Annotated in this window: 46 protein-coding genes; 31 read left to right on the top strand and 15 right to left on the bottom strand. The window is 67.7% G+C overall.

What is annotated here, in order from left to right; genetic code table 11:
- The 3 genes from KDH83_RS09055 to KDH83_RS09045 form a co-directional block, all read right to left on the bottom strand.
- The coding region (locus KDH83_RS09055) for an ATP-dependent Clp protease proteolytic subunit (RefSeq protein WP_283093809.1) at nt 1–561 on the bottom strand (561 nt) is incomplete at its 3' end.
- Nucleotides 562–640: 79 nt separating this feature from the next.
- A complete protein-coding gene (locus KDH83_RS09050; protein WP_212314597.1) occupies nt 641–1,012 on the bottom strand; it encodes an SRPBCC domain-containing protein in 372 nt (123 codons plus the stop codon).
- Nucleotides 1,009–1,323: a metalloregulator ArsR/SmtB family transcription factor gene (locus KDH83_RS09045; RefSeq protein WP_103271812.1), complete on the bottom strand. Its 315-nt coding sequence runs from the start codon at nt 1,321–1,323 to the stop codon at nt 1,009–1,011. Before KDH83_RS09045 ends, KDH83_RS09050 begins: the two co-directional genes overlap by 4 nt.
- 76 nt (nt 1,324–1,399) lie before the next feature.
- Between KDH83_RS09045 and KDH83_RS09040 the strand changes: the two genes are divergently transcribed.
- The gene (locus KDH83_RS09040) at nt 1,400–1,774 is read left to right on the top strand and encodes a hypothetical protein (RefSeq protein ID WP_212314595.1); all 375 of its coding nucleotides are present in this window, start codon (nt 1,400–1,402) and stop codon (nt 1,772–1,774) included.
- Between the two features lie 132 nt (nt 1,775–1,906).
- On the opposite strand, the gene yidC is transcribed toward KDH83_RS09040, so the two are convergent.
- From yidC to rpmH, 4 genes are all read right to left on the bottom strand, one after another.
- Entirely contained in the window at nt 1,907–3,601 is a 1,695-nt protein-coding gene (gene yidC, locus KDH83_RS09035; protein ID WP_212314593.1) for a membrane protein insertase YidC, read from the bottom strand.
- 49 nt (nt 3,602–3,650) lie between these two features.
- Nucleotides 3,651–3,938, bottom strand: a complete 288-nt coding sequence (gene yidD, locus KDH83_RS09030) for a membrane protein insertion efficiency factor YidD (RefSeq protein WP_212314606.1) — start codon at nt 3,936–3,938, stop codon at nt 3,651–3,653.
- 74 nt (nt 3,939–4,012) lie between these two features.
- A complete protein-coding gene (locus KDH83_RS09025; RefSeq protein ID WP_103276256.1) occupies nt 4,013–4,384 on the bottom strand; it encodes a ribonuclease P protein component in 372 nt (123 codons plus the stop codon).
- A gap of 109 nt (nt 4,385–4,493) precedes the next feature.
- Nucleotides 4,494–4,628 (bottom strand): 50S ribosomal protein L34, encoded by a 135-nt coding sequence (rpmH, locus tag KDH83_RS09020; protein ID WP_006228069.1) that lies wholly within the window; start codon nt 4,626–4,628, stop codon nt 4,494–4,496.
- 360 nt (nt 4,629–4,988) lie between these two features.
- Here rpmH and dnaA point away from each other — a divergent pair, with 360 nt between their 5' ends.
- From dnaA to KDH83_RS08995, 5 genes are all read left to right on the top strand, one after another.
- Entirely contained in the window at nt 4,989–6,437 is a 1,449-nt protein-coding gene (dnaA, locus tag KDH83_RS09015) for a chromosomal replication initiator protein DnaA (protein WP_212314591.1), read from the top strand.
- A 2-nt stretch (nt 6,438–6,439) separates the two neighbouring features.
- Nucleotides 6,440–7,549, top strand: coding sequence for a DNA polymerase III subunit beta (gene dnaN, locus KDH83_RS09010; RefSeq protein WP_199770955.1), 1,110 nt, complete (start codon nt 6,440–6,442; stop codon nt 7,547–7,549).
- A 94-nt stretch (nt 7,550–7,643) separates the two neighbouring features.
- Entirely contained in the window at nt 7,644–10,091 is a 2,448-nt protein-coding gene (gene gyrB / locus KDH83_RS09005) for a DNA topoisomerase (ATP-hydrolyzing) subunit B (protein ID WP_212314589.1), read from the top strand.
- A gap of 350 nt (nt 10,092–10,441) precedes the next feature.
- A complete protein-coding gene (locus KDH83_RS09000) occupies nt 10,442–10,783 on the top strand; it encodes a helix-turn-helix domain-containing protein (protein WP_212314587.1) in 342 nt (113 codons plus the stop codon).
- Nucleotides 10,784–10,794: 11 nt separating this feature from the next.
- Nucleotides 10,795–12,135 (top strand): HipA domain-containing protein, encoded by a 1,341-nt coding sequence (locus tag KDH83_RS08995; protein ID WP_212314585.1) that lies wholly within the window; start codon nt 10,795–10,797, stop codon nt 12,133–12,135.
- 79 nt (nt 12,136–12,214) lie between these two features.
- On the opposite strand, the gene KDH83_RS08990 is transcribed toward KDH83_RS08995, so the two are convergent.
- Complete coding sequence (locus tag KDH83_RS08990; protein WP_212314583.1) at nt 12,215–13,138, bottom strand: LysR family transcriptional regulator; 924 nt, start codon at nt 13,136–13,138, stop codon at nt 12,215–12,217.
- Nucleotides 13,139–13,456: 318 nt separating this feature from the next.
- Between KDH83_RS08990 and KDH83_RS08985 the strand changes: the two genes are divergently transcribed.
- The 7 genes from KDH83_RS08985 to KDH83_RS08955 all read left to right on the top strand — a co-directional run bounded on the left by KDH83_RS08985 (nt 13,457) and on the right by KDH83_RS08955 (nt 19,975).
- Nucleotides 13,457–14,143, top strand: a complete 687-nt coding sequence (locus KDH83_RS08985; protein ID WP_212314581.1) for a hydrolase — start codon at nt 13,457–13,459, stop codon at nt 14,141–14,143.
- A 107-nt stretch (nt 14,144–14,250) separates the two neighbouring features.
- Nucleotides 14,251–15,840 (top strand): MFS transporter, encoded by a 1,590-nt coding sequence (locus KDH83_RS08980; protein ID WP_212314580.1) that lies wholly within the window; start codon nt 14,251–14,253, stop codon nt 15,838–15,840.
- 92 nt (nt 15,841–15,932) lie between these two features.
- Nucleotides 15,933–16,637: a pirin family protein gene (locus tag KDH83_RS08975; RefSeq protein ID WP_212314578.1), complete on the top strand. Its 705-nt coding sequence runs from the start codon at nt 15,933–15,935 to the stop codon at nt 16,635–16,637.
- Nucleotides 16,638–16,664: 27 nt separating this feature from the next.
- Nucleotides 16,665–16,943: a XapX domain-containing protein gene (locus KDH83_RS08970; protein ID WP_212314576.1), complete on the top strand. Its 279-nt coding sequence runs from the start codon at nt 16,665–16,667 to the stop codon at nt 16,941–16,943.
- Between the two features lie 38 nt (nt 16,944–16,981).
- The gene (locus tag KDH83_RS08965; protein WP_212314574.1) at nt 16,982–18,868 is read left to right on the top strand and encodes an amidohydrolase; all 1,887 of its coding nucleotides are present in this window, start codon (nt 16,982–16,984) and stop codon (nt 18,866–18,868) included.
- Nucleotides 18,869–18,879: 11 nt separating this feature from the next.
- On the top strand, nt 18,880–19,335 hold the full coding sequence (locus KDH83_RS08960) for a DoxX family protein (RefSeq protein WP_212314572.1): 456 nt from the start codon (nt 18,880–18,882) through the stop codon (nt 19,333–19,335).
- Between the two features lie 106 nt (nt 19,336–19,441).
- Nucleotides 19,442–19,975 (top strand): AAA family ATPase, encoded by a 534-nt coding sequence (locus tag KDH83_RS08955; RefSeq protein ID WP_249204958.1) that lies wholly within the window; start codon nt 19,442–19,444, stop codon nt 19,973–19,975.
- 37 nt (nt 19,976–20,012) lie between these two features.
- On the opposite strand, the gene KDH83_RS08950 is transcribed toward KDH83_RS08955, so the two are convergent.
- On the bottom strand, nt 20,013–20,873 hold the full coding sequence (locus tag KDH83_RS08950; RefSeq protein WP_103271831.1) for an IclR family transcriptional regulator: 861 nt from the start codon (nt 20,871–20,873) through the stop codon (nt 20,013–20,015).
- 97 nt (nt 20,874–20,970) lie between these two features.
- A complete protein-coding gene (locus KDH83_RS08945; protein WP_212314570.1) occupies nt 20,971–21,771 on the bottom strand; it encodes an enoyl-CoA hydratase/isomerase family protein in 801 nt (266 codons plus the stop codon).
- Between the two features lie 344 nt (nt 21,772–22,115).
- Between KDH83_RS08945 and KDH83_RS08940 the strand changes: the two genes are divergently transcribed.
- The 8 genes from KDH83_RS08940 to KDH83_RS08905 all read left to right on the top strand — a co-directional run bounded on the left by KDH83_RS08940 (nt 22,116) and on the right by KDH83_RS08905 (nt 32,230).
- Nucleotides 22,116–23,177: an ABC transporter substrate-binding protein gene (locus KDH83_RS08940; RefSeq protein WP_212314569.1), complete on the top strand. Its 1,062-nt coding sequence runs from the start codon at nt 22,116–22,118 to the stop codon at nt 23,175–23,177.
- 7 nt (nt 23,178–23,184) lie between these two features.
- Entirely contained in the window at nt 23,185–24,249 is a 1,065-nt protein-coding gene (locus KDH83_RS08935) for an ABC transporter ATP-binding protein (RefSeq protein WP_212314568.1), read from the top strand.
- Between the two features lie 8 nt (nt 24,250–24,257).
- Nucleotides 24,258–26,006 carry an ABC transporter permease subunit gene (locus KDH83_RS08930; RefSeq protein ID WP_249204957.1) on the top strand — a complete coding sequence of 583 codons (1,749 nt, stop codon included), beginning with the start codon at nt 24,258–24,260 and terminating at the stop codon, nt 26,004–26,006.
- The gene (locus tag KDH83_RS08925; protein ID WP_212314566.1) at nt 26,003–27,538 is read left to right on the top strand and encodes an AMP-binding protein; all 1,536 of its coding nucleotides are present in this window, start codon (nt 26,003–26,005) and stop codon (nt 27,536–27,538) included. The genes KDH83_RS08930 and KDH83_RS08925 overlap by 4 nt, the downstream gene beginning before the upstream one ends.
- Before the next feature lie 417 nt (nt 27,539–27,955).
- The gene (locus KDH83_RS08920; RefSeq protein WP_212314565.1) at nt 27,956–28,801 is read left to right on the top strand and encodes a transporter substrate-binding domain-containing protein; all 846 of its coding nucleotides are present in this window, start codon (nt 27,956–27,958) and stop codon (nt 28,799–28,801) included.
- A 27-nt stretch (nt 28,802–28,828) separates the two neighbouring features.
- Complete coding sequence (locus KDH83_RS32855) at nt 28,829–30,328, top strand: amino acid ABC transporter permease/ATP-binding protein (protein WP_212314564.1); 1,500 nt, start codon at nt 28,829–28,831, stop codon at nt 30,326–30,328.
- Nucleotides 30,309–31,733 (top strand): amidase family protein, encoded by a 1,425-nt coding sequence (locus KDH83_RS08910; RefSeq protein WP_249204956.1) that lies wholly within the window; start codon nt 30,309–30,311, stop codon nt 31,731–31,733. Before KDH83_RS32855 ends, KDH83_RS08910 begins: the two co-directional genes overlap by 20 nt.
- Nucleotides 31,734–31,846: 113 nt before the next feature.
- Nucleotides 31,847–32,230 carry an ectoine synthase gene (locus KDH83_RS08905; protein ID WP_212314563.1) on the top strand — a complete coding sequence of 128 codons (384 nt, stop codon included), beginning with the start codon at nt 31,847–31,849 and terminating at the stop codon, nt 32,228–32,230.
- A gap of 127 nt (nt 32,231–32,357) precedes the next feature.
- Here KDH83_RS08905 and KDH83_RS08900 read toward each other — a convergent pair whose 3' ends face one another.
- From KDH83_RS08900 to KDH83_RS08890, 3 genes are all read right to left on the bottom strand, one after another.
- Entirely contained in the window at nt 32,358–33,053 is a 696-nt protein-coding gene (locus KDH83_RS08900) for a GntR family transcriptional regulator (RefSeq protein ID WP_212314561.1), read from the bottom strand.
- Between the two features lie 50 nt (nt 33,054–33,103).
- Nucleotides 33,104–33,949: a DUF1989 domain-containing protein gene (locus KDH83_RS08895; protein WP_212314559.1), complete on the bottom strand. Its 846-nt coding sequence runs from the start codon at nt 33,947–33,949 to the stop codon at nt 33,104–33,106.
- A 276-nt stretch (nt 33,950–34,225) separates the two neighbouring features.
- Nucleotides 34,226–35,152 carry a LysR family transcriptional regulator gene (locus tag KDH83_RS08890; RefSeq protein ID WP_212314557.1) on the bottom strand — a complete coding sequence of 309 codons (927 nt, stop codon included), beginning with the start codon at nt 35,150–35,152 and terminating at the stop codon, nt 34,226–34,228.
- A 155-nt stretch (nt 35,153–35,307) separates the two neighbouring features.
- Between KDH83_RS08890 and KDH83_RS08885 the strand changes: the two genes are divergently transcribed.
- Together KDH83_RS08885 and KDH83_RS08880 are read left to right on the top strand one after the other, a co-directional pair.
- Nucleotides 35,308–35,790, top strand: coding sequence for a VOC family protein (locus tag KDH83_RS08885; protein WP_103271842.1), 483 nt, complete (start codon nt 35,308–35,310; stop codon nt 35,788–35,790).
- A gap of 5 nt (nt 35,791–35,795) precedes the next feature.
- The gene (locus KDH83_RS08880; protein WP_212314555.1) at nt 35,796–36,497 is read left to right on the top strand and encodes a flavin reductase family protein; all 702 of its coding nucleotides are present in this window, start codon (nt 35,796–35,798) and stop codon (nt 36,495–36,497) included.
- 58 nt (nt 36,498–36,555) lie between these two features.
- Here the strand turns inward: KDH83_RS08880 and KDH83_RS08875 are convergent, their stop codons facing one another.
- Entirely contained in the window at nt 36,556–37,488 is a 933-nt protein-coding gene (locus tag KDH83_RS08875) for a LysR substrate-binding domain-containing protein (protein WP_212314553.1), read from the bottom strand.
- A 171-nt stretch (nt 37,489–37,659) separates the two neighbouring features.
- Between KDH83_RS08875 and KDH83_RS08870 the strand changes: the two genes are divergently transcribed.
- From KDH83_RS08870 to KDH83_RS08845, 6 genes are all read left to right on the top strand, one after another.
- Nucleotides 37,660–38,571, top strand: coding sequence for an amino acid ABC transporter substrate-binding protein (locus KDH83_RS08870; protein WP_212314551.1), 912 nt, complete (start codon nt 37,660–37,662; stop codon nt 38,569–38,571).
- An 85-nt stretch (nt 38,572–38,656) separates the two neighbouring features.
- Complete coding sequence (locus KDH83_RS08865; protein ID WP_212314549.1) at nt 38,657–39,406, top strand: amino acid ABC transporter permease; 750 nt, start codon at nt 38,657–38,659, stop codon at nt 39,404–39,406.
- A 9-nt stretch (nt 39,407–39,415) separates the two neighbouring features.
- Nucleotides 39,416–40,105: an ABC transporter permease subunit gene (locus KDH83_RS08860; RefSeq protein WP_212314548.1), complete on the top strand. Its 690-nt coding sequence runs from the start codon at nt 39,416–39,418 to the stop codon at nt 40,103–40,105.
- A 43-nt stretch (nt 40,106–40,148) separates the two neighbouring features.
- The gene (locus tag KDH83_RS08855; RefSeq protein ID WP_212314540.1) at nt 40,149–40,883 is read left to right on the top strand and encodes an amino acid ABC transporter ATP-binding protein; all 735 of its coding nucleotides are present in this window, start codon (nt 40,149–40,151) and stop codon (nt 40,881–40,883) included.
- Nucleotides 40,884–40,888: 5 nt separating this feature from the next.
- Nucleotides 40,889–41,947, top strand: a complete 1,059-nt coding sequence (locus KDH83_RS08850; protein WP_212314532.1) for a GntG family PLP-dependent aldolase — start codon at nt 40,889–40,891, stop codon at nt 41,945–41,947.
- A gap of 98 nt (nt 41,948–42,045) precedes the next feature.
- Complete coding sequence (locus KDH83_RS08845; RefSeq protein ID WP_212314530.1) at nt 42,046–42,951, top strand: EamA family transporter; 906 nt, start codon at nt 42,046–42,048, stop codon at nt 42,949–42,951.
- Nucleotides 42,952–43,064: 113 nt separating this feature from the next.
- On the opposite strand, the gene KDH83_RS08840 is transcribed toward KDH83_RS08845, so the two are convergent.
- Nucleotides 43,065–43,364 (bottom strand): acylphosphatase, encoded by a 300-nt coding sequence (locus KDH83_RS08840; RefSeq protein WP_212314529.1) that lies wholly within the window; start codon nt 43,362–43,364, stop codon nt 43,065–43,067.
- Nucleotides 43,365–43,589: 225 nt separating this feature from the next.
- Between KDH83_RS08840 and KDH83_RS08835 the strand changes: the two genes are divergently transcribed.
- Nucleotides 43,590–44,486 (top strand): phytanoyl-CoA dioxygenase family protein, encoded by an 897-nt coding sequence (locus KDH83_RS08835; protein WP_212314528.1) that lies wholly within the window; start codon nt 43,590–43,592, stop codon nt 44,484–44,486.
- Nucleotides 44,487–44,822: 336 nt separating this feature from the next.
- A complete protein-coding gene (locus KDH83_RS08830) occupies nt 44,823–45,986 on the top strand; it encodes an alpha-hydroxy acid oxidase (RefSeq protein WP_212314522.1) in 1,164 nt (387 codons plus the stop codon).
- The last annotated feature ends 160 nt before the right edge of the window (nt 45,987–46,146 follow it).

Raw genomic sequence — 46,146 nt, 5'->3', positions numbered from 1 at the left:
CCACTCGATGGCTTCGTCGGCCGTCAGGTAGCGGTCGCGGTCCAGGCTGCGCTCGACGTCCTCATAGCTGCGGCCGCAATGCTCGGCGTACAGCCGGATGACGCGGTCCTTGGTGCGCTGCATTTCCTCGGCGTGGATCATGATGTCCGAGGCCTGGCCCTGGAAGCCGCCCAGCGGCTGGTGCACGTGCATGCTGGCGTTGGGCAGCGCGGCCCGTTCGCCCGGCTCGCCGGCCATCAGCAGCAGCGAGCCCATGGAGCGCGCCGTGCCCATGCACAGCGTGTGCACGGGCGACTTGATGAACTGCATGGTGTCGTACATGGCCAGGCCGCTGGTGATCACGCCGCCGGGCGAATTGATGTACAGGTGGATGGGCTTGCCGGGGTTCTCGGCCTCCAGGAACAGCAGCTGCGCGCACACCAGCGCCGAGACCGTGTCGTTGACCTCGCCGTTCAGGAACACGATGCGTTCGCGCAGCAGGCGCGAATAGATGTCGAACGACCGTTCTCCGCGGCCGGACTGTTCCACCACCATAGGGACGAGCTGCATCGCTCCGCTCATGAGCGAACTCCTTGTGTTGCTTGGGAAAGGGAGGCCGGGCGAGGCCCGGCGGCCGGCTGGGCGACCGTTCGGGCGGCCGCTAGGCGGCCATCATCAGCCAGGGGCCGCCATCGTTGGCGGCCGGCCGCAGGCGGCGCTCCAGGCGCGCGTCGGCCAGTTTGTGGATGATCCTGAGCAGCGTGCCGCCCTCGCCGTCCGGCTCGATCTGGAAGGTGACCAGGCTTTCCAGGAACGGCGGCGCGTCGTCGCGCATGCGGTAGCGGATTTCTTCCTCGTGGGTGACCGAGACGGGTTCGGGGTCGGACACCGCCACGTCGGGCAGCCACTGCTCGCGCAGCGCGGGGATGCTGACGGCGCGCCAGACCTGCGACGGGGGCGCGTCCAGCGCGTATTCGAGCACCAGCGCATCGGCCTGCTCGTCCTGCGTGTCCTGGGCGGGAGTGTCGTTCATTGGTCCATGTCCTTGAGCAAGGCCTTCAGGGCGTCCACGCGCGCCGGCCAGTAGGCGCGGTACTTCGACAGCCAGCCGGCGATCAGCGCCAGGCCGTCGGGATCGACTTCGTAGTTCACGAAGCGGCCCTGCCGCTCTTCGCGCACCAGGCCGGCCTTGCGCAGCACCGCCAGATGCTGGGACATGGCGGACTGGCTGATGTCCATGCCCACCCGCAGGGCGCTGGCGTTCATGCCGCCGGGCGCCAGCTTCTCGAAGATGGCGCGGCGGGTCGGATCGGCCAGGGCCTTGAAGATGTCGTTCTCGATCATGACATCACATTAGCATTGGCTAATGTGATTGGCAAGCGGGCTATCATGCCCAGCCTTACTTCTCCCCCTTTCGCGCATGTATCCGTACCTTTCCAAGTACGAATGGCTGGCCATGGCCGATGAGCTGTTGCGGCATCAGGCGCCCGACGTGGTGGACCTGTGCGTGCGCTTTTTCCTGGCCGAGTCGCGCGGTGTGTCCGACGGCCGGATCCGGGCGCTGCTGGCGCGCCGCTTCAAGCACTGCCAGCTGGGGCGCACCCATCGCGATCAGCTGGTGGCCTGCATCGCCCGGCGCCTGACCGAGGGCGATTTCTCGGAGCAGTTCAAGGATCAGCTGCGTCTGGCCCTGCATCTGGACCGCCAGGCCATCCTGGCCGCCGCCGCCGGCTGCGCGCATGGGCGCTCGTATGTCCGGCAGTACGCGCTGTGGGTGCTGGCGCACGCGCCGTAGACGGCTGACGGTATTGCCCGCGGCATCATCCATGGTCCGTCGCGCGTCGAGGCGGCAGCGGTGGTTCCGGGGTGACGCAGCCATAAAAAAACCGGCCCCTGGGGGCCGGTTCTTCATTGCCGTGGTCCGCGATCAGCGGCTTGCGGCGGCTTCGCTCTTGCGCTGGATGGCCCGGGTGATGGACCACTGCTGCAGGATCGACAGCGTGTTGTTCACGCACCAGTACAGCACCAGGCCGGCCGGGAAGAAGAACATCATCCCGCCGAACACCAGCGGCATGATCATCATGACCTTGGCCTGGACGGGGTCCGGGGGCGTGGGGTTCAGCTTGATCTGCAGGAACATGGTGGCCATCATGATGGCGGGCAGAATGAAGAACGGGTCGCGGATCGACAGGTCGTGCACCCACAGGATCCACGGCGCGCCGCGCATTTCCACGCTGGCCAGCAGCACCCAGTACAGCGAGATGAACACCGGGATCTGCACCACCATCGGCAGGCAGCCGCCCAGCGGGTTGATCTTCTCGGTGCGGTACATCTCCATCATGGCGGCATTGAGCTTCTGCTTGTCGTCGCCGTACTTTTCCTTCAGCGCCTGCAGGCGCGGAGCGACCTGCTTCATGCGGGCCATCGAGCGGTAGCTCGCCGAGGCCAGCGGGTAGAACAGCGCCTTGATCAGCACGGTCAGCGCGACGATGGTCCAGCCCCAGTTGCCCAGCAGCGAGTGCAGCCAGGTCATCAGCGTGAACAGCGGCTTGGCGATGATGGTCAGCCAGCCGTAGTCGACCACCAGTTCCAGGCCGGGGGCCAGCGCGGCCATGGCCTTCTGGTCCTGCGGGCCGACCCACAGGTGCGAGTCGACGCGCGACGCGGCGCCCGGGGCGATCTCGCCCACGGCTTCGATGCTGCGGGCCGCGTACAGGTTCTTCTGCACCTCGACCACTTCGTTGTTGCGCTGCTTGCCTTGCGGCGGCACCCAGGCGGTGGCGAAGTAGTGCTGGACGATGGCGATCCAGCCGTTGTCGGCCTGCTTGACGTAGCTGGCCTTCTTCTTTTCGATGTCGGCGAAGGTGACCTTCTGGAACTTGTCCTGTTCCGAGTAGACCGCGATGCCGGTGAACGTGTGATAGAAGCTGGACGTGTCGGCCGGATCGTTGCCGTCGCGCTCGAGCTGCAGGTACAGCGCGGGCTTCACGGCGGCGGCGCCGACGTTGGCCAGGTCGTGGCGCACGTCGATGTCGTAGCGGCCGCGATGCAGCGTGTAGGTCTTGGTGACCTTCAGGCCGCCGGACTCGCCTTCGAAGGCGACGACCAGGCTGTCGCCGCTGAGCTGGCGCTCGGTCGAGACCACGCGGAACGGCGTCTGGTGCGTGGGGAAGCTCTGGCCGTCGGGCGCGCCGACCACGCCGGTCTGCGCCACGTAGTTCAGGCCGGCGCTGCGGTCCAGCAGCACCGTCGGCTTGTCGGCCTGGCCGGTCGCCGGGTACTTCAGCAGCTCGGCGCGCACCAGCTGGGCGCCCATCGTGTCGAAGGTCAGGCGCAGCACGTCGGTGGTGACCACGACTTCCTCGGAACGGGCCGGGGCGGCAGCGGCCGAACCGGGCACCGCCGAGGTCGGGGCGGACGGCGTGGCATTGGCGGGCGCGTTCGGCACCGAGGGGGTGGCGTTGTTGCCGGCGGCGGCCTGTTGCTGGCCGTCGGCGGTGGCAGCCGCGGGCGCGGGCCCGCCGAACAGCGACGGCTTGCCGTTATGGATCTGCCAGTTGTTCCAAAGAAGCAACAGCGAGAAGGAAAAAATCATCCAGAGGACGGTTCGTCGGATATCCATTGGTGCCTACTGAAGTGAATACGGGCCAGCAAAGCCCGCCAGTTTAGCGTCAATCATGCCTGCTGCGGTGGCTGTGGGAGCAGCCCTCGCCGCACTTGGTTCCCTCGCCCGGCGCTTGTCGGGAGGGGGGAACCGGGTCCAGACCGCCCGGCGACCACGGATGGCAGCGCCCGATGCGCCGGGCCGCCAGCCAGAAGCCGCGCCAGGCGCCATGGCGTTCGATCGCTTCGATCGCGTACGCCGAGCAGGTGGGGGTGAAACGGCATTGCCGGCCGATCCAGGGGCTCAAGAAAAAACGATAGAACCGGATCGGGGCGATGAGCAGCGCCGCCGCCAGGCCACGGCCGCCCCGGGGGCGGGCCGCCGAACGTGGCGACGGGTCGGATTCTGGGGTGTCCGGCCCTGCCCCGCTCATCGCGCGATCCGCTCAAAGTGAGCGTCTACTTCGGCGCGAACCGTCTGTTTAAGCACGGTGAGCGTGGCGGGAGGCATCTTGCATTGCAGGCGCACGACGTAGTCTTTGGCCGGCAGCGCCAGGCGCCGATGGCGAAACGCTTCGCGGATGACCCGCTTGATGGCGTTGCGCGTGGAGGCGCGGGCGGCGAACCGCTTGGCGATGATCAGGCCCAGGCGGGCGCAGGCCTCCTGGCCGGGGGGGAGATCGTTGGGAGCGGCGCTCACAACGAAGAACGCCCCTCGGGCCAGACGCCGGCCTTTCAGCGCGGCGGCGAACTCGGAGGGGCGATGCAGCCGCGCCTCCGGGGGAAGCGTGGCGCGCGGCATGGACTGCAGGTCGGACGCTTGCGTCGGACCCGGCTGGGATTGCGAGAATTCCTGCAATGTGGCCGGTCCGGGCAAGAAGCCGGGGTTTCCGGAAAACCGGAACCCGGACTTAGACGGCCAGGCGCTTGCGGCCCTTGGCGCGGCGGGCGCTCAGGATGGCGCGGCCGGCGCGGGTCTTCATGCGCACGCGGAAACCATGGGTGCGCTTGCGACGGGTGACGGAAGGTTGGTAGGTGCGTTTCATGGACGATCCACAAAAAGAACAAAAGTCAGAAGGGACCTGCCCGGAGGGTTCCTGATCGCTGATCCACAAAGCGGGTATCTGCAAGAAGCGCGGCCGGCGGGCCGATAAGCATGCCGGCGGGGGCGCGATCTTGAGACGGGGCTTCGGGCCGGGATTTCCCCCGGGCGATATTCAGCAAGGCTCGTGTTCGAGGCCTTCTGCGAAACCTTCTGACAGACAGAATTCGGAAAAGCCCACCATTTCAGCAAGTTTTCCCTGTCTTGTCAAACAGTTAAGCGCCCGGTCAAGTGTCAGTCCGGTCCTGCCCTGTGGATAACCCATGCCCAGGCAAGGTAGAATCGAGGTTTGAATAAGAGCGACATGAAAGAATTCTGGCAGACCTGCGTCAGTCGTCTTGAGCAGGAACTCCCCCCCCAACAAATCAGCGCGTGGATACGACCGCTGGTCCCGCTTGCGTACGACGAAACGCAGGCGGTGCTGCGCGTTGCCGCGCCCAACCGCTTCAAGCTGGATTGGGTGCGGAAGAATTTCTCCCACCAGATCGAAGCGTTGGCCGCGGAGTGGTTCGAGCGGCCGGTGCAGGTGCAGTTCGAGCTGCCCAGCCATGGCGCCACGCCCCGCATGCCGGTGGCTCCGGTGCGCCCTGCCGCGACGCAGGGCGCCGCGCCCACGGGGGGCGCGCCGCCGCCCGCCGCGGCGCCGCCGCCTGCAATGGTTGCGCAGACCGTCGCCGCTTCCAACGCGGCCGCCGCTGTCAACGCCGACGCCGCCAACATCGTGTACGAGCGCTCGCGCCTGAACACCGATCTGACCTTCGAAAACTTCGTGACCGGCAAGGCCAACCAACTGGCCCGCGCCGCCGCGCTGCAGGTGGCCGAGAATCCCGGCACGTCCTACAACCCGCTGTTCCTGTACGGCGGCGTGGGCCTTGGCAAGACCCACCTGATCCACGCCATCGGCAATGCCATGGTCGCGGCCGGCACCGGGGTGCGCGTGCGCTACGTGCATGCCGACCAATACGTGTCCGACGTGGTCAAGGCCTACCAGCGCAAGGCGTTCGACGATTTCAAGCGCTACTACCATTCGCTGGACCTGCTGCTGATCGACGACATCCAGTTCTTCTCCGGCAAGAACCGCACGCAGGAAGAGTTCTTCTACGCCTTCGAGGCGATGGTGGCGCAGCGCAAGCAGATCATCATCACCAGCGACACCTATCCGAAGGAACTGTCGGGCATCGACAGCCGCCTGATCTCGCGCTTCGATTCCGGCCTGACGGTGGCGATCGAGCCGCCCGAGCTGGAAATGCGGGTGGCGATCCTGCTGCGCAAGGCCGAGTCCGAGGGCGTGCCCATGCCCGAGGAAGTGGCGTTCTTCATCGCCAAGCATCTGCGCAGCAACGTCCGCGAACTGGAAGGCGCGCTGCGCAAGGTGCTGGCGTATGCCCGCTTCCACGGCCGCGACGTGCTCACGGTGGATGTCTGCAAGGAAGCCCTGAAGGATCTGCTGTCGGTGTCCAACGGCCAGATCACGGTCGAGAACATCCAGAAGACCGTGGCGGACTTCTACAAGATCAAGGTGGCCGACATGTATTCGAAACGCCGGCCCGCCAATATCGCCTTGCCGCGCCAGGTCGCCATGTACCTGGCCAAGGAGCTGACCCAGAAAAGCCTGCCGGAAATCGGTGATCTGTTCGGTGGCCGCGACCACACCACGGTACTGCACGCCGTGCGCAAGATCTCCGATGCCCGCGCCAAGCAAGCGGAACTCAACCATACCCTGCACGTGTTGGAACAAACTCTAAAAGGATGAACATGCAACTCGTACAAACCACACGCGATGCATTGCTGAAACCGCTGTCGACTGTGGCGGGCATCGTCGAAAGACGCCATACCCTGCCCATCCTGGCGAACATCCTGATGCGCAAGGAAGGCAACAAGGTTGCCTTCATCGCCACCGACCTGGAAGTGCAGATCACCACGCATGCCGACTTCGGCGTGGGCCAGGACAACGAGTCCACCACGGTGGCGGCGCGCAAGTTGCTGGACATCCTCAAGGCCCTGCCCGACACGGGCGAGGTCAAGCTGGCGCTGGCCAGCAACAAGCTTTCCGTGCAGTCGGCCAAGAGCCGCTTCGCGTTGCAGACGCTGGCCGCCAGCGAGTTCCCCACCGTGGCCCAGCCCGAACAGTGGGACGTGTCGCTGACGCTGCCGCAGCGCACGCTGCGCCACCTGTTCAACATGGTGCACTTCGCCATGGCGCAGCAGGACATCCGCTACTACCTGAACGGCATGCTGCTGGTGTTCGAACCGGGCCGCGTGCGCGCCGTGGCCACCGACGGCCATCGCCTGGCGCACTGCTCCACCGAGGCCGACGGCATCAAGGAACGCCACGAAGTCATCGTGCCGCGCAAGACCGTGCTGGAAATGCAGCGCCTGCTGGAAGACTCCGACGAGCCCGTCTCCATCGACGTGGCGCCGGGCCAGATCCGTTTCCGCTTCGGCGATGTCGAGCTGGTGTCCAAGCTGGTCGAAGGCAAGTTCCCCGATTTCACGCGCGTGATTCCCACGAACTACTCGCGTCATTTCCTGGTCGGCCGCGAAGCGCTGCAAGGCAGCCTGCAACGCGCCGCCATCCTGACCACGGACAAGTTCAAGGGCGTGCGCCTGCAGCTGGCGCAGAACCAGATGAAGATCTCGTCCTCCAACGCCGAGCAGGAAGAGGCGCAGGAAGAAATCGACATCGACTACGGCCATGAGCCGCTGGACGTGGGCTTCAACGTCGGCTACCTGCTCGACGTGCTGTCGAACGTCAAGGTCGACAACATCCAGTGGTCGGTCATGCCCGACGCCAACGCGTCCGCGCTCATCACCCTGCCCGAAGACGACCAGTTCAAGTACGTCGTCATGCCCATGCGGATCTAATCCGCCATTACGTGGGTTTGTGCCGCCCGCGGGCCAGCGCGCCCGCCGGCGGTCCGGCCGCCAGGCCGTTCTTTAAAGCTTTATCGAAACAGACATGTCAGATCAGCAGAACACCACTCCCGAGAACAGCGGCTACGGCGCTGACTCGATCAAGATGCTCAAAGGGCTGGAGGCCGTGCGCAAGCGCCCCGGCATGTACATCGGCGACACGTCCGACGGCACCGGCTTGCACCACATGGTGTTCGAGGTCGTGGACAACGCCATCGACGAAGCCCTGGCGGGCTATTGCGACGACATCGTCGTCACGATCCACACCGACAACTCGATCTCGGTGACGGACAACGGTCGCGGCATCCCCACCGACATCCACAAGGACGACGAATTCCACCGCAGCGCGGCCGAAATCGTCATGACCGAGCTGCACGCCGGCGGCAAGTTCGACCAGAACTCGTACAAGGTCTCCGGCGGCCTGCACGGCGTGGGCGTGTCCTGCGTCAACGCGCTGTCCGAATGGCTGCGCCTGACCATCCGCCGCAACGGCGAAGTGCACCAGATGGAATTCCGCCAGGGCGAGCGCGTCGCGCCCCTGGCCGTGACCGGCACGACCGACAAGCGCGGCACCGAAGTGCGCTTCCTGGCCGACCCGATCATCTTCAACAACATCGAGTACCACTACGAGATCCTCTCCAAGCGCCTGCGCGAGCTCTCGTTCCTGAACAACGGCGTCAAGATCCGCCTGATCGACCAGCGCCAGGGCAAGGAAGAGAACTTCGCCTTCTCCGGCGGCGTGAAGGGCTTCGTCGAATACATCAACCGCAGCAAGACCGTGCTGCACCCGAACGTGTTCTCGGTCACCACCGAGTCCTCGGCCGGCGGCGTGACGGTGGGCGTGGAAGTGGCGATGCAGTGGAACGACAGCTACAGCGAAAGCGTGCTGTGCTTCACCAACAACATCCCGCAGCGCGACGGCGGCTCGCACCTGACCGGCCTGCGCGCGGCCATGACCCGCATCATCAACAAGTACATCACCGACAACGAGCTGGCCAAGAAGGCCAAGGTCGAGACGTCCGGCGACGACATGCGCGAAGGCCTGGCCTGCGTGCTGTCGGTGAAGGTGCCCGAACCCAAGTTCAGCAGCCAGACCAAGGACAAGCTGGTCTCCAGCGAAGTGCGCCCGGCCGTCGAAGAAGCCGTGGCCCGCACGCTGGAAACCTGGCTGCTGGAACACCCCAACGACGCCAAGGCGCTGTGCGCCAAGATCGTCGAGGCCGCCCGCGCCCGCGAAGCCGCGCGCAAGGCGCGCGAGATGACGCGCCGCAAGAGCGTGCTGGAAGGCGCCGGCCTGCCCGGCAAGCTGGCCGACTGCCAGGAAAAAGACCCGGCGCTGTGCGAGCTGTACATCGTCGAGGGCGACTCCGCAGGCGGCTCGGCCAAGCAGGGCCGCGACCGCAAGTTCCAGGCCATCCTGCCGCTGCGCGGCAAGGTGCTGAACGTGGAAAAGGCGCGCTTCGACCGCCTGATCGCCAGCGAGCAGATCGCCACGCTGATCACCGCGCTGGGCACCAGCATCGGCCCCGACTTCAACGTCGACAAGCTGCGCTACCACCGCCTCATCATCATGACCGACGCGGACGTCGACGGCGCGCACATCCGCACCCTGCTGCTGACGCTGCTGTACCGCCAGATGCCCGAGCTGGTGCAGCGCGGCTACGTCTACATCGCCCAGCCGCCGCTGTACAAGGTCAAGGTCGGCCGCGAAGAGCGCTACCTGAAGGATGACCAGGAAGAAGCGCAGTTCATGCTGCAGCTGGCCCTGAAGGACGCCGAGATCATCTCCGGCGGCAACATCATCCGCGGCGACGAGCTCAACGACCTGGCCCGCCAGTACGTGGCCGCCGACGGCGTGATCGCGCGCCTGTCGCGCGTGTTCGATCCGGCCGCGCTGTCGGCCATGGCCGAAGGCGTCGAGATCAACCTGGACACGGCTGAAGCCGCCGCCGACTCGGCCAAGCGCCTGGCCGGCGCGCTGCGCGACCCGGTCAGCGGCAACGGCGTGGAAATCGTGGCCGAGTTCGACGCGGCCACCGAGCGTCATCGCCTGTCGATCCAGCGCATGCACCACGGCAACGTGCGCGTCAGCATCATCGACGCGGACTTCATCAACGGCTCTGACTACGGCGTGCTGTCGCGCGCCGCCAAGAGCTTCTCCGGCAAGGTCCTGCCGCGCTCGATGGCCGCGCGCGGCGAAGGCGACAAGCGCAAGGAGCAGACCGTGTCCGACTTCCGCGAAGCCATGCTGTGGCTGCGCAGCGAAGCCGACCGCAGCATCTCCAAGCAGCGCTACAAGGGCCTGGGCGAAATGAACCCCGAGCAGCTGTGGGAAACCACCATGGACCCCAAGGTGCGCCGCCTGCTGCGCGTGCAGATCGAGGACGCCATCGCGGCCGACGAGGTCTTCACCACGCTGATGGGCGATGACGTGGAGCCGCGTCGGAACTTCATCGAGGCGCATGCCTTGTCGGCGGGGAATATCGACGTGTAAGCGTGCGGGAGCGCTTGAGAGCTGGATATTTCTCAAGCAATCCGGATGGCAAGAAATGGGCTGCGTCGCAGCCCATTTTCTTTGGCGAGGCTGGATGGCGCCGGGAGCCTGGAAGGCTTCATCACCAGGCGCGGCGGGCAAGGCTTGCGGGCGGGATGATTCGCTGCGGGCTGGCACAGCACCCTTCGGCAAGGACTCCTGGATTCGTTGCCAGTCACAATGGTATGCATCTAAAATCGAATATTAAGTAGTTTAGGATCGATTTAACGATCCTATTGTTCGTTTTTGATGCTTGGCTTAATATGTTCGTCAAATCAATCCATAAGTACTTATAGAGTGATTTAACAAGCATGAAGGTCTCTCAATCATCTGCGATTTCGCCAGAACTGGCCCGGCAGTCAGAGCAGATTGGCCAATTGCTGGCGCGTCTGCGCCAGGCCCGGCGCATCAAGCAGGCAGATGCCGCACTGCGTGCGGGGCTTTCCCGCAACACCGCCTATCGCCTTGAAAAAGGCGATCCAGGCCTGGCGTTCGGGCAGATCCTCCGATATCTGGAAGCGATCTCTCCCGGCACGACGCTTGCCGGCCTGCTGGCCGAATCCGACCCTGCGCTCAAGGCGCTCGAATCTCGCGAGGCGACGCGGCGTGTGCGCGACCTGTCCACTTCAGAGCTGGCCAAGCTCGATTTTTGAGGGAGGCGCCCATGGCCAAGGACCGGGAAGTCGTGATCTTTGCCCACCTGGATGAAAGCTGGGTGCCGTGTGGCTTGCTGACCATGACGGAGGAAGGCGCCACACTCCTTGCGTCCAGCTACGCCTACGGGACGCGGTATCTCGACCGGCCGGGCGCCGTGGAGATCGATCCCGTGAGCCTGGGCACGCATGGAGCGCCGGTCAAAGGCAAAGTTCTGTTGCCCGTGAACGATTTGACAGGCTTTGGGGGCATTCGCGATGCCGCGCCAGATTCCTGGGGGCGGCGGGTTATCGAGGCCAAGCTCAAGGCGCCGGCCAATAGCCTGCGCGAATCCGACTATCTCCTGCATGCCGGGAGCAATCGGGTGGGCGCCCTGGATGTGCGGCCGAGCAGGGATTCGGAACCCCTGGAGGGGGCGGCCGGCCGCGTGCATGACCTGGAGCGCCTCCTGGCTGCCGCCGAGCGCATCGACGAGGGGCTGCCCGTACCGTCCCATCTCGAGCAGATTTTCATCCAGGGGTCGGCGCTTGGAGGCGCGCGCCCCAAAGCCACGGTCCGCGATGGCGCTGGATATCTGACGCTGGCCAAATTCCCCACTCGGAAAGACGCATTCGACATTCCCGTCATCGAGGCGGCGACATTGCGATTGGCCAGTGCGGCGGGTTTGAATGTGCCCGCGGTCGAGACGGTCATGCTGAACACGCGACGCGTCATGATGATCCGTCGATTCGACCGATACTGGCTCGACAAAGGTGTCGCGGCGGGCATGGGGACCGATCTCACGCTTGCGCCAGCGAACGGTCGCACCGAGCGTCGGATGGCCTTCGTCAGTGGCCTGACGATGGTCGGGTGCGATGAGTTGGAGTCGAATGCCAAGGCATACGCGGATCTGGCGGAAGCGGTGCGCAAGTACTGCCATCCGTCGGTGATCCGCCAGGACAGCGAAGAGCTGTACAAGCGCATGGTGTTCAACGTTCTGGTGAACAACGATGACGATCACCTGCGCAACCACGGGTTCATCTGGGATCCTGCCCTGCCGGGATGGCGCCTGAGTCCCCTGTACGACGTGCTGCCTAGGCCGGCCATGGCGGCCGATCGCTACCTGCACCTGGGCGTCGGGCCTGAAGGGCGAAGCGCGACGATGGACAATGCCTTGGCTGGCGCGGCCCGATTCTCCATTACTCCGACACGCGCGGGGCAATTGATTGCGCAGGTCTGGGCGATTGTCCGCGAATGGCGGGTGGTCTTCGAAGGGTACGGCGTGCAGGCGCAGGACATCGAGAAAATCGCCTCTGCATTCCGGCACATCGATGTGCTGAGCACTGTTGGTACGCGCAAGCTGATCGCTTGAGTCCGGCATTGATCGGTGTGCAGGACGCGCCAGGCCGCGCGCGCGGCGCGCGGCGCCCCGCAACGGGTCGCGCCCCACCCTACCCCTGCACGTCACTCGCCCAAGGCTGCGCCGTCAACCGCTCCGACAGATACTCGATCAGCGCCTGCACCCGCGCCGGACGCCGCCTCCCCGGCGGCGTGACGATATGCAGCGCGATCGGATCGACCTGCCAGTCATCCATGGCCGTCTCCAGCGCGCCCGATTGCAGGTCTTCCCAGGCCAGGAACTCCGGCTGCAGCGCCAGCCCGCTGCCGGCGCGCAGGGCCGGCGCCAGGGCCTCGGCGTTGTTCACGTTCAGATGCACCGGCAGGGCCTGCGAGAACTCGCCGTGGGTCTCGTGGCGGAAGCGCCAGTTCGAGCCGTTGCGCGCGTACATGTATTGCAGGGCCGTGTGCTGCGCCAGGTCGCGCGGATGCTTGGGCCGGCCCGCGCGCTTGAAGTACGCGGGCGAGCCCACCAGCAGGATGCGCACCGAGCACAGGCGCCGGGCCAGCAGCGTGGAGTCGACCAGATTCGAGATGCGCAGCGCCAGGTCGAAGCGTTCGGACACCAGGTCGGCCTGCTTGTCGCTGAACTCGATCTCCAGGCCCACGTCGGGATGCGCCTGCATGAAGGGCGGCAGCATCGGCGCCAGGTGCGTGACGCCGAAGGACATGGGCGCGGACAGGCGGATCTTGCCGCGCAGGCTGGTGGATTTCTCGGTCACCTCGGCCTCGACGGCCTCGCCCTCTTCCAGGATGCGCGCGGCGCGTTCCAACGCCGCGTAGCCGGACTCGGTCAGCGACATGCTGCGCGAGGTGCGGTGGAACAGCATGGTCTTCATCTTGGTTTCCAGGCGCGTGATGGCCTTGGACACCGTGGCCTGGGACAGGGCCAGCTCGGTCGCCGCCTTGGCGAACGAGCCGGTGTCGGCGACCTTGGCGAAGATCGCCCAGCCTTCCAGATCCGGCAGCTTGTTCATGTCTGATTCTCGCAATAACAGTCGCGTCGATGATAGCGGCTGCCTATGTGACGAACAAGAAAACATCGGCCCGTGGCGGGCCAGGAAAACGTCCCTGTCATAGGGAGCATGCAAGAAATGGAAAGGATGGAATTCCACGGCGCGGATTCTCAGGCGCCGGGCCGATCCCTAATATGCCTCTACCGACAGACGACGTGCACGAGAGCTTCAAGCGGCGCTTCCGACACGATCTGACGGCGTGGGCCCAGGCGGTCCGCGCGTTGCCCCGAATTCATGCCGCTGCATTCCCTGAACGATTTCCTGAAAGAGAGACCCGCCATGTCCGCCAACAAATACCTCGAAGTCCTGACGCCGCAGAACAGCCAGATCATCTTCATCGACCAGCAGCCGCAGATGGCTTTCGGCGTGCAGTCGATCGACCGCCAGACGCTGAAGAACAATGTGGTGGGCCTGGCCAAGGCCGCCCGCACCTTCAACATCCCGACCACCATCACCACCGTGGAAACCGACGGTTTCTCGGGCAACACCTTCCCCGAACTGCTGGCCGTGTTCCCCGACAACAAGATCCTGGAACGCACTTCGATGAACTCGTGGGACGACCAGAACGTGCGCGACGCGCTGGCCGCCAACGGCCGCAAGAAGATCGTGGTGGCCGGCCTGTGGACCGAGGTCTGCAACACCACCTTCGCGCTGTGCGCCATGCTGGAAGGCGACTACGAGATCTACATGGTGGCCGACGCCTCGGGCGGCACCTCGGCAGACGCGCACAAGTACGCCATGGACCGCATGATCCAGGCCGGCGTGGTGCCGGTGACCTGGCAGCAGGTGATGCTGGAATGGCAGCGCGACTGGGCCCGCCAGGAAACCTACGACGCCGTGACCGGCATCGCCAAGGAACACTCCGGCGCCTACGGCATGGGCATCGACTACGCCGTCACCCATGTGCACAAGCTGGCCGAGCGCGTGAAGCACGGCGAACGCATCGGCCCCAACCCGGCCAAGTAAGCCCGCCTGCCGGGCCGGCGGTGGCGCTGCCACGGCCGGCCCGGCTCGGTACTTTCGGAACACGGCAGGCGGCGCGATGAACGCCCCTGGCGACCCAGGAGCATTCCATGCCGAACGGCAACACCCCTAATCCGGCAGGCAGCTTCGCGCCGCTGCGCCAGCCCGTGTTCGCCGTGCTGTGGGCGGCCACGGTGCTGGGCAACGTCGGCAGCTTCATGCGCGACGTGGCCAGCTCCTGGCTGGTGACCGACCTGTCGGCCAGCCCCACCGCCGTGGCGCTGATCCAGACCGCCGCCACCCTGCCCATCTTCCTGCTCGCCATACCGGCCGGCGTGCTGTCCGACATCCTGGACCGCCGCCGTTTCCTGATCTTCGTGCAGCTGCTGCTGGCCTCGGTCAGCGGCACGCTGCTGCTCCTGTCGTACACCGGCGCGCTGACGGTCGACTACCTGATCGCGCTGACCTTCGTCGGCGGCATCGGCGCGGCGCTGATGGGGCCGACCTGGCAATCGATCGTGCCCGAATTGGTGCCGCGCACGGAGCTCAAGGGCGCGGTCGCGCTCAATTCACTGGGCATCAATATCGCGCGCGCCATCGGCCCGGCCGCCGGCGGCCTGATCCTGGCCAGCTTCGGCGCGGCCGTGACCTATGGCATGGACGTGCTCAGCTATGTGTTCGTGATCGCCGCCTTGTTGTGGTGGAAGCGCCCCGCCGCCGCCGACAGCACGCTGTCGGAGAACTTCCTGGGCGCGTTCCGCGCCGGCCTGCGCTATACGCGGGCCAGCAAGGAGCTGCACCGCGTGCTGCTGCGCGCCGCCGTGTTCTTCCTGTTCGCCAGCGCCGTGTGGGCCTTGCTGCCGCTGGTGGCGCGCCAGATGCTGGGCGGCTCCTCGGGCTTTTACGGCGTGCTGCTGGGCGCCGTGGGCGCGGGGGCGATCCTGGGCGCGCTGCTGCTGCCGCGCCTGGGCAAGCTGGATGCGGACGGCCTGGTGCTGCTGGCGTCCGTGGCCAGCGCGGCCGTGATGGCGGCGCTGGTGTTCGCGCCGCCGAAGTGGCTGGCCGTGCTGCTGCTGGTGGTGCTGGGCATGGGCTGGATCACGGCGCTGACGACGTTCAACAGCGTGGCCCAGGCCATCCTGCCCAACTGGGTGCGCGGCCGCGGGCTGGCGGTGTACCTGACCGTGTTCAACGGCGCCATGGCGGCCGGCAGCCTGGGCTGGGGCCTGGTGGCGCGCGAAATCGGCGTGCCCTACGCGCTGGCGGCCAGCGCCGCCGGCCTGGTCCTGGTCGCGCTGCTGTTCCACCGCGTCCGCCTGCCGGTGGGCGAGGCCGACTTGCAGGCGTCGAACCATTGGCCCGAGCCGCTCGTCGCCGAGCCGGTGGCGCACGATCGCGGCCCGGTGCTGGTGCAGGTGGAATACCGCATCCGCCAGGCCGACCGTCCCGCCTTCCTGGCCGCCATGAAGCGCCTGTCGCAGGAGCGCCTGCGCGACGGCGCCTATGCCTGGGGCGTGGTCGAGCATACCGGCGACGCGGAGCGGGTGGTCGAATGGTTCTTCGTGGAATCCTGGGCCGAGCACCTGCGCCAGCACCATCGCGTATCCCATGCCGACGCCGACCTGCAGGCCGAAGCGCTGCGCTTTCATGTCGGGCCGGACAAGCCCGAGGTGCATCACTTCCTGGCCTTGAAGCACTGACGCCACGGCGCTGAACCGGCGGCAAGGCATAGGCAGCAGCTACCGGCTTGGCGCATCGAATCCGCACTCTTCCGACATCCAGAGGCCCTCTCATGATCGAACGCCGTCCCCTCGCCAGCCTGGGCCATGCCCATCGCGGCTGGTTCGACGTGAAGCATCATTTCTCGTTCGCCGGCTACCAGGACCCCGCGCGCATGCGCTGGGGCGCGCTGCGCGCCTGGAACGACGAGACCCTCGCGCCGGGCTCGGGCTTTCCGCCGCTGCTGCATACGGATGTGGAGATCATCACCTGCGTGCGCCTGGGCGCGCTCACGCATGAGGACGACCTGGGCAACCGCGGCCACACGCGGGCCGGCGACGTGCAGGTCATGAGCGCGGGCAGCGGCCTGACCCATGCCGAGTTCAACATGGAAGGCGGTCCGGCCCGCGCGTTCCAGATCTGGATCGAGCCGGACCGGCGCGGCGCGCCGCCCAGCTGGGGCAGGAAGACCTTTGCCCGCGACGCCTGCCACGGCCATTTCCTGACGCTGGCCAGCGGCATCGCCGGCGACGAGGACGCGCTGCCGATCCGCAGCGACGCCAGGCTGCTGGCCGTCGCGCTCAAGGCGGGCGAGGCGGCCACCTATCGGTTCGCCAGCGGTTCGCGGCGCGGTTATCTGGTCGCGTCCAAGGGCCGGCTGACCGTCAACGACGTGCCGCTCGAAGACGGCGACGGCGCCGCCATCCGCGACGAAACCACGCTGCGCATCACGGCGCTGGATGATGTTGAAGCCCTGCTGGCGGACACGCTGGCATGAACCACAATTGAATGGACGACATTCCAAATGAAGATCTATCTGCTATCCCTGGGCGCCGGGCTGCTGGTCGGCGTGGTCTACAGCCTGTTGCAGGTCCGCTCGCCCGCGCCGCCGCTGGTGGCGCTGATCGGCCTGCTGGGCATCCTGGTGGGCGAACAGCTGATTCCGGTGGGCAAGCAGATGCTCAACGGCTCGGCCTTCGCCGCCGCCTGCGACAAGGAAAAGACCGTGAGCCATCTGTTCGGGCAACTGCCTGGCCGGCAGGCCCAGCCCCAACGCCAGGACAAGAACACCGACCAGGGCTGAGCCTGCGCGCCCCTGCCCGATTCCAAGGAGAAACCGCCATGACCACCGCCACGCCGGACGTCATCTTCCACAACGGTCGCATCACCACGCTGGACCGTTCCCGGCCGCAGGCCAGCGCCGTCGCCGTCAAGGACGGCCGTTTCGTCGCGGTCGGCGACGATGCCGAGGTGCTGGCGCTGGCCGGCGCCGGCACGCGGCGCGTCGACCTGAAGCGCCGCGCCGTCCTGCCCGGCCTGTACGACAACCACACGCACGTGGTGCGCGGCGGCCTGAACTACAACATGGAGCTGCGCTGGGACGGCGTGCGCTCGCTGGCCGACGCCATGGCCATGCTCAAGCGCCAGGTCGCCATCACGCCCGCGCCGCAGTGGGTGCGCGTGGTGGGCGGCTTCACCGAGCACCAGTTCGCCGAGAAACGCCTGCCCACCATCGAGGAACTCAACGCCGTCGCGCCCGACACGCCGGTGTTCATCCTGCACCTGTACGACCGCGCCTTGCTCAACGGCGCGGCGCTGCGCGCGGTGGGCTACAACAAGACCACGCCCAATCCGCCGGGCGGCGAGATCCTGCGCGACGCGCAGGGCAACCCCACCGGGCTGCTGCTGGCCAAGCCCAACGCCACCATCCTGTACGCCACGCTGGCAAAAGGCCCGAAGCTGCCCTTCGACTATCAGCTCAATTCCACGCGCCATTTCATGCGCGAATTGAACCGGCTGGGCGTGACCGGCGTGATCGACGCCGGCGGCGGCTTCCAGAACTATCCCGACGACTACGCCGTGATCCAGCGGCTGGCCGACGACAACCAGATGACCGTGCGCCTGGCCTACAACCTGTTCACGCAGAAGCCCAAGCAGGAGAAGGAAGACTTCCTCAACTGGACCGCCAGCGTGAAGTACAAGCAGGGCACCGACTACTTCCGCCACAACGGCGCCGGCGAGATGCTGGTGTTCTCGGCCGCCGACTTCGAGGACTTCCGCGTCGAGCGGCCGGACATGCCGCCGGAAATGGAAGGCGAGCTGGAGGAAGTGGTGCGCGTGCTGGCGCAGAACCGCTGGCCCTGGCGCCTGCATGCCACCTATGACGAGACCATCACGCGCGCGCTGGACGTCTTCGAGAAAGTCCATCGCGACACGCCGCTGACCGGCCTGAACTGGTTCTTCGACCACGCCGAGACCATCTCCGACAAATCCATCGATCGCATCGCCGCGCTGGGCGGCGGCATCGCCGTGCAGCACCGCATGGCCTACCAGGGCGAATACTTCATCGAGCGCTACGGCGCGGCGGCGGCCGAGGCCACGCCGCCCGTCGCCAAGATGCTGGCGCGCGGCGTGAAGGTGTCGGCCGGCACCGACGCCACCCGCGTCGCGTCCTACAACCCCTGGGTGTCCCTGTCCTGGATGGTCACCGGCAAGACCGTGGGCGGCACGCGCCTCTATCCCGCGCGCAACTGCCTGGACCGCGAGACCGCGCTGCGCATGTGGACCGAGAACGTGGCCTGGTTCTCCAACGAGGAAGGCAAGCGCGGCCGTATCGAGCCGGGCCAGCTGGCCGATTTCATCGTGCCGGACAAGGACTATTTCAGCTGCGCCGAGGACGAGATCTCGTTCCTGACCTCGGACCTGACCGTGGTCGGCGGCCGCGTGGTCTACGGCGCCGGCGAGTTCGGTCCGCTGGACGACAACCCGCTGCCGCCCGCCATGCCGGACTGGTCGCCCACGCGCCTGTTCGGCGGCTACGCCGCCTGGGGCGACCCGGATGGCGCCGGCCGCAATTCGCTGGGCTACCGCAATATGGCGGCCTGCGGCTGCGCCAGCGCCTGCGGCGTGCATGGACATGAGCATGCGCGCGCCTGGGGGGCGCAGGCGCCCAGCTCGGATCTGTCGGGCTTCTTCGGCGCGCTGGGCTGCTCGTGCTGGGCCGTGTGAGGGGCGCCGACATGAACACCTTGCTTGCATGGGAACGGCGGCTTGCGGGCGCGGCGCGGCCGCTGTTCGGTTCGCCCGCGATCCGCTTCCTGGCCTATCTGGGGCTGTGCGCCGCCTATCTGCAGGGCGGCCTGGCGAAGCTGGCGGATTTTCCCGGCGCCTTGCGCGAGATGGCGCATTTCGGCCTGTCGCCGGCGCCGGTGTACGCCGTGCTGGTGATCGCGCTGGAGCTGATTGCGTCCGTCATGATCCTGACGGGCCGGCTGCGCTGGCTGGGCGCGGTGGCACTGGCCTTCTTCACGCTCGCGGCGACCGGCATGGCGCTGCGCTTCTGGGAATTGCCCATCGGGCAGGAGCGTTTCATGGCGGCCAATTCCTTCTTCGAGCATCTAGGGCTCGCGGGCGGCTTTCTGCTGGTGGCGTGGCTGGATTTGAAGGAGCATGGGGGCGCCGGCGCGGAACGATGAGGGGTGCCGGAGCGCATCGGCATGGTGCGCTCCGCTCATGCCGCGTGCTCAGGAAACTGCCAGCGCAGGGTTCTTACAATGGGCAGCCGTTCGATAGACGCATGCCATGCCCATGAACCTCGACACGCTAGGCCCGCGCATCTGCATCCTCGGCCCCTCCAACAGCGGCAAATCCACGCTGGCCAATGCCATCGCGGCGAAACAGGGCCTGCAGCCTATCCACCTCGACCGTCTCTACCATCTGCCGCATACCGACTGGCAGCCGCGTCCCGCCGAGGAATTCCTGGCGCTGCACGACGCCGCCATCGCCGGCGAGCGCTGGGTGATGGACGGCAACTATTCCTCTTGTCTGCCGCAACGCCTGGCGCGTGCGACGGGTCTGATCCTGCTGGACCTGTCCACGCCCTTGAGCCTGTGGCGCTACGCGCGCCGGACCTGGTTCGAACGGGATCGGCGCGGCGCGCTCGACGGCGGTCGCGACAGCGTGAAGTGGTCGATGATCCGTCACATCGCGGTGGCGACGCCGCCCAACCGCAAGCGCTATGCGCAGCTATACGCGCGCTGTGAATTGCCGAAAGTGCTGTGTCCGTCGGCGCGCGCGCTGGCGCGCCGCTACCGGGAATGGGGGCTGGCGCGCTAGCGCGGGCCGGCCCGCGCGCGCAGGCGCGCCACGGGATCTATCCCCGGCTGGAGATCGCGCGTCCCGCCGCCATGAGCAGCGCGGAAATGCGCCGTTCGTCCTCGGGGGCGTGCCAGCGCGCGCGCGACACCGCGACGTTGATGGCGCCGCGCGGGCGGCCATCGGCGCCCAGCACGGCGACGGCGGTGGCGATGTCGCCCAGGTACATCTCGTCCTCGGTGTGCGCGTAGCCCTGCTGGCGAAAGCGCGCCAGCCGTTCCATGATCTGGTCCGGATCGGTCTGGGTGTACTGGGTGTACGTAATCCGGTTGGACCGCGACAGCACCGCGCGGGCTTCGTCCTCGGGCAAGGCGCTCAGGATGGCCAGGCCGGACGAGGTGCAGTAGGCCGGCAGCCGCGTGCCGACGATGACCTCGGGCGTCAGCACGTGGCGGCTGACGAAGCGCTGCACGAACACGATCTCGGTGTCGTCCAGCAGGGTCAGGTTGACGGTTTCCTCGGTCTCGGCCGCCAGCTGCTGCAGGAACGGCGTGGCCAGCCCCACGAGTTCGTTGGCGCCGATGAACTGGTAGGCGAAATCCAGCATGCGCGGCGACAGCTCGTACAGCTTGGTGGCGGGATCGCGGCGCAGCAGGCCCAACTGGCCGAGCGTGTGCGTGAAGCGCTGGGCGGCGCTCATGTCCAGGTCCGCGAGGCTGGCGATCTGCGTCATCGACAGTTCGCGCCGCTTGGCGTTGAACACGCCCAGCACGCGCATGGCCTTTTCCACCGAGTTCACGAACAGCGTGGATTCCTCGTTGGCGGCGTGTTCCTTGCCCGCCTTGCCCCGCCCTGCCTTGCCGTCCGGATCGGCTGCCGGCCTGCCGCGCGCTTTCTTCGTCGGGGTGATAGGGTTCATGGCGTTTGTATGGCTGTTGCTACTGCATGGCGATAAGCCGTGAGTGTAATACGGCGATTCCACGGGCTTTCGCGCATGCGGCACGCGCCGCCGGCGCTCAGTTTGTCGCGTCGCGACCCGGCGCGGCGTGGCCCCGGGCCTGGAAGAAGGCTTCCATCATGCGTGCCGGTTCGCCGCTGGCATAGGATTCCTTGTGCAGCCGGATCGCCGCTTCCATGGTGTCCTCGAACGAGGCCTGGGACATCTCGCGGAAGCGCTGCTTGTTCAGGCGCAGCGCCACCGGCGGCTTGGCGGCGAGTTCGCGGGCGACCTCCAGCGCGCGCGGCAGCACCTGGGCGGCGTCCACCAGGTGATGGATCAGGCCCAGGCGGCAGGCTTCCTCTGCGTCCATGAGCCGGCCGGTCAGCGTCAGTTCGATGGTGCGGGACATGCCCAGCATCAGGTTCATGATCCATGGCCCCGTCACGCTGGCGATGCCGGCATTGATTTCCGGCTGGCCCATGCGCACGCCGGGATGGCCGACCCGCACGTCGCCCAGCAGCGCGACCTGGAACGCCGAGCCCGCCGCCGTGCCGTTCAGGGCCATCACCAGCGGCTTGGTCAGGCCGCGCAGCACCGAATAGAAGTGTTCCCAGGAACGGATCCAGGTCGCGCTGGAGGCCACGTCGAAGCCGTGCGCTTCCTCCAGGTCCTGGCCGGCCGAGAAGGCGCGCTCGCCCGCGCCGGTCATGACCATCGCCCGGATGCCGGCGTCGGCGTCGAACGCTTGCAGGGTGGCGATGATCTCGTCGCGCATGGCGCCGTGCCAGGCGTTCAGCTTATGCGGGCGGTTCAGCCGGATCAGGCCCACGCCACCTTCGTGGCGCTCGACTTCGATGAATTTCGTTGCGGATGCCATGATTTTATCTCTATAAAATAGTTGATAAGCAAAATCCAATATATGAGATGAGAAAAATGATGGCAAGGGAATTCTTGTGTCTGGATTTGCAAGCGCTGGCGCTTAGGTGGAAAGCTCGCGCTCGGGTGAGGGGAAATTGTTGAAAATTGAACTCCAGCCTGGCTTGTGGGCACCTTCAAGCAAGGGGATCAGTGCTTTCCCTAGATCCCCCTTGTGCGATGAAAGTTCGTGAGCGTATATTTTATTTAGCCATTTAACTATCGTATATCGATAATTAAAGTGGTTTTTGGCTCCAGGCCAAGTCCGCCCGTGATCTGCCGCCCACCCGTTCAGGAGAGCGCATCTTGAAGCAACCCGCCCACCCCAGCCGCCGCCGTTTCCTCAAGACCGCAGGCGCAGCAGGCCTAGGCGCCTGCATAGGATTGCCCGCCTACGCACAGGCCCGCCAGATCGTGGTCGCGGATCCGGGCGGCCCCTATACCGCGGCCTATCGCAAGGCGTTCTACGACCCGTTCGAGCAGGCCACCGGCATCAAGGTGGTCAACGTGGCGCGCGAAGCGCAGCCCGTGGCGCAGCTGACGGCCCTGGTCGAGACCCGCAACTACATCTGGGACGTCACCACGCTGACCCTGTCGGCCGACATCCCGTACCTGGAGTCCAAGGGCCTGCTGGAGCCGATCGGCTTCACGGCCGCCGACGTGCCGGGCCTGATTCCGCAGGCCGTTACCGCCAACTGGCTGGGCGTCGACATCTACGCCGCGGCGCTGGCCTATCGTTCCGACAAGTTCGCCGCGCAAGGTCCGGCCTCGTGGGCGGATTTCTGGGATGTCGCCAAGTTTCCCGGGCGCCGCTCGCTGCGCCGCAGCCCGATCGAAACGCTGGAACAGGCGCTGCTGGCGGACGGCGTGCCGATGGCGCAGCTGTATCCGCTGGACGTGGACCGGGCCTTCCGCAGCCTGGACCGCATCAAGAAGCACATCAATCTCTGGTGGACGTCCGGCGCGCAGGCGATGCAGGCCATCCAGAACGGCGACGTCGACATGATCGCCACCTGGAACGGCCGGTCGCAGGCCGCCATCGACAATGGCGCGCCGGTGAAGATTGTCTGGAACCAGGGCATCTACTCCATCGAGGGCTGGGGCATTCCGAAGGGCACGCCGCGCGCGGACATGGCGCGCCAGTTCGTGCGCTTCTGCGCCGACGGCGCGCGCCAGGCCGCGTTCACGGACACGCTGGCCTACGGGCCGACCAATACCAAGGCCTTCGAGCTGATCGATCCCAAGCGCGCGGCCATCCTGCCCAGCGCGCCGCAGAACCTGCAGGCGATGGGCCTGCCGGATCCGGCGTGGTGGGCCGCGAATCGCCAGGCCGTCACCGAGCGCTTCAACGCCTGGATCGTGGGCTGAGGGTTCCATGCGCTACAAACTGGAAACCATCGGCCTGGGCAAGCGCTACGGCGAGAGCGTGGCGCTTGCCCCCACCGATCTGCAGGTTCGCGCCGGCGAATTCCTGACGCTGCTCGGCCCGTCGGGGTCGGGCAAGACCACGTTGCTGCAGATGATCTCCGGCCTGACGCTGCCCAGCAGCGGCACGCTGTTGCTCGACGGCGTCGACGCCACGCAGATGCCGCCAGGCAAGCGCGGCATCGGCATGGTGTTCCAGAACTATGCGCTGTTCCCGCACATGACCGTCTGGGAAAACGTGGCCTATGGCCTGCGCATGCGGCGGGCGCCGGCCGACGAGCTCAAGCGCGCCGTGGCCGCGGCGCTGGCGATGGTCAAGATGGACGAGTACGCGCACCGCTACCCGCGCGAGCTGTCCGGCGGGCAGCAGCAGCGCATCGCGCTGGCGCGCTGCTTCGTCTATCGCCCGTCGGTGATCCTGCTGGACGAGCCGCTGGGCGCGCTGGACAAGAAGCTGCGCGAGCACATGCAGCTTGAAATCCGCCACCTGCATGCGGAATTGCAGGCCACTTTCATCTACGTCACGCACGACCAGGACGAAGCCCTGGCCATGTCCGACCGCATCTGCCTGATGAACCAGGCCCGCATCGAACAGATCGGCACGCCATCCGATCTCTACGACCGGCCCGCGACCTGCTTCGCCGCCGGCTTCATCGGCCATTCCAACCTGCTCGACGGCCATGTCGAAACCGGGGATGGCGGCGCGCGCCGGTTCCATGCCGCCGGCCGCTCGCTCGCGCTGGAAGGCGCGGCGCAGCCGCCGGGCGTCATGCGGGACGGCAGGGCCTGGCTGCTGGTGCGGCCCGAGGCGGCCGAGCTGCGGCCGCAAGGCCAGGGCCTGCTCGATGGCAGCGTCGCGGAAGTGGTGTTCCTGTGCGCCGAGGTCCGCGCCATCGTCGCGGTGGACGCGGACCGGCGCGTCAGCGTGCGTTGCGGCCGCAACGTGGCGCCGCGCGTGGGCGAGGCGGTGGGCGTGCACTGGGACATGGCGCGCGCGACGCTGCTGCAGCAATGAGGTCCGCCATGAAGACAGACCGCCCCGCGCCCAGCCGCCTGCTGCCGTCAGCGGGATACGCGCGGGCGCGCGCCTGGCTGCCGGCCCTGCCCGCCGTGCTGTTCCTGGCGATATTCTTTCTCGTCCCCGTGGCGGAGATCCTGCGCGGGGGCTTCGTGTCCGCCGATGGCGCGCTGACGGCCGCGCAGCTGAACCGCATCGCCGCATCGCCGGTCTACGCCAAGGTCCTGTGGTCCACGTTCTGGATTTCGGGACTGACGGCGCTGATCTGCGTCGTCGCCGGCTATCCCGTGGCCTATCTGCTGGCCCAGCTTGGCGGCCGGGCGCGCGACCGCTGGCTGCTGTGGATCATGCTGCCGTTCTGGACCAGCTATCTGGTCAAGACCTACGCCTGGATGCTGCTGCTCTCGCAGAGCGGGGCCTTGACGGCGCTGGCGCGCGCGCTCGGTCTGCTGGGCGGCGATGCCAGCATCGTGCCGTCGCTGGCGGGCGTGCTGATCGGCATGGTGCATGCCTTGCTGCCCTTGGCGGTGATGACGATGCTGCCGATCATGCAGGGCATTCAACAGTCGCTGGGACAGGCCGCCGAAACGTTGGGCGCGGGGCCTGCCACGCGCTTCTTCACGGTCTTCCTGCCCTTGTCGGCGCCCGGCATCGCGGCGGCCGGGCTGTTGGTGTTCATCACGACACTGGGCTTTTTCATCGTGCCCGCGCTGCTGGGATCGCCGCGCGAGACGATGGTGGCGCAGCTGGTCATTGCGTCCGTGCTGGAGCTGTTCGACCTGCGGCTGGCGGGCGCCCTGTCGGCCCTGCTGCTGCTGTGTTCCATCGTGGTGTTCTATGTGTACGACCGCCTGGCGGGACTGAGTTCGCTGGCCGGCGAGGCGCCGCGCCGGCGCGGCGCGTCGGGACGCATGATGGGCCTGCTGATCGCGCTGGGCCGGCTGGCCGATCCGCTGGCGCGGACGGCCTCGCGGATGCGCGCGGCGCGGCCGCTGAGGCTGTACACGCTGGGCGTGGTCGCGGTGCTGGTCCTGCCGGTGGTCATCGTCATCCCCATCGCCTTCACCCGCAGCAGCTTCGTCTCCCTGCCGCCGCAAGGCTTCAGCCTGCAATGGTTCGAGACGTTCCTGTCCTCGCCGGTCTGGCGCGCCGCGTTCATGCGGTCCTTCACCGTCGGATTCAGCACGGCGGCGCTGGCCCTGGCGCTGGGTTTCGGCGCGACCTATGCCCTGACGCGCCTGTCGTCGCGCTGGGCCAAGCCCTTGTTCGCCCTGTTCATCGCGCCGCTGATCGTGCCGCGCATCGTGGTGGCGATCGGCCTGCTGTACCTGTTCGCGCGGCTGGGGCTGACGGGCACCGACGCGGGCCTGGTGATCGGCCATACCGTCCTGGCCCTGCCCTACGTCGTGGTGACGCTGTCGGCGGGATTCAAGCGCTTCGACTGGCGGCTGGTCGACGCCGCGCAGATTCTTGGCGCCTCGCCCTGGGCCAGGTTGCGCACCGTGATGCTGCCCATGCTGGCGCCCAGCCTGATCTCGGCCTTCCTGTTTGCCTTTGTCGTGTCATTCGACGACCTGACCGTGGCGATCTTCGTCAGCGGCGGCCTGAACACCACGCTGCCCAAACAGATGTGGGACGACATCCAGCTCGCCGTCACGCCGACGCTGGCCGCCGTTTCCACCGCGCTGGTGGTGGTCGTGGCCCTGGTGATCGCCGTTTCCTCATACCTGAAATCCCGCAACGACCATTCATGAATCCGCTGCATACGCATTTCCCGCCCCGCCTGGAAGGCGACTCCATCGATGTGGCGCCCCTGCTCGAACAAGGCCTGCGCCAGGCGCCCGGGCGCGTGGTCTTTGTGTTTGAAGGGCAGGCCGTCACCTGCGGCGAGCTGCGCGAGCGCATCGACCGCCTGCGGGCGTGGCTGGCGAGCAGGGGCTTGCGCCAGGGGGATCGCGTCGCCGTCATGCTGTCGAACTCGGCGGGCCATATCGCCCTGATCTATGCCCTGATCCTGTCGGGCCTGGTCTGGGTTCCCGTCAACACGCGCTTGCGCGCCGCCGGCTTGCAATACCTGCTGCGGCATGCGCGTCCTCGCCTGCTGGTGGCCGAGGACGAATACGCCGAGGCGATTGAACAGGCGCGCCAGGACGGCGTGCCGCTGGCGTCGGGCATGGATCTCGATGCCGTTGCCGCGCGCGCCGATGTCGCGCCGGTCGCGTTGCCGCCCGCGCGGATCCGCCACGCGGACACGCTGTGCATCATCTACACCTCGGGCACCACCGGCGCGCCCAAGGGCGTGCTGTTCACGCACCGGATGATGCGCATCGCCAGCGAGGCGACGCTGCGCGTGGCGAACGCGAAGGCCGGCGACCGGCTGTTCGTCTGGGAGCCCTTGTGCCATATCGGCGGGGCGCAGATGCTGATGGTGCCGTTCCTGGAACCGGTGCAGCTGCACGTGGTCGAGCGCTTCTCGGCATCGCGCTTCTGGGAGCAATGGCGCGGCGCCGGGGCGACGCATCTGCATTACCTGGGCGGCATACTCGACATCCTGGCGCAGGCGCCGCAACCGCCGCAAAGCCACATCCAGACCGCCTGGGGCGCGGGCGTGGCCGCCCGCTCATGGGATGCGATCCGCCAGCGCCTGGGCTGCGAGATACGCGAGTGCTACGGCATGACGGAATGCTCCAGCTTCGCGACCTTGAACGCATCGGGCAAGCCCGGCTCCATCGGCCGTCCGCTGCCCTGGCTGCGCGTCGAGCTGCAGGGCCAGGACGGCCTGCCGGTGGCGCCCGGCGAGGCCGGTGAAATCGTGCTGTCCAGCGATATCGAAGGCGCGTTCCTGCCGGGCTATCTGGACAATCCCGAGGCGAGCCGGCGCGCGCTGCGCGACGGCCGCCTGCATACCGGCGATTCGGCGCGGCAGGACGCCGATGGCGATTACTTCTTCGTCGGCCGCGCCACCGACAGCATGCGAGTGCGCGGCGAGAACGTGTCCGCCTGGGAGGTCGAGCGCGTATTCATCGATCATCCGGCCATACAGGCCTGCGCCGCCGTGGGCGTGGCCGGCGACGTGGGCGAGCAGGAAATCCTGCTCTATGTGCAATTCATCGACGGGACGCCGGTCGAGTGGGCCGAACTGGTCGATTGGGCGCGTCCTCGCCTGGCGAGTTATCAGTTGCCTCGCTACTTCCGGCAAACGCCGGGCTTCGAACTGACCCCCAGCGAGCGTATACGCAAGCATCTGCTGCCGCGCGACGCGCAGGGGGCGTGGCGGCGCGCATAGCGCATGCCGACTGAGCCGGCCGCGCGCATCGCGGCCGGCTTCCTGCATTGTGACGCGCCAGGCATGCGCGGACGGCAATTGTCCGAGGCCTGGCCGCGCTCGCTGGCGCGGCGCTTCGGATCAGACTGATACTTCCATCGCCGTCCGCGCGCCATGAAACCCGCGCGGCCACGCCGCGCGCGCTGCATTCTTCTGCATGCTTCCGGTGTACCGTTTTCCACGCAATCGCGCGCGGAATCGCCCGGGCACGCGTGTCCGCAACGCATTTCCGCTAGGGAAAACACTCATATCCCGCAATCCTCTTCCTGTCGCAGAATCGCTGAAAATTGTTCAACAATCCTTGTCGGACCGGCACCCGGCGAAACCAACATGACCACGCTTTTGCAGGGGTCTAGAGACGTCCTCAAGGGGAAACGCATGCCTGTTACCTTCCGTCCGTTCAAGCGCGCCGCGCGCTATGTCACCGTCGCCGCGCTCTGCGCCGCATCCGCCTGGGCCCACGCCGCCGCCACCATCAAGGCCGACAGCCTGACCATCGGCTCCGACCTCACCTATCCGCCCTACGCCTACCTGGACGCGGGCAAGCCCGCCGGCTTCGACGCCGATTTCTCGCGCCTGCTGGCCGGCAAGCTGTCGTTGCAGCCCGTGTTCGTCGACACGCGCTTTCCCGACCTGATCCTGGGCATGCGCGCGCGCCGCTTCGATACCGTGGCCTCGGCGCTGTACGTGACGCCGGAGCGCGCCAAGCTGATCGACTACGTGCCCTACCTGAAGACCGGTTCCTCGCTGCTGGTGCTGGCCAACAGCGCCTACGCGCCCACGGGGCCCGAGGCGTTGTGCGGCAAGCGCGTGGCCTCGATCAAGGGCGCGTCCTGGACGCCCAAGCTGCAGAAGGTCTCGCGCGAGACCTGCCAGCCCAAGGGCCAGGGCGAGATCAAAGTGCTGGAATTCCCGACGGCGCCGGAGGCGCTGATGGCGCTGCGCTCGCAGGCGGCCGACGTGATGATGGAAGACGCCGCCGTGGCGCACAGCATGCTGTCGCAGACGCAGAACGCGGTGAAGGTCAGCTCGACTTCGCTGCTCTATCCGGTGGTGATCGGCCTGGGCCTCAACAAGGACGCGCAGGAACTGCAGGCGCAGCTCAAGAAGGCGCTGGGCGAGGCGCGCGCCAGCGGTGAATACGCCGCCCTGCTGTCGCGCTATGGGCTGGAAGCGCCGACGGACGCCGACGTGCAGGCCGCGCTGGCCGGCCCGCAGCAGTAAGCGCGCAGCGCCAGGGAAGCCGCCGACATGCATTTCGATTGGGATTACACGCTGGGCCTGTTGTGGGACCGGGATTTCTGGAACGCCTGCTGGGTGGTGGTGAAACTCAGCATCGCCACCTGGTGCGTGGGCGTGGCCGCGGGCTTCGTGCTGGCGCTGGGCAAGCAGTCGCGCAATCCGCTACTGAACAAGGCGGCGGGACTGTACATCTGGTTCTTCCGCAGCCTGCCGCTGCTGGTGCTGCTGGTGTTCATCTACAACCTGCCGCAGGTGTTCCCGGCGGCCGGCGCGGTGCTGTCCGATCCGTTCTACGCCGGGCTCACGGCGCTGGTGCTGAGCGAGACCGCCTTCATCGCCGAGATCCATCGCGGCGGCATCCTGGGCGTGCCGCGCGGCCAGCTCGAGGCCGGCCGCGCGCTCGGCATCCGCTATGCGGGGATCCAGCGCATGATCGTGATCCCGCAGGCGCTGCGCATCGCATTGCCGGCGCTGAGCAATGAGTTCATCACCATCGCCAAGCTGACCTCGCTGGTGTCGGTGATCTCGCTGGCCGAGATCCTGCTGGTGGGCCAGCGGCTGTACACGCAGAACTTCCTGGTGTTCGAGACCATGCTGGCGGTGGCGTTCTATTACGTGCTGATTGTCACCATCTTCGACAAGCTGCTGGGCTGGCTCGAATCGCACCTGAACATCCTGCGCCGCACGCCTCGGCCGCTGACGCTGGATCAGCGCACGCGCGACGCGTTGCGCGCCAACTTCGCCCAGCCGCCGGCGGCGCAAGGCGCGGAACAGGCCCTGCAGGTCCAGGGCGCGCGCAAGCGTTTCGGCGACCACGAGGTGCTCAAGGGCATCGACCTGGTGGTCAAGCCGGGCGAGGTCATCAGCATCATCGGCCCGTCGGGCTCGGGCAAGACGTCCTTGATCCGCACCCTGAACGGCCTGGAGTCGCTGGACGGCGGGCGCGTGCTGCTGCATGGCCAGCCCTTCCTGGATTCGGCGCGCGGCTCGACGCCGGGCGCGCGCATCCTGGATATCGGCATGGTGTTCCAGAGCTTCAACCTGTTCCCGCACAAGACCGTGCTGCAGAACGTGATGCTGGCGCCGCAGTACCACCGGCGCGGCGCATTCGTGGACCTGCGCTGCGAGGCGCTGGCGCTGCTGGACAAGGTCGGCATGCTGGAGCACGCGCACAAGTATCCGCACCAGCTATCGGGCGGACAGCAGCAGCGCGTGGCCATCGCCCGCGCGCTGGCGATGCGCCCATCGATCATGCTGTTCGACGAGCCCACGTCGGCGCTCGATCCCGAGCTGGTGGCCGAAGTGCTGAAGGTGGTCGAGACGCTGGCGCGCGAGGGCATGACCATGCTCATCGTCACGCACGAAATGAGTTTTGCCTTCAAGGTCTCGGACCGCGTGCTGTTCATGGAAAGCGGCCGCGTGCTGCTGGACGCGCCGCCCGCCGAAGTGCTGGCCAGCGACGACGCCCGCGTCAAGGATTTCCTGAGCCATGTCCATGTCGCAGGCTGACGCGTCCTGTGCAGGCACGCGGGCCGTGCCGACCGATCTGCACGCCGCCTCGGTCGCGCGCGCCCTGTCGAACGCGGCCGCGCATCCCGAAGCGGCGCGGCTGGCGCTGCTGGCGCGCCGCGATCATGCGGCGCTGGCCGAGGCCCGGGCGCGCGATGCCTTGCTGTGCGCCGGCGTCGCGCCGCCGCCCCTGGCAGGCGAGACGCTGGGCGTGAAAGCCTGCTTCGACGTGGCGGGCTGGGTCACGCACGCGGGTTCGCGCGTGCTGGCCGCCGAGCCGCCGGCCCTGCGCGACGCGGCCATCGTGCAGGCGCTGCGCCATGCCGGCGCGACGCTGCTGGCGCAGAACAACATGACTGAATTCGCCTACGGCGCGCTGGGTCTGAACCGCTGGCATGGCACGCCGCTCACGCCGCTGATGGCCGATGCGCCGCGCGTGGCGGGCGGCTCCAGCAGCGGCGGCGCGGTGGCCGTGGCGCTGGGCATGGCGACGCTGGCGCTGGGGTCGGACACCAGCGGCTCGGCCCGCATCCCGGCGGCGTTCTGCGGCGTGGCGGGCTTCAAGCCCAGCCGTGGACGCTATCCCGATGCCGGCATGGCCTATCTGTCGCCCAGCTTCGACGTGCCGGGCATCCTGGCGCCGGACGCCGCCGCTTGTCTGCGGGTGGATCGCGCGCTGGTGGATGAATCTGATCAGGAAGACATGGCGTGTCCGACGTCGCCCCGGCGCGCGTCAGGCGTGGCGGAGGTGGCTGGCGCCCGTGTCGGCGACGACGTGCGGCTTGTCGGCGCTGGTTATCCGGTGCTGGTGCTGCCCGAAGACCTGCTGGACATCCTGGACGCGCCCGTGCGGCAGGCCTTCGAGGCCTGGACGGAACGCCTGCGCGCCGCCGGCTTCACGCTGCGGCGCCAGCCCCTGCCCTGCCTGACGCAAGCGGCCCAGGCCGCGCGCGAAGGCGGCATCATCGCCGCCGAGGCCTATACGCTGCATCGAGCAAGGCTGGCCCGCAGCGGCGAGGACTACGATCCGCGCGTCGGGCCGCGCATGCTGCTGGGCGCGCAGGTGCCGGCGCACGCCTACGCCAGCGCGCTGGCGCGACTGCGCGAATTGCGCTGTTGCTACCAGCAGGCGCTGGGCGAGGCGGCGGGCGTGCTGACGCCCACCGTGCCCATGCTGGCGCCGGCCATCGCCAGCCTGGAAGCGGACGACGCCTATCTGCAGGCCAATGCGCGCGCCTTCAGCCTGACCGAATTCGCCAATCGTCTCGACCTGCCCAGCGTGTCGCTGCCCGGCGACCTGCGCGCGCGCCAGTCCATCGGTCTGATGCTGACGGGGCGCGGCGGCGATGACCGCCGCGTGCTGGAGCTGGCCGTGGCGATGGAGCGCGTGTTGAACAGACCTTGATTCCGCCCGACGCGGGCGCCCGGCGGCCTGGCACCGGCCCGGCACGCAAGCCCCGCGCCGTGCGCGCATGTCCGACCAGAATACCCCCCTGCCACCCCCTATCGGAACCCGCCATGATCGTCATACACAGCCAGGATCTCACCGACACCGAACGCCACGCCCGAGGCCCCGGCTGGGAAAGCCGCCGCATGATCGTCAAGCGCGACGGCATCGGCTACTCGGTGCATGAAACCCGCGTCTTCGAAGGCGCCGAGCTGCACCTGCACTACAAGCACCACTACGAGGCCAATTACTGCATGGAAGGCGAAGGCGAGGTGCTGGACGTGGCCACCGGCGAACGCCACCCGATCCGCCCCGGCACGCTGTACGCGTTGAACCTGAATGACCAGCACGTGCTGCGCGCCACCAAGGGCGACCTGCGGCTGGTGTGCGTGTTCAATCCGCCGCTGAGCGGCACCGAGACGCACCGCGCCGACGGCAGCTACGCCGAAGCGTGAGCAAGACAGGCAACGGCGCCCCTCGGGGCGCCGTCATGTCGTTGGATCGCTGAGTTCAAACACTTGGCACGCGTGGCGAGAACCGCCACGTTGGCGCGGCCGTCACGCGCCCCATCGCCGTCCCGCGCTACTTCGCCTGCTGGTTCTTCAGCCGCGTCAGCACTCCGGTCAGGGTGCGTTCGGAATCGTCCAGGTAGGCGGCCATGGCCTCGGCGGCCTCGGCGCGGCGATTCTTCACCAGCAGGCCGTGGATCTGCCGCTCGCGCTCGATCCAGTCGGCGGTCTGGATCAGGCTTTCATCGATTTCGGACGCGAACACCAGGCGCAGCTGCGCACAGAGCGTCAGGAAGTATTCGTTCAGCAGCCGGCTGCCCAGCTGCGCCACGATGTGCTGGTGCACCTGCAGGCTCAGCGTGCCGACGTTGCGCCAGTTGCGCTTGGCCAGCGCGCGGTCGGCGGCGTCGATGGTGGTCAGCATCTTGTCCAGCAGCGCGGGCTGCAACGGCAGGTCGCCGCTGATGGCCTGCATTTCCAGCGCGCGGCGGGCGGCGTAGATCTCGCGCAGGTCCTTGCGTTCCATGCGGCGCACGATCACGCCTTTGTGGCGCACGAAGGTGGCCAGGCCTTCGCGGCCCAGCTGGTGCAGCACTTCGCGGATGGTGTTGCGTGACGCGCCATAGGCGGCGGCCAGGTCGACCTCGACCAGCTGCGTGCCCGGCGGCAGCTTGCCGCCCATGATGTCGTCGCGCAGCTGGTGGCTGATGCGTTCCGCGATCGAGATCCCGCTGTCGCCGCTGGGGCGCTGGCCGCGTTCGGCAGGCATGTTGCTTGGCTCCTCTGGCCGGGCGCCGCTGTGCGCGGCGCCCGCTGTCGTTATTTCCACTCGACCTTTTCGGGATGCAGGCCGTGGACGCCCTTATACGGTGAAACTCCGGGCGATGTCCAGCCTTGCAGCAGCGCCGGATCCAGCGCGTAGACCTCAACGCCCAGCGGGCGGCACACGTCGATGGGATCGCGCGCCTCGGGGCCCCACATCGGCACCGACAGGTCGCCGCCGGGGCAGGTGGACAGCGCGCACAGCAGATCGATCTCGGCGAACATCTCCAGGTAGTCGCCGGGCTGGGCCGGGCAGGCCTTCATGAAGTATTTGTCGTCGTCGTTCAGGCCGGTGACCTGGAACACGTTGAGCACGTCGTGCACGTCCAGCTCGGTCAGGCCGTGCGGCGCCACGGCGCGCGTCAGGTTCGAGTGGCAATGGAAATGGAAGTCCTCGCCCGTCAGCAGCTTGTTCACGTAGGGGTCGCAGCGTGTGCCCAGCAGGTCGTGCACGCGGCCGCCGTCACTGTCGACGCCGTAGCTGGCCAGCGTGTCCTCGGTGATGGTGGCCATGGGGCGCAGGTAGGGCAGCGTCGACCAGAGCCGGTCATGGGTGCTGACGTGGGCTTGCTGCAGCTGGCGCGTGCGCGAGGCCCACATGCGTTCGCGCGGGTTGTGCAGGTTCCACATATTGAAGTCCGCCACTTGCGGGCCTTCCAGCGTGACGATGCGGAACACATGGCCGGCCGGCACCTTCCAGGCGAAGCCGCTGCGGATCGGCACCACGTGTGATTCGACCAGCCGGCGCTGCGCCGGATCGGCGATCAGGGAACGGTAGAACGCCTTGTCCACGTTCAGGATGGAGCCTTTGCTCACCTGATATGCGGCGGGGTAATTCGACATGGCCTGCCTCCTGTGTGCCCGGCCGGGCCGGCCAGGATTGTTGAACAATTTTTGAGGCAGTATACAGGAGCGGCGCGAAGTTGGAAGAGGGGTTTGCGCGCGACGGAAAGGCGTTTCGCGCCGGTGCGCGCAGCGGCGGGCGGCGCTCGCGGGCGCGGTTTGAATGGGGAAGGTGATGGCCGCGCGTCGCGGCCGGTCGTCGCGTCGGACGGGGCCGGCGCCAGCGCGCCGCGCAGGCGGCCGAGGCTGACGGGCGTCAGCCTCGCGGGCGCGTCTTCACGGCGCGGCGTCCGCCGCTTCCGAGGCGTCGCTGCAGACCTGCTTGATGGTCTGCCGCAGCCAGCGGTGCGCCGGGTCGCTGTCCAGGCGTGGCGGCCAAGCCTGCACCACGGTGACGGCGGGCATGTCGATGGGCACGTCGAAGGCGCGCAGGTCCAGGCCCAGGCGCTTGACGCCGGGCAGCAGGTGCCCGGGCATGGCGGGCAGGATCAGGTCGGAGTCGGCCAGCGCGAAGATGGCCGCGTAGAACGTGGGCGTGATCAGCGCGACGTGGCGGCTCAGGCCCTGCTCGGCCAGCGCTTCGTCGATCGGGCCGTGGCTGCGGCCGCGTCGCGACACGCCGATGTGTTCGTAGGCGGCGAAACGGCGCGGCGTGACGGCGCCGTGGAAGATCGCGTGCCCGCTCCGGGCCAGGCCGTGGAAGTGCGTGGTGAACAGCGTCTGCACCTTGATGTCGGCGCCGAACTTCTGCACGGAGCCGATGTACAGGTCGGCGTCGTCGTCCAGCGCGCCCGAATCGTGCTCGCCTTCCGAGACGAAGCGCAGCGTGGTGCGCGGGGCATAGCGGCGCAGGTGCTCGCGCAGCCGGCCGCCGAAGCCGCCGACGAAGACATCGTTGGCGCGCAGGGTGAAAACGCGTTCCAGCGTGGCCAGGTTCACGTCCTGGCCGAAGGCGCCCAGCACGGCCTGGGCCTGTTCGACCACGTTGCGCACTTGTTCGCGCAGGGCCAGCGCGCGCGGCGTGGGCGCCAGCCCGCGCCCGGAGCGCACCAGCACCGGGTCGCCCACCGCCTCGCGTATGCGAGCCAGGCTGCGGCTCATGGCGGGCGTGCTGAGGTTGAGCCGGCGCGCGGCGCCGACGACGCTGCCTTCCTGGATCAGGACGTCCAGGGTGACGAGCAGGTTGAGGTCCAGCGGTTTCATGCGCGCAAGCTTACCGCGCCGGCGCGGCGCTGACTGTTTCGTGTCATGCAATCGTCGATTTACCGGCAAGGCATTCCCCGAAAGCAAATGCGAGCCCAACATTTCCGCCTTGGAGGCGCGTGGGCGCCCGCCCTATAAGAGGAAAGGAGAGAGATATGGCGCTGGAAGTGCTGGAACTGCACCATCATGCGGTGCGCATGCCCCTGGGCAAAGTGGAGGCCATGGGCGCATTCTACGGCGACGTGCTGGGCCTGGATACGGACCAGGGCCGCTGGCAGATCCCCGGCATCGCGGGCTATTTCCTGGACATGGGCAATGACTGTCAGATCCATCTGCTGGGCAGCGATGGTCCGTCTCCCTATTCCCAGGGACCGGGCCGCGACCCGGTGGAAAACCACGTGGCGCTGGCGGTGCGCGACATCGCCGCGTCCGAGCAGGAGCTGCGGCGCCTGGGCGTGGACTACTGGAAGCTGGACAACGTGGCCGCGCCCGAGCTGATGCAGCTGTTCCTGCGCGATCCGGTCGGCAACCTGATCGAGCTGCACCAGATCGGCCGCTGCCGCTGCAAGCGTAGCGACCGCGCCTTCGCCGACGCCAAGGCCGCCACCGGCGCCACGCCGACCGAGGGCAAGGGCTGATCGACATGTTCATTGACCTGGAAACGCTGCCGGGGCCGGCCCGTTACAAGCTGCTGACCGCGGCCATCGTGCCGCGCCCCATCGCCTGGATCGTGTCGCGCGACGCGCGCGGCACGACCAATGTGGCGCCTTTTTCGTTCTTCAACCTGATGTCCGGCGATCCGCCGCTGATCTGCGTGGGCATCGGCGTGCGCGACGGCGCGCCGAAGGACACGGCGCGCAACATCGCGGAGCGCGGCGAATTCACGGTCAACCTGGTGTCGTCGACGCTGGCCTCGCGCATGAACGTGACGGCGGTGGACTTTCCGCCCGGCGTGGACGAGGCGCGGGAAGCCGGGCTGCTGCTGGCGCCCGGCGAGCGCGTCTCGGTGCCCAGGGTGGCGCAGTCGCCGGTGTCGTTCGAATGCCGGCTGCACCAGCTGCTGCGCATCGACGGGCGCAGCCTGGTGATCGGCGAGGTCGCCGCCATGCACGCGCGCGACGACGTGGTGTCCGACCGGGAACGCCTTTACCTGGACGGTTCCCGCATGGACCTGCTGGCCCGGCTGCACAATCCGGGCTGGTACTGCCGCCCGCAGGCGGATTTCCAGATGCAGCAGCTCACGCGCGAGCAATGGGACGAGATCAAGCGGGACGGCCGCGCCCAGGAATACCTGGAACACAATCCGCTGGCGCCCCGCCCGGCGGCGCTGTCCGACGCCGGCTGACGCCGCGCGTCCGATTCCGGACCGGCCCTGCGCGATGCGCGGGCCGGCCACGGCCCGCTCACCGCCCCGGCCGCGCCTTCAGCTCCCCCATTTCCTCTTGCATCATCTGGTGCGCGTAGCGCGAAAACACGCTGACCAGCCGGGTGCGCGTGTGGTACGGCGGATAGAGCAGCGCCACGGTCACGGTCACCGCCGGGCTGAAGGGGCGCACTTCCACGCCGTTGGCCTCGTATTCCTCATGCGCGGCCAGCGGGTTGATCAGGGCCACGCCCAATCCGGCCCCCACCAGCGCGCAGACCGATGAGCCCAGGCTGGCCTCGGCCACCGTCTGGCGCTCGACCTTGGCGGCCTTGAAGATCGCGTCGATGCGTTCGCGCAGCGGCGTGCTGCTGGGAAAGGAAATGAAGGGCTCGCCGGCGAAGTCGGCCGGCTTGAGCTTTTTCAGCTTGGTCAGCCGGTGCCCCTTGGGCAGCACCGCCACGCAATTCATGGTCATGACCGGCTCGACCTGGATGCCGGGCGCCTCGCCCGACAGCATCGCCAGCCCGGTGTCGCAGAAGCCCGAGCTGATCCAGTTGTGCACGGCGCTGGCGCTGCCCGAATGGATCGACACCATCACGTCCGGGTATTCGGTCTTGAAGGCGGCCACGATGCGGGCCAGCAGCCCGCCGGCCAGGCGCGGCATGGCCGCCACGCTCAGGCGGCTGGCGCTGAACGAGCGGATGCTGGCGGCGGCGGACTCCAGGCCGGCCAGTCCGATGAAGGTCTTTTCCACCTCCTGAAAGAAGCGCGACCCGTCCTGGGTCGGCGTCAGCCGGCTGCCGTTGCGGTCGAACAAGGGAAACTGGGTGATCGCTTCCAATTGCGCGATTAAGCGGCTAACGTGCGGCTGCGAGGTGTGGACCCGCCGCGCGGCGGCGGTCATGGAGCCGGTCATCATGACGGCCCGAAATGCCTCAATGTGTCGCAAGCCCATTCGTGGAATGGCCATATCAAATCCGTATAGAGGAATACCCGATTGGAACTGGATAAAACCATAACGCTAGTTGATACTTTTCGCCAGCCGCGGGGCTCATCGCGGGACGAGGCGGTTGCCGGCGGGTGCGGTGCCGCTGATCGGAATCATATGCACGCGCCGGTGGTCCGGCGCCAAGGGAATAAGATGAAAGCATTTGCCGCGCTCTCCATCGCCGCGCTGTCGGCCGCCGCCGCCGCCACCGCCCACGCCGAAGGCCCCAGCCGGCTGGACAAGATCCGTGAAACCGGCGTGATCACGCTGGGCCATCCGGAAACCTCGGTCCCCTTCGCCTACCTGGATGGCAACCAGAAGCCGATCGGCTACACGGTCGAGATCTGCCAGCAGGTCGCCCAATATGTAAAGGAAGCGCTCAAGCTGCCCAAGCTGGAAGTGCGCTACAACCCGACCACCTCGGCCACCCGGATCCCGCTGCTGGCCAACGGCACCATCGACCTGGAATGCGGCAACACCACCAATAAGGAAGACCGGCACAAGTTCGTCTCCTTCGCTCCGACCACCTTCGTGGCCCAGGTCGTGGTGGTGGCGCGCAAGGACGGCGGCGTCGACCCGAACAACCTGGCCACCTTCAAGGGCAAGTCGATCGCGGCGCAGGCCGGCGGCCAGACGTTCAAGCTGGCCTCCCAATTGAACGCGCAGGGCAACCTGGGCATCACCATCGTCCCGGCCAAGGACACCGGCGAGACCTTCCTGATGGTCGAATCCGGCCGCGTCGCGGGCACGATGAACGACGACGGCCTGGCTTACGGCTCGGTGGCCTCGTCCAAGGATCCCGCCGCCTTCGTGATCGGCACCAAGGGCTATGAGCTGGCGCCCTACGGCATCATGCAGCCCAAGGACGACCCGGCCTTCAAGAAGGTGGTGGACGGCGCCGTGCTGGACATGATCAAGAACGGCAAGGTCGCGGCGCTGTACGAGAAGTACTTCAATTCGCCGATCCCGCCCAAGCAGATCAACCTCAAGTACCCCATGAGCGACGCCTTCAAGCGCGCGCTCGCCAACCCGACCGATTCGGGTGACCCCAAGGCCTACGAGTAAGCGGCTGAGGCGCCGCGCGGCCGCGACGGCCGCGCGGCGGCAATGGGGTCTGGCGCCGCCCGGCGCCGAAACTTGAGGCGGATTCATGAATTACAACTGGAGCTGGAGCGTATTCCTGGACATGTCGCCGGACGGCGTGCATACCTTCCTGGAAACGCTGCTGATCGGCGTGGGGTGGACGCTGGCGCTGTCCCTGATCGCCTGGGTCTTCTCGCTGCTGCTGGGCTCCTGCCTGGGCGTGATGCGCACGGCAAGCTCGCGCGCCCTGAACTTCGCCGGCGCCGCCTACGTCGAGGTGTTCCGCAACATCCCGCTGCTGGTGCAGATGTTCCTCTGGTATTTCGTGCTGCCCGAGCTGCTGCCGCACGCCTGGGGCGTGGCCATCAAGCAGATGCCGCAGCCCTGGGGCCAGTTCCTGCCGGCGGTGCTGTGCCTGGGTTTCTATGGATCGTCGCGCGTGGCCGAGCAGGTGCGCGCGGGCATCCAGTCGCTGCCGCGCGGCCAGCTCCAGGCCGGCATCGCGCAGGGGCTGACCGAGGCGCAGGTGTACCGCTACATCATCCTGCCGCAGGCCTACCGCATCGTGCTGCCTCCGCTGACGTCGGAGTTCATGGGCACGATCAAGTATTCGTCGGTGGCGCTGACCATCGGCCTGCTGGAACTGACCGGCCAGGCGCGCTCGATGCAGGAATTCAGCTTCCATATCTTCGAGGCGTTCTCGGCCGCGACCGCGGTCTACCTGATCCTGAACGGCGTGGTGGTGCTGGGCATGCGCATGCTCGAGCGCCGCGTGGCCATCCCCGGGCTGATCGGCCCGGCGGGAAAGGGTCGCTAGGGGCGCGCCGTGGGTAAATTCGATTTCGACGCCATCTCCAGCGCCCTTCCCTATCTGTTCAAGACGGGAATGACGTTCACGCTGACGCTGACCCTGCTGGCCGCCGTGATGGGGCTGGCGCTGGGCACGCTGCTGGCCATGATGCGGCTGTCGCGCTTCAAGCTGCTGTCGGTGCCGGCCGGCATCTACGTGAACGTGATGCGCTCCATCCCCTTGCTGCTGGTCATCTTCTGGTTCTATTTCCTGGTGCCCTACATGGCCGCCTGGGCGCTGGGCTCGCCCACACCGGTGCGCGTGGGGGCGTTCAATTCGGCGGTGATCACCTTCACCCTGTTCGAGGCCGCCTACTTCTGCGAAATCATGCGGGCCGGCATCCAGTCGATCTCGCGCGGGCAGGTCGCGGCCAGCCTGGCGCTGGGATTGAGCCCATGGCAGGGCATGCGCTATGTGGTGCTGCCGCAGGCCTTTCGCAACATGATTCCGGCGCTGCTCACGCGCGTCATCATCCTGTTCCAGGATACGTCGCTGGTGTATGTGCTGTCGCTGACGGACTTCCTGGGCGCGGCCTCCAAGATCGGCCAGCGCGACGGCCGGCTGGTGGAGCTCTATCTGTTCGTGGCGCTGGTGTATTTCCTGATCTGCTTCACCGCCTCGCGGCTGGTCAAGCGGCTGGAAAAGCGTGCCCGCGTGCTGCGCTAGCTTATCAACAGGTGCAACGATGCAAGCCTCTCCGAATCCTCCGATGATAGAAATCAAGCAGGTCAGCAAGTGGTATGGATCCTTCCAGGTGCTGGATGCCTGCACCACCGCCGTGGCCAAGGGCGAAGTGGTGGTGGTCTGCGGACCGTCCGGCTCGGGCAAGTCCACGCTGATCAAGACCGTCAACGCGCTGGAACCCTTCCAGCAGGGCGAGATCATCGTCAACGGCACCTCCGTCGGCGATCCGCGCACCAACCTGCCCAAGCTGCGTTCCGTGGCCGGCATGGTGTTCCAGCATTTCGAGCTGTTTCCGCACCTGAGCGTGACCGAGAACCTGTGCCTGGGCCAGGTCAAGGTGTTGGGCCGCAGCCGCGACGAGGCGCGCCAGCGCGCGCTGGCGCTGCTGGAGCGCGTGGGCCTGTCGGCGCACAAGGACAAGCATCCCGGCGAGCTGTCCGGCGGCCAGCAGCAGCGCGTGGCGATCGCGCGCGCGCTGTCGATGGATCCGGTGGTCATGCTGTTCGACGAGCCGACCTCGGCGCTGGACCCCGAGATGGTCAACGAGGTGCTGGACGTGATGACGGACCTGGCCGGCGAAGGCATGACCATGATGGTGGTGACCCATGAAATGGGGTTCGCCCGCCGCGTCGCCGACCGTGTCATCTTCATGGACGGCGGCAAGATCGTCGAGGACTGCCCGAAAGAGCAGTTCTTCGGCAATGTCGAGGAGCGTGCGCCGCGCACGCGTCAGTTTCTTTCCAAAATTCTCCAGCACTGAAAGTCATGACCGAGCACACTTCTGCCCCACGCCCCGCCAACGCCGTCGACCTGCGCAGCGATACCGTCACCCTGCCCACCGAGGCCATGTACGAGCGCATGCGCAGCGCGCCGATCGGCGATGACGCGCTGGACGGTGATCCCACCGTGCGCGAACTGGAAGCCTACGTCGCGGCGCAGCTGGGCAAGCAGGCCGGGCTGTTCGTGCCCAGTTGCACCATGGCCAACCTGCTGGCCGTGCTGGCGCAGACGCAGCGCAACGAGCAGGTCATCCTGGAATCCACCGCGCACATGTACACCTCCGAGCGCGGCGCGGCCACCTTCACCGGCGTGTTCTATCACTGCGTGCCGGGCGCGGACGGCGCCATGGACCTGAACCGGCTCGAAGAGGCGCTGCTGACCGAAGGGATGCGCCTGAAGACGTCGCTGGTGGCGATGGAGACCACGCACAACAACGCCGGCGGCACCGTGCTGCCGCTGGACCACATGCGGTCGGTGTACGGCATGGCCAACAGCCGTGGCATCTCGGTGCACCTGGACGGGGCGCGCATGTACAACGCCGCCGTGGCGCTGGGCGTGACGCCGCTGGAGATCGCGCAGCACGCCGACACCGTGTCGCTGTGCCTGTCCAAGGGCCTGAGCGCGCCGGTCGGCGCGGTGCTGGCCGGGCCGCGCCCGCTGCTGGCCAAGGCCCGCACGCTGCGCCGCATGCTGGGCGGCGCGCAGCGCCAGGCCGGCATCATGGCCGCCGCCGGGCTGGAGGCCGTGCAGACCATGGGGGGCCGGCTGGCCGAGGACCACGCCACCGCCGCGCGCCTGAGCGAGGGCCTGAACCGCCTGCATCCGCGCCTGTCGGCCACCGTGCCGCAGACCAACATCGTGCAGGTCGAGACCGCCGACTCCGGCATGGGCAACGCGCAGTGGGTCCAGGCGCTGGCGGCCGAAGGCGTGCTGACCCGCGCCTGGGGCGTGACGCGGCTGCGCTGCGTGACCCATCGCCACATCGGCGCGGCCGACATCGACCGCGCCGTGCAAGCCTTCGGCCGGGTGCTGCAGGCCAGCTGAACCGGTTGTTCCCGGAGCCGCTTGCGGCCTGGGTTGCGACGCGGATTTCCTCGCCGATTGCATCGCCTGCTGACGGGCGGGCGATGCGATAATGCCGCATGTCTCCCCCCTCCCTCACCCGCAAGGATTACCTCTGCGCGCTCGCCGTGGTGGTGATCTGGGGCCTGAATTTCGTCGTCATGAAAACGGGCCTCAAGGGCCTGTCGCCGATGATGCTCGGCGCGCTGCGCTTCGCGCTGGCGGCCTTTCCCCTGATCCTGTTCGTGCGCCCGCCCAAGCTGCCCTGGCGCTGGATCGCGGCCTATGGCCTGGCGCAGGGCCTGGGCCAGTTCGGGCTGTTGTTCGTGGCGCTGCAGGCCGGCATGCCCGCCGGCATGGCCTCGCTGGTGATCCAGACGCAGGCCTTCTTCACGTTGCTGCTGGCCGCGCCGTTGCTGCGCGAGCGCGCGCAGCGGCATCACTGGATCGGACTGGGCGTGGCCGCGCTGGGCCTGGCGGTGATCGCGCTGGGCCGCGGCGACGGGCCGGGCCAGATGACCATGATCGGTTTCGTCCTGACGCTGGGCGCGGCCTTCATGTGGGCGGTGTCGAACATCATCGTGCGCCTGGCGAGCAACCGCGCGCCGGGCTACGACCCCTTCGCCTTCATCGCCTGGAGCAGCCTGGCGCCGGTGCTGCCCTTCCTGCTGCTGGCCGTGCTGATCGACGGCTGGGAGCCGGTGCTGGGCATGCTGGCCGGCATGGGCTGGGGCGAGGCGCTGTCGGTGCTGTACCTGGCGGTGCTGGCGACGCTGGTGGCCTACACGCTGTGGACGCGCCTGCTGACGCGCCATCCGGCCGCGAAGATCGCGCCGTTCTCGCTGCTGGTGCCGGTGGTGGGCCTGTCGGCGGCGGCCGCCGCCTATGGCGAGGCGCTGATGCCGCTGCAATGGCTGGGCGCCGCCGGGGTGCTGGCGGGCCTGATCGTCAACCAGCTCGGCGGGCGCTGGATCCGCGGCCGCTGATCCCACCGCGCGCCTGCCGGCGCGCCGGCCATGCTGACGATTCCCTGTCCGCGCCCTTGCCGCGCGGGCCTATCCACCGCCGGGACTAAGCCGCCCGGCGAGGCGGCGCGGCCCTACAGCTGTTCGAAGCGGATGTAGCGCTTGTCGGTGTACTCCCGGCGCGTGACGATCTCGGCCACCCAGGCGCCGGGCGGGCCGCGCCGCAGCCATTCCAGCATGTGGTCGACCTGGTCGGGCGTGCCCTGCACCAGGGCCTCGACCGTGCCGTCTTCCATGTTCTGCACCCAGCCGCGCGCGCCCAGCAGATGGGCGCGCCGGACCGTGGCGTGGCGGTAGCCGACGCCCTGCACCTTGCCGCTGACGGTGACGTGGACGGTTTCCAGATGGGCGTCGGGATGATGGGGGTCTTGCATGTTTCTTCCTTCAGATGATGCGCCGCAACAGCGCCGGCCCGTCGCCGCTAGGGGCTAATGCGGATGGTCTATGGGCCGCCGGGCATCGAAGCGATACGTTAGTGCATGTGTCAAGAATATTGCGCGTCGCCCCGGCCAGGACCAGGCGGCGTCGACGCGCCCGCCTTGGATATCGATGCAGGAACCCCCGCGAACCCATTCGTGAACGAGCTTGGAGAGGCCATTATGGAAGAGACCAGTCTGTTGTCGGAAGCAGAGACAGCGCGTTACCGAGATCAGGGCTACCTGGCCCTGGACGGCATCTGCCCGCAGGACGAAGTGGGCTACATACGCGGCACGCTGATGGACATGTTCGAGAACAGGACGGGCTACAACGAGGGCGCGCAGTACGACTTCATCAGCCGGGACGATCCTTCCAGGCCGGCGCGGTTTCCCAGCCTGCACGATCCGCGCCATTATGCCCCCGACCTGCTGAAGACGACGTACCACGCCCGCACCCTGGCGATGGCGCGCCAGCTGCTGGGGCCGGACGCGGCGCTGTATGGCGAGCACGCGCTGCTCAAGCCGGGCGGGGGCGGGCCCGAGACGCCCTGGCACCAGGACGAGGCCTTCCGCTCGCCCGACTTCGTCTACAAGGAGCTGAGCATCTGGCTGGCGCTGCAGCCGGCCACGCTGGAGAACGGCTGCATGCAGTTCATCCCCGGTTCCAACAAGTGGGACGTGCTGGAGCACCGCTCGCCCGGCGGCGACAAGCATCTGCATCCGCTGGAATGCTGCGGCGACTTCGCCCGAGACCTGGCCGTGGCCGAGCCGCTGGCGCCGGGCGGCTGCACGGTGCACGACGCGCGCACGCTGCATTACACCGGCGCCAATACCTCCAACGCGCCCAGGCTGGCCTACATCCTGATCTACAACACGCCGCCCGTGTACAAGCCGGGACGCCGCGAATTCCCGTGGCTGGAAGGCCGCTGGACCGACAGCCAGACCCGCAAGAAGGAATGGCACCGCCGCGGCGGCCTGGCCGTCGACCTGGTGCGGCGCCTGCCGGCCATCCGCCTGACCAGCCCGCGCTGGCTGGCCTGGGCCACCATCCGCGCGGTCAACAAGGTCGGGCCACGCTGACGCGGTCCGGCGCGCCGGCCAGCCCGGCGCCGGGCCGCCCGGCGCCCCGAATGTGCGTCACCCGCACGCACGGCGCCTCGCGAAATCAGTGAAAAAGCAGCGCCGGCGGGCCTCGCCCGCCGGCACCGGCGCGTATACTGGGCGGCGCCGCCGGGCCGCAGGGCCTTGCTGCACTGCAAGGCCGCCCGCAGCCGGCGGTCCCATTCTTCCAAGAAAAACCAAGGACGCCATGCGATCGGGCCCTTCCCGATATTCCGCCCCTGCCCGCGCCATGCCGCGCGGCGCGCGCGCATGCGCCGGTTCCGCCCGCGCGTCCCGCACACTACAGACCCAGCCATGACCGCTAAGCTCTCAACGATCACCTGCATCGAAGATTTGCGCGTAATCGCGAAACGCCGCGTGCCGCGCATGTTCTACGACTACGCCGATTCGGGCGCCTGGACCGAGGGCACCTACCGCGCCAACGAGAGCGATTTCCAGAAGATCAAGCTGCGCCAGCGCGTGGCGGTGAACATGGAAGGACGCTCGCTGCGCACCACGCTGGCCGGCCATGACGTGGCCATGCCGCTGGCCATCGCGCCGACCGGCCTGACCGGCATGCAGCACGCCGACGGCGAAATCCTGGCGGCCAAGGCCGCCGCCGAGTTCGGCGTGCCCTTCACGCTGTCCACCATGAGCATCTGCTCGCTGGAAGACGTGGCCGCCGCCACCGGCAAGCCGTTCTGGTTCCAGCTGTACGTGATGCGCGACCGCGAATTCGTCGGCAACCTGATCGACCGCGCCAAGGCCGCCGGCTGCTCGGCGCTGGTGCTGACGCTGGACCTGCAGATCCTGGGCCAGCGCCACAAGGACATCAAGAACGGCCTGTCCACCCCGCCCAAGCCCACGCTGCGCAACCTGATCAACCTGGCGACCAAGCCGCGCTGGTGCATGGGCATGCTGGGCACCAAGCGCCGCACCTTCGGCAACATCGTCGGCCACGCCAAGGGCGTGAGCGATCTGTCCTCGCTGTCCTCTTGGACCGCCGAGCAGTTCGACCCGCGCCTGAGCTGGGACGACGTCGAATGGATCAAGCAGCGCTGGGGCGGCAAGCTCATCCTCAAGGGCATCCTGGACGTCGAGGATGCCCAGCTGGCCGCCAACAGCGGCGCCGACGCGCTCATCGTCAGCAACCACGGTGGCCGCCAGCTCGACGGCGCCATGTCGTCGATCGCGGCGGTGCCGTCCATCGCCGATGCGGTGGGCTCGAAGATCGAGGTCTGGATGGACGGCGGCGTGCGCTCCGGCCAGGACATCCTCAAGGCCGTGGCGCTGGGCGCGCGCGGCGCCATGATCGGCCGCGCGTTCCTCTACGGCCTGGGCGCCTACGGCCAGGATGGCGTGCGCCGCGTGCTGGAGATCCTGTACAAGGAAATGGACACCACCATGGCCCTGTGCGGCCGCCGTTCGCTCGTGCCGGGCGACCGCAGCATCCTGCTGCCGGGCACCTATCCGGTCTGAGGCAAGGCGCCGGACGGCATCAGAGACAGGCCCGCGCCGTCTGGCCGAAGGAAAAGCCGCTCAAGGGAGGCTCGCGCAGCACGGCGCGGGCGCCGCCGGCGGTGGCGGGGGGGGCCCGGATGCCGCCGGGGGTGTTGCCGGCGGGCCCCGCGGCCCGGGC

Origin of the sequence: Achromobacter sp. Marseille-Q0513 (assembly GCF_018195695.1) — a bacterium.
GTDB lineage: Bacteria > Pseudomonadota > Gammaproteobacteria > Burkholderiales > Burkholderiaceae_B > Achromobacter.
This window is presented reverse-complemented; position numbering and strand designations above follow the sequence as displayed.

Excerpts from the sequence above, each read along its gene's own strand:
- KDH83_RS09050 (WP_212314597.1), bottom strand. The coding sequence starts at position 1,012 with ATGAACGACACTCCCGCCCAGGACACGCAGGACGAGCAGGCCGATGCG.
- KDH83_RS09045 (WP_103271812.1), bottom strand. The coding sequence starts at position 1,323 with ATGATCGAGAACGACATCTTCAAGGCCCTGGCCGATCCGACCCGCCGC.
- KDH83_RS09040 (WP_212314595.1), top strand. The coding sequence starts at position 1,400 with ATGTATCCGTACCTTTCCAAGTACGAATGGCTGGCCATGGCCGATGAG.
- yidC (WP_212314593.1), bottom strand. The coding sequence starts at position 3,601 with ATGGATATCCGACGAACCGTCCTCTGGATGATTTTTTCCTTCTCGCTG.
- KDH83_RS09025 (WP_103276256.1), bottom strand. The coding sequence starts at position 4,384 with ATGCCGCGCGCCACGCTTCCCCCGGAGGCGCGGCTGCATCGCCCCTCC.
- rpmH (WP_006228069.1), bottom strand. The coding sequence starts at position 4,628 with ATGAAACGCACCTACCAACCTTCCGTCACCCGTCGCAAGCGCACCCAT.
- dnaA (WP_212314591.1), top strand. The coding sequence starts at position 4,989 with ATGAAAGAATTCTGGCAGACCTGCGTCAGTCGTCTTGAGCAGGAACTC.
- dnaN (WP_199770955.1), top strand. The coding sequence starts at position 6,440 with ATGCAACTCGTACAAACCACACGCGATGCATTGCTGAAACCGCTGTCG.
- gyrB (WP_212314589.1), top strand. The coding sequence starts at position 7,644 with ATGTCAGATCAGCAGAACACCACTCCCGAGAACAGCGGCTACGGCGCT.
- KDH83_RS09000 (WP_212314587.1), top strand. The coding sequence starts at position 10,442 with ATGAAGGTCTCTCAATCATCTGCGATTTCGCCAGAACTGGCCCGGCAG.
- KDH83_RS08995 (WP_212314585.1), top strand. The coding sequence starts at position 10,795 with ATGGCCAAGGACCGGGAAGTCGTGATCTTTGCCCACCTGGATGAAAGC.
- KDH83_RS08990 (WP_212314583.1), bottom strand. The coding sequence starts at position 13,138 with ATGAACAAGCTGCCGGATCTGGAAGGCTGGGCGATCTTCGCCAAGGTC.
- KDH83_RS08985 (WP_212314581.1), top strand. The coding sequence starts at position 13,457 with ATGTCCGCCAACAAATACCTCGAAGTCCTGACGCCGCAGAACAGCCAG.
- KDH83_RS08980 (WP_212314580.1), top strand. The coding sequence starts at position 14,251 with ATGCCGAACGGCAACACCCCTAATCCGGCAGGCAGCTTCGCGCCGCTG.
- KDH83_RS08975 (WP_212314578.1), top strand. The coding sequence starts at position 15,933 with ATGATCGAACGCCGTCCCCTCGCCAGCCTGGGCCATGCCCATCGCGGC.
- KDH83_RS08970 (WP_212314576.1), top strand. The coding sequence starts at position 16,665 with ATGAAGATCTATCTGCTATCCCTGGGCGCCGGGCTGCTGGTCGGCGTG.
- KDH83_RS08965 (WP_212314574.1), top strand. The coding sequence starts at position 16,982 with ATGACCACCGCCACGCCGGACGTCATCTTCCACAACGGTCGCATCACC.
- KDH83_RS08960 (WP_212314572.1), top strand. The coding sequence starts at position 18,880 with ATGAACACCTTGCTTGCATGGGAACGGCGGCTTGCGGGCGCGGCGCGG.
- KDH83_RS08955 (WP_249204958.1), top strand. The coding sequence starts at position 19,442 with ATGCCCATGAACCTCGACACGCTAGGCCCGCGCATCTGCATCCTCGGC.
- KDH83_RS08950 (WP_103271831.1), bottom strand. The coding sequence starts at position 20,873 with ATGAACCCTATCACCCCGACGAAGAAAGCGCGCGGCAGGCCGGCAGCC.
- KDH83_RS08945 (WP_212314570.1), bottom strand. The coding sequence starts at position 21,771 with ATGGCATCCGCAACGAAATTCATCGAAGTCGAGCGCCACGAAGGTGGC.
- KDH83_RS08935 (WP_212314568.1), top strand. The coding sequence starts at position 23,185 with ATGCGCTACAAACTGGAAACCATCGGCCTGGGCAAGCGCTACGGCGAG.
- KDH83_RS08930 (WP_249204957.1), top strand. The coding sequence starts at position 24,258 with ATGAAGACAGACCGCCCCGCGCCCAGCCGCCTGCTGCCGTCAGCGGGA.
- KDH83_RS08925 (WP_212314566.1), top strand. The coding sequence starts at position 26,003 with ATGAATCCGCTGCATACGCATTTCCCGCCCCGCCTGGAAGGCGACTCC.
- KDH83_RS08920 (WP_212314565.1), top strand. The coding sequence starts at position 27,956 with ATGCCTGTTACCTTCCGTCCGTTCAAGCGCGCCGCGCGCTATGTCACC.
- KDH83_RS32855 (WP_212314564.1), top strand. The coding sequence starts at position 28,829 with ATGCATTTCGATTGGGATTACACGCTGGGCCTGTTGTGGGACCGGGAT.
- KDH83_RS08910 (WP_249204956.1), top strand. The coding sequence starts at position 30,309 with ATGTCCATGTCGCAGGCTGACGCGTCCTGTGCAGGCACGCGGGCCGTG.
- KDH83_RS08905 (WP_212314563.1), top strand. The coding sequence starts at position 31,847 with ATGATCGTCATACACAGCCAGGATCTCACCGACACCGAACGCCACGCC.
- KDH83_RS08900 (WP_212314561.1), bottom strand. The coding sequence starts at position 33,053 with ATGCCTGCCGAACGCGGCCAGCGCCCCAGCGGCGACAGCGGGATCTCG.
- KDH83_RS08895 (WP_212314559.1), bottom strand. The coding sequence starts at position 33,949 with ATGTCGAATTACCCCGCCGCATATCAGGTGAGCAAAGGCTCCATCCTG.
- KDH83_RS08890 (WP_212314557.1), bottom strand. The coding sequence starts at position 35,152 with ATGAAACCGCTGGACCTCAACCTGCTCGTCACCCTGGACGTCCTGATC.
- KDH83_RS08885 (WP_103271842.1), top strand. The coding sequence starts at position 35,308 with ATGGCGCTGGAAGTGCTGGAACTGCACCATCATGCGGTGCGCATGCCC.
- KDH83_RS08880 (WP_212314555.1), top strand. The coding sequence starts at position 35,796 with ATGTTCATTGACCTGGAAACGCTGCCGGGGCCGGCCCGTTACAAGCTG.
- KDH83_RS08875 (WP_212314553.1), bottom strand. The coding sequence starts at position 37,488 with ATGGCCATTCCACGAATGGGCTTGCGACACATTGAGGCATTTCGGGCC.
- KDH83_RS08870 (WP_212314551.1), top strand. The coding sequence starts at position 37,660 with ATGAAAGCATTTGCCGCGCTCTCCATCGCCGCGCTGTCGGCCGCCGCC.
- KDH83_RS08865 (WP_212314549.1), top strand. The coding sequence starts at position 38,657 with ATGAATTACAACTGGAGCTGGAGCGTATTCCTGGACATGTCGCCGGAC.
- KDH83_RS08855 (WP_212314540.1), top strand. The coding sequence starts at position 40,149 with ATGATAGAAATCAAGCAGGTCAGCAAGTGGTATGGATCCTTCCAGGTG.
- KDH83_RS08850 (WP_212314532.1), top strand. The coding sequence starts at position 40,889 with ATGACCGAGCACACTTCTGCCCCACGCCCCGCCAACGCCGTCGACCTG.
- KDH83_RS08845 (WP_212314530.1), top strand. The coding sequence starts at position 42,046 with ATGTCTCCCCCCTCCCTCACCCGCAAGGATTACCTCTGCGCGCTCGCC.
- KDH83_RS08840 (WP_212314529.1), bottom strand. The coding sequence starts at position 43,364 with ATGCAAGACCCCCATCATCCCGACGCCCATCTGGAAACCGTCCACGTC.
- KDH83_RS08835 (WP_212314528.1), top strand. The coding sequence starts at position 43,590 with ATGGAAGAGACCAGTCTGTTGTCGGAAGCAGAGACAGCGCGTTACCGA.
- KDH83_RS08830 (WP_212314522.1), top strand. The coding sequence starts at position 44,823 with ATGACCGCTAAGCTCTCAACGATCACCTGCATCGAAGATTTGCGCGTA.